Source organism: Pseudoalteromonas sp. PS5 (assembly GCF_004103255.1).
GTDB lineage: Bacteria > Pseudomonadota > Gammaproteobacteria > Enterobacterales > Alteromonadaceae > Pseudoalteromonas > Pseudoalteromonas peptidolytica.
In genome coordinates this window covers 1-57671 of sequence record NZ_RCSQ01000048.1, presented here as the reverse complement: position 1 = coordinate 57671, position 57671 = coordinate 1, and the positions used below count along the sequence as shown (strand labels likewise).

General features: G+C 43.3%; 49 protein-coding genes and 1 pseudogene (1 of these 50 running past the window's edge). 5 read left to right on the top strand and 45 right to left on the bottom strand.

Annotated features, from left to right (window positions below):
* The 11 genes and pseudogenes from D9603_RS06870 to D9603_RS06815 form a co-directional block, all read right to left on the bottom strand.
* Window positions 1-762 carry the 5' portion of a hypothetical protein gene (locus D9603_RS06870; protein ID WP_128730758.1) on the bottom strand. It extends 450 nt beyond the left edge of the window, so only the first 762 of its 1212 coding nucleotides appear in the window; it begins with the start codon at window positions 760-762; its stop codon lies off the left edge, out of view.
* Between the two features lie 17 nt (window positions 763-779).
* Window positions 780-3136: pseudogene (locus tag D9603_RS22090) on the bottom strand (DUF4815 domain-containing protein).
* A 949-nt stretch (window positions 3137-4085) separates the two neighbouring features.
* Window positions 4086-5705, bottom strand: coding sequence for a phage tail protein (locus D9603_RS06855; RefSeq protein WP_128730755.1), 1620 nt, complete (start codon window positions 5703-5705; stop codon window positions 4086-4088).
* Window positions 5706-5722: 17 nt separating this feature from the next.
* On the bottom strand, window positions 5723-7165 hold the full coding sequence (locus D9603_RS06850) for a hypothetical protein (RefSeq protein ID WP_128730754.1): 1443 nt from the start codon (window positions 7163-7165) through the stop codon (window positions 5723-5725).
* A gap of 16 nt (window positions 7166-7181) precedes the next feature.
* A complete protein-coding gene (locus D9603_RS06845; protein ID WP_125251876.1) occupies window positions 7182-7550 on the bottom strand; it encodes a GPW/gp25 family protein in 369 nt (122 codons plus the stop codon).
* A gap of 66 nt (window positions 7551-7616) precedes the next feature.
* Window positions 7617-7928, bottom strand: coding sequence for a PAAR domain-containing protein (locus tag D9603_RS06840; RefSeq protein ID WP_125251877.1), 312 nt, complete (start codon window positions 7926-7928; stop codon window positions 7617-7619).
* A gap of 43 nt (window positions 7929-7971) precedes the next feature.
* Complete coding sequence (locus tag D9603_RS06835; protein WP_128730753.1) at window positions 7972-9330, bottom strand: hypothetical protein; 1359 nt, start codon at window positions 9328-9330, stop codon at window positions 7972-7974.
* Window positions 9331-9449: 119 nt separating this feature from the next.
* Complete coding sequence (locus D9603_RS06830; RefSeq protein WP_128730752.1) at window positions 9450-11330, bottom strand: hypothetical protein; 1881 nt, start codon at window positions 11328-11330, stop codon at window positions 9450-9452.
* Window positions 11327-12067, bottom strand: coding sequence for a phage baseplate assembly protein V (locus D9603_RS06825; protein WP_128730751.1), 741 nt, complete (start codon window positions 12065-12067; stop codon window positions 11327-11329). The genes D9603_RS06830 and D9603_RS06825 overlap by 4 nt, the downstream gene beginning before the upstream one ends.
* A complete protein-coding gene (locus tag D9603_RS06820; protein ID WP_128730750.1) occupies window positions 12067-13221 on the bottom strand; it encodes a hypothetical protein in 1155 nt (384 codons plus the stop codon). Before D9603_RS06820 ends, D9603_RS06825 begins: the two co-directional genes overlap by 1 nt.
* A 234-nt stretch (window positions 13222-13455) precedes the next feature.
* Window positions 13456-14007, bottom strand: coding sequence for a hypothetical protein (locus D9603_RS06815; protein ID WP_128730749.1), 552 nt, complete (start codon window positions 14005-14007; stop codon window positions 13456-13458).
* A gap of 445 nt (window positions 14008-14452) precedes the next feature.
* On the opposite strand from D9603_RS06815, the gene D9603_RS06810 reads away from it, so the two are divergent.
* Together D9603_RS06810 and D9603_RS06805 are read left to right on the top strand one after the other, a co-directional pair.
* The gene (locus tag D9603_RS06810; RefSeq protein ID WP_125251883.1) at window positions 14453-14725 is read left to right on the top strand and encodes a helix-turn-helix transcriptional regulator; all 273 of its coding nucleotides are present in this window, start codon (window positions 14453-14455) and stop codon (window positions 14723-14725) included.
* A 294-nt stretch (window positions 14726-15019) separates the two neighbouring features.
* A complete protein-coding gene (locus D9603_RS06805) occupies window positions 15020-15652 on the top strand; it encodes a hypothetical protein (protein ID WP_128730748.1) in 633 nt (210 codons plus the stop codon).
* 50 nt (window positions 15653-15702) lie between these two features.
* Here the strand turns inward: D9603_RS06805 and D9603_RS06800 are convergent, their stop codons facing one another.
* From D9603_RS06800 to D9603_RS06690, 23 genes are all read right to left on the bottom strand, one after another.
* On the bottom strand, window positions 15703-16353 hold the full coding sequence (locus tag D9603_RS06800; protein WP_125251885.1) for a hypothetical protein: 651 nt from the start codon (window positions 16351-16353) through the stop codon (window positions 15703-15705).
* A gap of 7 nt (window positions 16354-16360) precedes the next feature.
* Entirely contained in the window at window positions 16361-20326 is a 3966-nt protein-coding gene (locus D9603_RS06795; protein WP_128730747.1) for a hypothetical protein, read from the bottom strand.
* 125 nt (window positions 20327-20451) lie between these two features.
* Window positions 20452-21216, bottom strand: coding sequence for a hypothetical protein (locus tag D9603_RS06790; protein WP_125251887.1), 765 nt, complete (start codon window positions 21214-21216; stop codon window positions 20452-20454).
* 287 nt (window positions 21217-21503) lie between these two features.
* Window positions 21504-21731: a hypothetical protein gene (locus D9603_RS06785; RefSeq protein WP_125251888.1), complete on the bottom strand. Its 228-nt coding sequence runs from the start codon at window positions 21729-21731 to the stop codon at window positions 21504-21506.
* Window positions 21732-21819: 88 nt separating this feature from the next.
* Window positions 21820-22326: a hypothetical protein gene (locus tag D9603_RS06780; protein ID WP_125251889.1), complete on the bottom strand. Its 507-nt coding sequence runs from the start codon at window positions 22324-22326 to the stop codon at window positions 21820-21822.
* A 141-nt stretch (window positions 22327-22467) separates the two neighbouring features.
* Entirely contained in the window at window positions 22468-22998 is a 531-nt protein-coding gene (locus D9603_RS06775) for a hypothetical protein (protein WP_125251890.1), read from the bottom strand.
* Window positions 22999-23058: 60 nt separating this feature from the next.
* The gene (locus D9603_RS06770; RefSeq protein WP_128730746.1) at window positions 23059-24933 is read right to left on the bottom strand and encodes a phage tail sheath subtilisin-like domain-containing protein; all 1875 of its coding nucleotides are present in this window, start codon (window positions 24931-24933) and stop codon (window positions 23059-23061) included.
* Window positions 24934-24979: 46 nt separating this feature from the next.
* Window positions 24980-25165 carry a hypothetical protein gene (locus D9603_RS06765; protein ID WP_125251892.1) on the bottom strand — a complete coding sequence of 62 codons (186 nt, stop codon included), beginning with the start codon at window positions 25163-25165 and terminating at the stop codon, window positions 24980-24982.
* 203 nt (window positions 25166-25368) lie between these two features.
* Complete coding sequence (locus D9603_RS06760) at window positions 25369-26055, bottom strand: hypothetical protein (RefSeq protein WP_128730745.1); 687 nt, start codon at window positions 26053-26055, stop codon at window positions 25369-25371.
* The gene (locus D9603_RS06755; protein WP_128730744.1) at window positions 26048-26518 is read right to left on the bottom strand and encodes a hypothetical protein; all 471 of its coding nucleotides are present in this window, start codon (window positions 26516-26518) and stop codon (window positions 26048-26050) included. The genes D9603_RS06760 and D9603_RS06755 overlap by 8 nt, the downstream gene beginning before the upstream one ends.
* 53 nt (window positions 26519-26571) lie before the next feature.
* Complete coding sequence (locus tag D9603_RS06750) at window positions 26572-27036, bottom strand: hypothetical protein (protein WP_125251895.1); 465 nt, start codon at window positions 27034-27036, stop codon at window positions 26572-26574.
* An 82-nt stretch (window positions 27037-27118) separates the two neighbouring features.
* Complete coding sequence (locus D9603_RS06745; RefSeq protein ID WP_128730743.1) at window positions 27119-33436, bottom strand: hypothetical protein; 6318 nt, start codon at window positions 33434-33436, stop codon at window positions 27119-27121.
* Window positions 33414-35633, bottom strand: coding sequence for a hypothetical protein (locus tag D9603_RS06740; RefSeq protein ID WP_128730742.1), 2220 nt, complete (start codon window positions 35631-35633; stop codon window positions 33414-33416). Before D9603_RS06740 ends, D9603_RS06745 begins: the two co-directional genes overlap by 23 nt.
* A 248-nt stretch (window positions 35634-35881) precedes the next feature.
* A complete protein-coding gene (locus D9603_RS06735) occupies window positions 35882-37141 on the bottom strand; it encodes a hypothetical protein (protein ID WP_125251897.1) in 1260 nt (419 codons plus the stop codon).
* Window positions 37142-37158: 17 nt separating this feature from the next.
* A complete protein-coding gene (locus D9603_RS06730; RefSeq protein WP_128730741.1) occupies window positions 37159-39123 on the bottom strand; it encodes a hypothetical protein in 1965 nt (654 codons plus the stop codon).
* Between the two features lie 134 nt (window positions 39124-39257).
* Window positions 39258-40589 (bottom strand): hypothetical protein, encoded by a 1332-nt coding sequence (locus D9603_RS06725; RefSeq protein WP_125251899.1) that lies wholly within the window; start codon window positions 40587-40589, stop codon window positions 39258-39260.
* A 14-nt stretch (window positions 40590-40603) separates the two neighbouring features.
* The gene (locus D9603_RS06720) at window positions 40604-41950 is read right to left on the bottom strand and encodes a hypothetical protein (protein ID WP_125251900.1); all 1347 of its coding nucleotides are present in this window, start codon (window positions 41948-41950) and stop codon (window positions 40604-40606) included.
* A 164-nt stretch (window positions 41951-42114) separates the two neighbouring features.
* On the bottom strand, window positions 42115-43005 hold the full coding sequence (locus D9603_RS06715) for a hypothetical protein (RefSeq protein ID WP_128730740.1): 891 nt from the start codon (window positions 43003-43005) through the stop codon (window positions 42115-42117).
* 51 nt (window positions 43006-43056) lie between these two features.
* Window positions 43057-44139, bottom strand: a complete 1083-nt coding sequence (locus D9603_RS06710; protein ID WP_125251902.1) for a hypothetical protein — start codon at window positions 44137-44139, stop codon at window positions 43057-43059.
* 265 nt (window positions 44140-44404) lie between these two features.
* Window positions 44405-44692 (bottom strand): hypothetical protein, encoded by a 288-nt coding sequence (locus D9603_RS06705; RefSeq protein WP_128730739.1) that lies wholly within the window; start codon window positions 44690-44692, stop codon window positions 44405-44407.
* Window positions 44692-45276, bottom strand: a complete 585-nt coding sequence (locus tag D9603_RS06700; protein WP_128730738.1) for a hypothetical protein — start codon at window positions 45274-45276, stop codon at window positions 44692-44694. The genes D9603_RS06705 and D9603_RS06700 overlap by 1 nt, the downstream gene beginning before the upstream one ends.
* 135 nt (window positions 45277-45411) lie before the next feature.
* Window positions 45412-46083 (bottom strand): hypothetical protein, encoded by a 672-nt coding sequence (locus D9603_RS06695; RefSeq protein WP_128730737.1) that lies wholly within the window; start codon window positions 46081-46083, stop codon window positions 45412-45414.
* 206 nt (window positions 46084-46289) lie between these two features.
* Window positions 46290-46781 carry a hypothetical protein gene (locus tag D9603_RS06690; RefSeq protein WP_128730736.1) on the bottom strand — a complete coding sequence of 164 codons (492 nt, stop codon included), beginning with the start codon at window positions 46779-46781 and terminating at the stop codon, window positions 46290-46292.
* Between the two features lie 528 nt (window positions 46782-47309).
* Between D9603_RS06690 and D9603_RS06685 the strand changes: the two genes are divergently transcribed.
* Window positions 47310-47756 carry a hypothetical protein gene (locus D9603_RS06685; RefSeq protein WP_128730735.1) on the top strand — a complete coding sequence of 149 codons (447 nt, stop codon included), beginning with the start codon at window positions 47310-47312 and terminating at the stop codon, window positions 47754-47756.
* A 211-nt stretch (window positions 47757-47967) separates the two neighbouring features.
* Complete coding sequence (locus D9603_RS06680; protein ID WP_125251908.1) at window positions 47968-48180, top strand: hypothetical protein; 213 nt, start codon at window positions 47968-47970, stop codon at window positions 48178-48180.
* A 496-nt stretch (window positions 48181-48676) separates the two neighbouring features.
* Here the strand turns inward: D9603_RS06680 and D9603_RS06675 are convergent, their stop codons facing one another.
* The 8 genes from D9603_RS06675 to D9603_RS06640 all read right to left on the bottom strand — a co-directional run bounded on the left by D9603_RS06675 (window position 48677) and on the right by D9603_RS06640 (window position 54515).
* Complete coding sequence (locus D9603_RS06675; RefSeq protein WP_128730734.1) at window positions 48677-48988, bottom strand: hypothetical protein; 312 nt, start codon at window positions 48986-48988, stop codon at window positions 48677-48679.
* Between the two features lie 350 nt (window positions 48989-49338).
* The gene (locus D9603_RS06670) at window positions 49339-50655 is read right to left on the bottom strand and encodes a hypothetical protein (RefSeq protein WP_128730733.1); all 1317 of its coding nucleotides are present in this window, start codon (window positions 50653-50655) and stop codon (window positions 49339-49341) included.
* Window positions 50656-50712: 57 nt separating this feature from the next.
* On the bottom strand, window positions 50713-52032 hold the full coding sequence (locus D9603_RS06665) for a hypothetical protein (protein WP_128730732.1): 1320 nt from the start codon (window positions 52030-52032) through the stop codon (window positions 50713-50715).
* 163 nt (window positions 52033-52195) lie between these two features.
* Complete coding sequence (locus D9603_RS06660; protein WP_125251912.1) at window positions 52196-52759, bottom strand: hypothetical protein; 564 nt, start codon at window positions 52757-52759, stop codon at window positions 52196-52198.
* A gap of 97 nt (window positions 52760-52856) precedes the next feature.
* A complete protein-coding gene (locus D9603_RS06655; protein WP_128730731.1) occupies window positions 52857-53270 on the bottom strand; it encodes a hypothetical protein in 414 nt (137 codons plus the stop codon).
* Complete coding sequence (locus D9603_RS06650; protein ID WP_125251914.1) at window positions 53263-53517, bottom strand: RNA chaperone Hfq; 255 nt, start codon at window positions 53515-53517, stop codon at window positions 53263-53265. The genes D9603_RS06655 and D9603_RS06650 overlap by 8 nt, the downstream gene beginning before the upstream one ends.
* Window positions 53518-53605: 88 nt before the next feature.
* Window positions 53606-53959: a hypothetical protein gene (locus tag D9603_RS06645; protein ID WP_128730730.1), complete on the bottom strand. Its 354-nt coding sequence runs from the start codon at window positions 53957-53959 to the stop codon at window positions 53606-53608.
* A 73-nt stretch (window positions 53960-54032) separates the two neighbouring features.
* Window positions 54033-54515 (bottom strand): hypothetical protein, encoded by a 483-nt coding sequence (locus D9603_RS06640; protein ID WP_128730729.1) that lies wholly within the window; start codon window positions 54513-54515, stop codon window positions 54033-54035.
* Between the two features lie 191 nt (window positions 54516-54706).
* Here D9603_RS06640 and D9603_RS06635 point away from each other — a divergent pair, with 191 nt between their 5' ends.
* The gene (locus D9603_RS06635) at window positions 54707-55186 is read left to right on the top strand and encodes a hypothetical protein (RefSeq protein ID WP_128730728.1); all 480 of its coding nucleotides are present in this window, start codon (window positions 54707-54709) and stop codon (window positions 55184-55186) included.
* A gap of 51 nt (window positions 55187-55237) precedes the next feature.
* Here D9603_RS06635 and D9603_RS06630 read toward each other — a convergent pair whose 3' ends face one another.
* The 3 genes from D9603_RS06630 to D9603_RS06620 all read right to left on the bottom strand — a co-directional run bounded on the left by D9603_RS06630 (window position 55238) and on the right by D9603_RS06620 (window position 57653).
* A complete protein-coding gene (locus tag D9603_RS06630) occupies window positions 55238-55945 on the bottom strand; it encodes a hypothetical protein (RefSeq protein ID WP_128730727.1) in 708 nt (235 codons plus the stop codon).
* Window positions 55946-55958: 13 nt separating this feature from the next.
* Complete coding sequence (locus D9603_RS06625) at window positions 55959-56996, bottom strand: hypothetical protein (RefSeq protein WP_128730726.1); 1038 nt, start codon at window positions 56994-56996, stop codon at window positions 55959-55961.
* A 324-nt stretch (window positions 56997-57320) separates the two neighbouring features.
* Window positions 57321-57653 (bottom strand): hypothetical protein, encoded by a 333-nt coding sequence (locus tag D9603_RS06620; RefSeq protein ID WP_128730725.1) that lies wholly within the window; start codon window positions 57651-57653, stop codon window positions 57321-57323.
* Window positions 57654-57671: the final 18 nt, after the last annotated feature.

Here is a 57671-nt window from a genome sequence, read left to right as displayed (position 1 = left end):
GGTCATCACGAGGTTAACGTCGGTTTCTGCATCTTGGCGCATGGCGTTAAACTGTGTTTGCACCAGATCTGCTTCATACAAATCAAACTCGCCCAAGTTATAGTTTCTTGTGGTTGAGGTAAACTCAGCTTCATGCAGCGTAAAACGTAGGTCAGTTTTTTGATGCGGTGTCCAAGTCACGGCATTACTTGAGCTCAATAGCACACCAATTTGAAATGGTTGCGCTGTTACCCATGCGTCAGCTTTTTCGTCATAGTCGCCTAATGTGGCCACTTCAACTTCATAGTTCGGATCATCAGACATCAGCACAATACAGTATTCAACACCACGCTCTAACAGCACAGGGTCAAAGGTAATGCGTGTTGCAGTGTTGTTTTGTGTGGTGATCGTATGAGCTTCAACACGTGTGCGACGTAATACAGTTTGTGTCGGAATGCCGTTTTCTGTCGTGCGTATGTCCACAGTTAGTGCGGTTTCACCTACTTTGGTAAACCAGACATCGGCTGCGGCTAGATACAGTGTACGATCAAAAGTAAATGTTTGTGCTAATGGGTCGTAGCGCGTAATTTGTGTTAGTGATGTGGTGATCACATCTTGTACTTGAGTAACCTCAGCTTGCCCGTGTCCGGTAAAGGTCGTCGCTGCGCTGCTATTTTTGTTACCTTCCACTGTTACATCATAGGTACCCGCGGGCACATTTGATGGAATTTGGAATGAGCCGCGTACAGCCCCGTTGTGATCTGCTATCAATGTGTTAGACATGTCTCATTCTCTCTTTATTAGCCTAAGTTGCCATGGTTTGTGTGGCTGATAACCTCAGCACGGTTTTGTTGGCTAAATGAACCCAGACCCCATGAACAAGGACGTCTAAATACCGCTAGGCGGGAGTCCTTACTTAAATCAATCAGATATTTAGATGACGCTTTTAGCTCACTTTCTCCAGCCTCGCTAGTCCAACATTCAATGATGTCACCTTGACGGCGTACACGGACTAACATCCCTTCTGGGAATGCTGACCAAGCCGCCCCATTATTGTTACGCACATCGGTATTTTTTGAGCGAGAAATCTCAGTGGCATCGGCTGAGCGATAATCTTTAATAATGGCCCAGCGCAAATCGTTCTCGCCTTTGTCTTGGTTTCGAACAGCACTGAGGGTATGCTCTTTACCGTCAACTTTGATCCGAGCAATAACGATACCCATGCGGTCATTGTCGTTATCAAGGCCTGTGAAACGGGCGGTTACATCAAAGTTATCAAATGTATTGGTTGAAAGCAGCATTGCCCAAGAGGTTGAATTAAATCGATATTGAAGATGGCCGTTCGATACAGACCACGCAGAACTTTCATTACCAACTTGCCCATTAGTAGAAGGGTTGCTGCGCTCCCAGTTAAGGATTGCATGCTGTGCGCCTTCAAACAGTGGGCGTGTATCTAATCGTCTGTTGTCGCCAATTAGCAGTGTTTTGTCAACCGCTGGGAGGCCGTATTCACCAACAGAATCTGTTACATCTTTGCTCCCAAAGCGAATATTTCTTACCGCTTCACCTGGCTTAAAGCCTTGCAGGTCAAAGCTAACGCGCAGACTACGTAAGTTAGGCAAATCTTCTACACGCATGGTCGTGGATGAGCTCACATTTCGAGAATTAGTGACTGTGGCAACACTACCACTACCAAAACGCTGTCTGAAATCAGAGGCGCGCATACGTTGACGCGACGCAATGACGGTACGACTAATGGAAGTTCTTAGGTTTGTTTGTACTGTCCAATTATCGATCGCCGGAGAAATTGTCAGCTTTGGTGGAATTGGGTCAAATGCCGCATATGGATTGACCTTCATGGCCCCTGTGCTGGCATTTTGAGAGACAATTTCTTTTAAAGTATACGGTAAGCAGGCTAGACCCTGTGGTGCATCTTCTTGGCTGATTGACTTGGTATCTATGGTATTGACATCAAATGCCAAGGTGAGCTCTTGGTTCTGTGCATCGACCATTGCGGTTTGTGTAGCGCCACCATCACGATAGTCATCGCTGATGAATGGGTCAACAAACATACCTTTTGTAGTACGTGGATCGTCCGAGTTCGCAAGGCGTTCAACGCGCTCAACAGCCAACATATCAAACAGTTGTGAAATATGGTTGCGCATTTCGTTTAATTCGGACGCTTTGAGTGCCACCACGCCTGAGTCTTCGATCTGAGGGTTAACTCCCGCAGTCCAATGGTGGCGAATTTCAGCAAGCTGTAGGGCGCGGCCGGTACTGCTGGGGTAGTCAATGAACGAGTGTCCCCTTTGCCTTTAACGCGTTCTATTTGCCCTGTGCGGTTTAAGATAACCAAGTCTTTTCTCGGTAGCAGCGTTTCATAACTGACTAAGAAATGGGAATCTTCGACCGCATCTTGCAATGTAAAACCGGCTGCACTGATGTCGTTGGTGGGCACTGTTTCTGTTTTGGTAAATTGGACTTCGATGAAATAGTGCGCATCCATCGTAGGCGCTTGAGTTCCACTTCTAGACCAGTCTATAAAAGATCCAGATATGTCAAAGTGTACGCCTTCACGGTATTGTCGGCCGTCACCATATACGGCGATTATTTTAGTAGGGTTTTCTACAACAAAGTCACGTGTAGCGCTAAATTGGCCTCTTAGCACTCGGAATACTTGCTGTTTGGTGTAATCAACCCTAATAGGCTTATCAGTTGCAACGGGTTGCTCAAAAAGAGATACACCCATAATTCCCTTAGCATCAGGCTTAAATGTATGTCGCTCGGCAGCAACCGGCGCGGTATCAGGGTCAAAGTACTCTTTTATCTCAACGGTTTTATGTTGTTTTATTTCTGTGCCGTCGATATGGGCTTTGCCTTCAGAAACTTGAATAACATAAGAACTATCGTCGGTTTCGGTTATTGTTGCTTTTAGACCATTGACCACATAAGAGCCATTAGCATCTCTGTCATAACGAACAATGGCGCTAGACACTGGCTCTTGTACAATTTCACCTTTTACAACCGTTTTGAGATAACCATCTTCGACAACATGAATTTCATAGTAACGCGTGCCAGCGCTTTGATGGCGAGTGCCCCATTTTAGCGTTTTCTCTTGTGTGTCTGTATCGGTTGAGAGCCAAACACCCACTCCCATCACGCCACTCAAAGGTATGATCACTTCGCCTGCAGGCACCGTGTAAAGTACGCCCTTGTGGTAAAAACGCGCTGAATCTACTTTGCATCGTCCTGTTGCACGATCAATATACATAGAGCCACCACTGGCAAGCTGACCATCCACTAGGATAGTTTCACCCAGCGCTTTAATTTGATCGGTGAGCGTGCCGAATAATTCTTGGTGAGCGGTTGCATCGGTGTTATGTTCTTCAATCGAGCGATGGCCTGTGTATTTAAATTCAAATACTTGTGATGCTTGAATATTGGCAAGCGTGACGTGCATGCGCAGCGTGATAGAGCCATCTTTAAAATAAGTGACGTTATCGCTTGGGTGACCGATCGCCAGCAAAAACTCCGACCCTTCGTCTGGATTTTCACCGAACAGGTAAATCTCTTTGATGTGCTGATCTGTTTCGGTTACCTGTGGAGGTATTGTACAAACAAACTGAATGGTATTTTCAGAAACCACAGTTTGATCTGTGATGTGTGCGTCATACCAAGTGACATTTGTATCAGTTCGCTTTGCACTCAACTCCCCGTCTTGTGCCGAAATACCAAACCGTGTTGGGAAAATCGACCAGCCCTGGTTCGATGATGCCTTTACAGCTTCGGCAAGACCTTTATTGGTCACAATGCCTGTTATAGCCATGGAATAATCCCCTCAATTTTCATTTTGGTGGCGTTTGGGATAGGCCACCTACAAGTCTCAAGACATAAGTCTGTGTTAATACTACCACTGTTGTACAATGTGGCGCTAGCGTAAAGCGAAAAGGAGTGAAAAAAGAATATAGACTGTTACTCTTGCTTCAAACCAATTAGCGAATTTGTCTCAGTGCTACCATGTGTTATCGTCATGATTTTATGTACGTACCATAGAACCTAATATGTTAATTCTGATGCTTTTTATTCATTCACAATACATGATTCGGCTAGTCTGGCGGCACACTGTGTATGTTACCCGAAAACTCTCGGTCCAATTGTCCGACTATCATGCACATTAAAGGTGAGGGTAAAGCGCTTCTAAGTGTCTGTGCTACTATGCCTTTTGTGCCTACGATGTTGGCATTAAGTGTGACTGTAAGGGTTTGCTCCTGTTCTCTTTCTTTCGTGTAGCCAAGCAAATCTTGATGAACCAAGCCAACCACACTGGTAACAATAGGGCTGACAGTATAGCCATAAAATTGACTGAGTCCGACACCTGCCATGCCAAACAACACGCTTGTTGATGTGGCACCTGGAATTTCTCGGTCTGTGAGCACGTTGACGGCTGTGTTAATTTCTGTACTTACTGAGCAAGTATACTCTTGTACAATACTCGTCATGGTGGCTAAGTACTCACGCTCCAATAGACCTCTGACATCTAGCATCACTGGAGAGGCGACACTTCCTTCGAGCGTATGATTTGCGCGATAATGCACCCCCAACACCAGTGGTGATTGTACTGTCCCATCGAGGGTTTGATGAGGTAGAATGTTGTATGCGGTGCGTAGTTTTTCATCAACAAAATTGATGAGTAGTGCAAAGTCACTCATCACCGGGTAAACGTATTGACGCAAAAAGAGTCTCAGTGCTTGCAGTGCATTGCCTGTCAACTTATCGTTGTTTTTGGTCAGATCGACTTCCACGCGATAGGTCATTTCATCAGCGGTTTCGCCTGTCGGATCATCTTCCCACCACTCAAACAGTTGTACGTATTCTTTAAGCTCAAGCAAATCGAGCATCAGCTCAACCCCTTTTCTGGAGCCTTTTAGCTGGTGAATGGCCGTTAAAAATGAGCGCACCAGTGCTACATCTAGAGGACTCATGTTCAACGCATCGGTGAGATATTGATACCCGAACTCAGAAATAATTTGACTGTTTCGGTTGCGACTTAGGTCAAGGTCTTCTTGGGTGTATTTTTTGCCTTGAATAACCCACTCAAACCCTTCGGCAGCTGATTGAATTCGGTACTTAAAACCCGGTTCTAACGCATACAAATCGGAGTTTCGTAAGTCGTTGAATTGGTATACTAAGCCCAGTGTCTCGCATTTGATGGAATCAATTGGAACTGGATGGCCATGAGACAAACCCAAATACTCAAAACGTACAGGTGCAGCACACTTTATTTCATATAGGGCATTTTCTTCGAAATAGCCCTCTTTCATGTTGCGTTGTAACGGTGTAATTTGCTTGATGTATTCGACTGCCTCATCGGCAACGATGTGGCTGATGGGCTCTAGTGATAGTGCTTGTGCGATGAATTGATGTGTACCTGTGCCAAAACTCAATTCAGCGACTTGTCGTTTAATCAGCGGTTCATCCATGTACACACTGGGTTCAATGATGGTGTCGTTTGGGTAACCTGTGATTTGAAATATGTCTGAGGCAGGTTGTTTGGCTAGCACTAAGTAAGTGGCGTACTTATCCCTAATTGCTTCCAAATGTTCTTGAACATTGTTTGTCCGCTCAAAATAGATATGTTCTAGGGCGTCGATCACGTCTTTAAATAGCGGCTTATTTCGCAGCTTTTCCGGTACTAACCCTTGAATATCAATAAAAGAATTTTGCATCTCACTCTCCATATGCACTAACGCTGAGCGGGACCTGAAGTCGCTTCAAAGCTTTTACTTGAGTCATATAGCGACACACGTGGCATGAATTTGAAATACTCACTCCAAGCAATGTTAAGTGGTTGCCATTGCTCCAGTTCTTCATCGCTGAGATCGGGGGCTGGGAGCACCTCTATGCGCACGGCCTTGGCGTAAGGGAGATCAGCTAGAATGGCACTTTCTACGTCAAAAGAATCTAGCTTTAGACCTAAGCGGTTTTCAAATTGAGCCAAAGATTGGAGCACATCGATATCAATCGAAGAGGGGAGTTGATTACCTTTTTTAGGGATGATCTGTACTTCTAAGATCACTTCTACAACACGACCACTTACCAATACTGGCGGTGTTACACCCATCGGGCGATTTTCTTCCGGTGCGACCTGTGCTATTACGTTTTCTTTTTCTGCTTCGGTGAGAGGCTGCTCGGTGTCAATAATGTAGGCGATCATTTGCTTGGCTGAATCTAAATCTTTAGCTCGCACATCTATGGCATTTGGGAGCACTTCAGTGATGCGCTTCATATAGTCGTGACGGCCTCTGATCACACGCCCGGTTTCGTGGCGAAGCGGGCCTTTTACCTGTATCTCGCCGACGGTATCTGGAGCTTGATAGCGACTCGCGATCGCCACGTTCTCTAACGTGCCGACTTCTAGGTTAATATTGGTCAACTGCACGCGCTTGTTTTCATGCAGTTGAATATACAGTAGTGACAATTCATATCCGGCCCTGAACTTATCGGCATCTTCTAGGTAGTCATTAATAGCCATTACATCAATGGAACCCACCGTGTTGGTGATACAAACATATTTGCCATTGATCAGATCTATGACATCTTCACTGTGCGGCACGGCTTTATTGTTGAGCTTTAATTCAAAGTGCTCGCTGACATTTTCTTCTGTAAATCTAAATACTTGCGGTTTAGAGGTAGGCAATATGATAGATGTTGTGGCAAGTTGTCCAATGGCAACATCGATTTGTGTCGGTAGCGCACTTTCACTGCTTGGCGGAGAAATCGTATAATCTCCCAATGAGAGTAAATCATATACGCCAGACTCATCTTCGTATTCACCGACTTTATCGAACTTTTTGATAGTGGTGACACTTGAGGTGTAAATGGATAAACGCAGGCTCACGTTGCTACCACGATATGCAGAGTAGCCAAGAGGCCCCGCGATTGCGCGAGCTGAGCTTTCTAAATGAGTTTCGTGTAGGTATGCCTCTCGTCGATTTGCAAGTGCAGAATATGTGGTAAATGAACCGACTGCAGAGAGTAATTCTAGAATAATTTGCCCGGTACCAAATTTGTAAAAGTCGCGCCAAGCACCATCGGTTTCGGAGTATTTTTCTTCTAATTTGCCGGTGAGATCGTTCAGTATTTGTTCGTAGCTGAACGAGTCAGGCTGGATCAAGTCTTGTGACATGGGGCATTACCTCGTGTTAATCTTTGGTCTGCAGTTTTTTTGTGAAGGTAAAGGTTCTATCACCTAAGCCTTTGATACTATAAAGTAAGTTCACAGAGTAAATATGCTCGTCAGGTATCATCTCCACGTTTAAAGACATGATAACGACGCGTGGTTCAAACTGGGTGATGGCATTATTCAGCCTGTGTTGAATATTAAAAGCAATCTCGTCATCCATTATTTCAAACAATAGATGTTCAATATCCATCCCGTATTCTGGATGGAATACGCGCTCACCGAGACGTGTATTAAATAGGTTATTTAATGCTTGCTGTACGGACTCTTCGTCAGAGACGAGATGTTCAGTAAACATATCACATTGATTAACGTCACTATATAACGCCATTTAAAAACTCCAATATCTAGTCTCATTAGAAGCACATTGTACAATTTATCTGATTGGCGCGTTTATCTAGGCTGTTTTGACTTTACTGGCACCTGACACTATGACGCCAATATTACACCCTGTCACCAAGTCAGTGATCCGAGCATCATTTTTTTTCTCAGCCCTAGTAAACCCTGACGCTGTGACAATAACGCCCTTGTGACCACATGAAGATGAGGTAATATCGCCGAACCGTGCTTTTGGTTTACCCTGTGCAATGACGGTCTTTGCGCCTCGGCGTAAAATTGTCCCTGTCATTGGAATGGGGGTTGGGTGACATACACAAATGCCAACCCACCTGTCACCTAGTCGCGCGTTGTTTAGTGCTGGTAATACCATAATAAACCTCTCGTAGCGGAAAGTTAATAATATTGTACAATAATCACTGAGCGTCTACTCTGGAAATCAACTCAAACTGAATTTCTTGGCCAAATGTAATTAAGCCAAGCTCAAGCTCTGCAAACGTGGCTCTGTCAAAATGGAGTTGATCCCACGGTGTGTCAGTGTTTACCTCTCTTGCCAGCACGCTGAAGCCTGAGTCATCGCTGATGAGTTTCAGCTCTACTCCTTCTATTTCTGACCAAGTTTGAAACGATTGGCCGCTGCTATTATCTTCCAAAGGTACGTAGTCGGTTGGTGTGTTGAAGGTGACTTGATCAACAGCCACACTCATTACGCCGCCAATGCCTCTTTTAACAATACTGATCAGTTGTTCCTCATGGTCATAGCCTAGGCAAAAACCGGCAGCGTATCGATGCAGCGCCGTGCTTTTTAGATGCACGGTTAAACTCCCTCGCCAATCTGGATCGTTAATATCATTATACAAATAGTATCCGCGCCGATAGTAGCTCGAATCACTCAGCACCACTTCGTTTTCGCCGAGCCACTGCCATTCACCACGCAAAGCGCGCCAGCTATGAGATGAAAAGTCCACTGACGGGGTTGGCTCGTTAGGCTGCACCGAGTCGTTAGCGATAAAGCGTTCAATCTCGGTCTCTAGTTTTTGCTGTGCAGGCCCACTGAGCGCTTGCTTTGATTCAATCAATCGCTCTGAGAGTTGAGTGGCATGTCTTGCCTTATTGGTGGCCCAGAGTCCAATGTCTTCATCGTCAATTGAACCGTCTTCAAGTCCTGCTTGGAGTTGCTGAATATTAAAATAATTTTGCTTTATGTCTTGACTGTAGGTGGCCACAGCAGTGAAGCAGTGCTCAAATGGAGAATTAGGCTCCGTGAGCTGGCCTATTTCCATCATTAGTTGCGCTAAATGCTGCATGGCGGTTGACAGCAACTCATTGACTATTTTTGCAAAATCGAGCAGCTCTTGAGTGATATTTTTTAATGAATACAAAGTATTACGAATATTCGTGAGCTGCGAAGCAATAGCATTACAATCAGACAGTTGGGTAAGTTCGAAAAGCGGCGCCCGTAGTGGCTCGAAATACTCCCCGTTGGCAATTGAAGCAAATAAGCGGCTCATTCCGCCAATCGTTTGATAAAGAAATTCGTCATTGGATACCTCTACCGCGCGTCCATTGGTGCTCATGGCTGTGTAAAATGTGCCCAATTGGCGCATTTGCGACCTCATGTCGTTGCTGATTGTATTAATATCTGCGATGAGCTGCTGTCGTGTGTTGACAATACTGATGTCACAAAGCGTTTGTAAATCTGGGTGGGCGTTCAATACTTGCGTGCTTAGCTCATTTAAGCGCTGGCTGATGCCGTCAGGTAGCTGATCCGTCATAGTCGTTTCTCAAGTCTCATTTAAAAAGCGTAATTATGCTAACATCGATTTTGCTCGCGTATGAGCAGCTTAATTATATATTGTACAATAGTGAGAGGGGAGGATAAATCCTCATTTCATTAGTTCTCAGTAATTTTTGGTGCCTTCAATGCGATTTGTGTGCCTGCATTGTGTGTTTCTGTTTTACCTGTTTTGTAGCTGAGATTTTTGCCAACTTTATAGTTTGCATTTTGTGCTATGCGATAGTCGAGGTTCTTACCCACGTTCATAAAGAGATCTTTATCTATGACCCAGTCCATCGAGCCTGTTACGTGCCAGCCCCGTTTGGTTTTAGCAAGACTCGATGAGCCGCTGCCACCTTCAAGTAGCATAAATCCGGTATTACTCACATTAGCTGCGTTGACTTCACTGAGCATGTGGACACCCTTGAGAGACAGTGCCTTACCGAATTTATCTTTACCGATAGTGCCCATCGCTGCAGAAACGCTACCTTTACCTGAAAAAATATTGCCAGAACCTTGATAGTGGCCACCACTGATAGTGAGATCGCCGCCCACGGTATTACCTTGTAAAGTAGTATTTGCACCATCAGCAACGCTAATGTTTTTTCCTACGTTGACACCACTCATTGTTAACGAGGAGGTTTTGGATGCGGTTAATGACTGGCTTAAAGATCCGCCCTCTATGTTCAAGCTGCCTTGGTTGAGTAAAATATCAGTATCTGAGCTGGTTGTATTTACCATCGATAGCGCGCTTGAGCACTTGGTTAGGTTTAGGGCATTGGTGTCACCTTGCACTTTACCGCCGTCAATGCGCACAATGCTCTCTGTTATTGTGTACGCTACTTTTTGGCTTTTTACGTCGCTATTGTAACTCAACAAGGAACTGTTGTTGGATAATATGATTGCAGTGTCGCTCCCTGAAGCTTCCAAATTGGCATTGTGTAGCTCTACTTTACAGGCTGTCCCATCGATAATGCTTTGGGTCGCTTTTATCGAAGCATGCTGCACCTGCAACACTCCGTTTTTACCCGATAACACATTACTGGCGCTGCATTGCGTGTTGTGACCGATATACACTTTGCTATCGTCACAGCCTGACATGATGCCACTATCGGCTGATGAGTTAACTTTGATAGTAGAATTGATCGCCGACAACACTGGACCTTGCAGATCTTTAAAGAGCCATTTATCGACTTCTAAATTACTTGAATGCAGTGTAATGGCAACTTGGTTGGCGGACTTGGCAACGGTTGCACCCGCATTTATCTTTGCGCCATGATGTTGGGATAATATATGGCTACAGTTGTTGAACAATATCGCTTGGCTATTGTTCATAGTGAGGTCAGTACCATGGAATTGAAAGCGACAGTGTTTTGAGTTTTTGGCAAAAAATGTCCCCACAGGCAGTACTTTGGCATGAGGTCCCATGGAAAAGCTCATGGTAATGTGCTCACAATCCAATACATTATGCTCTGTGACCCAATCCTTAGTTTGTAACATAGTGACGGCCCCAAAGCGGCATTTAGACATGTTGCCGTTCCAACTAGACAGACCATTTAAACTGATAAAAAAGTGCTCGCTGTCTTTGATGTTTTCTAATGTGCTATCAATGAAAATAAAGCGGATTTTTGCATCAGGACTTTGGTTTTTCATTTTCCCTTGAATAGCGGCAATAGAGCTATTACGCAAAATAATAGTTGCCGGCGTTTCATAATTTAATGATTGTATTGTACAACCATTGAGTTGATAGGTGCCGTCTTTATCTATATTTAAATTACCGGCTTTACCGTGCAAACTGAAAGTTGGGTATTTAAGTGAACGCTCAGTTGCAAATATGGGAGCTGAGCTTTGTTGTTCGTTAAATATTCCTGTTGTCAGATGATCAATGGCGTTACCTGTTTCAAGCTGTGCAGGCTTGAGATCGGCAGGGTAGGGATTGTTGTCAATGACACCCGCTTCTACATCCTTACGATGCAGTATTCTGTTGGGATGTGTCATGATTTATCTCCTTTTGGATTGCCTTGACCTATGATTTGATTGATTATGTTTTCAAAACCAATGCCATTTTGTGCCGTTGCGACATCCACTCCGTTGCTTGCTAGCAATGAAATAGCATCCGCACTGTTGATCATCAAAGAAGGTGTATTAAGAAAGATACCGTTTTTAGTTATAGTGAGTTCAACCCCCGCAAAGCTTGCATAAAGCTTTTGGTTTTCTCTATCAAACTCAACTAAGGTGCCATGTGGATCGCTGAGTAAAGTGACACTGCGTTCATTATCGTTAAATGTCTGACTGCCATCTTGCTGACGCGACTCTTTAAATGATAGACCTGGTGCGTGACTGGTAATAGATTTATTGCCATGAGCATCTGCTTCGCCATATCGGTGAGGATACTCACTTTGAAAATCCGTTGGGCGCGTTTGGCGGTTACTGACGCGCCAACGGTATACTGGGTGGTAGATACTCTTTTCTGGAAATTCAACTAATACCGTAGAGTGTAGCTCTGGTACATACATGCTGCTGCCAAACGCATTATTGCCAAGGTGTGCGGGTAATTGAGGATAGCACCAAGGTAAATCATCGATATCGATAAACTTGCTATCCATGAGGCCTTCAATAGAAACTTTGACTCTACCTAACATTCTGGGGTCTTTTACATCAACCACAGTCCCTTCGTATTGGCGTTGAAGAGCATTTCTCGGACGTAGCCAATCAGATTGTTTTATTAGCCCCATTAGCGTATCTCTCCAGCAATATCTTCATGAGTTTCACGGCTAAGCTCAACGGTCGTGACGATGTGATTGTTGGCAAATTTGCGACTTAGTTTACTGATAATATATAAACCTGTGTGGGTCTCGTCAGTGGCAGCATTGGTGCTGTCTGGCTCTAAGAAAGAGACAAGATCCAGTACGCGCATCTGTGGGTGTAGTTGATCAGAATACGAAAGCGTTACGGTGACGGTACTAAATAGCGCCAGCGATGTGATGTTTTGTTGGTGTGCATGCCAGTATTTGGGGTGCACATTGTCGTTCAGCCATTGCGGTGTGCCGCGCCTACCATCGATATCTGAGCGTCGCGGAAATAAATTTGATTTGGTGAGCTTTGGCGTAGGCATTTCGAGTAATTCCTCGTATTCACCCAAGTCCCTATCAGTGATGTCTACTCGATTGCCATAACCTAACCAATGGTTGATAAAACCACTATTGGTATTGATTGTATATTCACCGCTATACCAAATGTTTTTGTCGTCTGCATTGTCCTTCACGTTTGGTAAAAACGCCCAATTAGGCTGTGCTTTGCTGACCAAGGTTTTTAAATCTCGAATACGAAAATCTCCGTTGGTACAAGGAGCAAGCATGAGCATAGAGTCTGGTAAGTTAGCATGAAGCCAGATGTCAGAAATAAATTTTTTATCGGTATCATTTGGTTGTAACCAAACTTGTCGGTCTTGTGACTTAGCGAGATTGCTATCTACCTTTTTGAAATGCGTTTTGGCAATCGTGGTAATTGCTTCTATTGCCGATTTTTCTTTTAGCGCCCTTTGGCGATGCTCTGCCAAATAGGACATTGCCGCATAAATTCCGGTAAATTTAATAAGGTAGTGGCTCGCAATGCGCTTTACCATGACGTTAGTGACTTGAAATGACGTCACAACCCCATCACTGTCATCTTCGTTGCGACGAAACATGACATTGAGTCTATTACCTTCGTGAAACAAAGCCCTGACTTTTTTATCACGACAGATCAGCGTTGCGCTGATTGTTGGTAAGGCGGTACCTACGGTCTCTATCATCTCAATTTCTTGGATATCTAGGTTACCTTGAGAATCGGCCAAAGATACACCGCCAATTTCGAGGTTTAACTCGTATTGACCTTCAATTTTCAACATACTTATCAAGTCTCATTAGGTGCTGGAAAACCAACTGTGTGAATTAATTCGTCTGTATGCTAGCTTACTGCGTTGAATAAGGATAGTAATTTATATTGTACAATAGTTGTTGCCAAGGATCACCTGTTTCAGCTTTATTATGTCAGTGAATAATAATTGTGTTTGGTGTCGACCTTGATGTTAACAGGTATAACAGAGAGCGGCTCAACAAGGGCTTTTCTCTGCTGTTTTTTATTATAATCCGATATTAAAAGCGAGGCAGTTTCTGACTATCGCTTGGCCTTTTTTACCGACAGATGGTTGATAATGGCGGATAAATGTTTGCGCTACTTTTTTCAAAAAGTGATTTTGCAAATCATTCTCTGGTAGCCACTTTGCTATGGGAACTACGTTTCCCTGTGCATTATCTTTATAAAGTAAAATAATGGCAGATGAAGCGAGACCATGCTGATCGCACACAAACTCACTCAGATGTTGTTCATGGTTTGTCACAAGCGCTACTTTGTAACGTGTGTTAACAATGTTAGGAGCGCCATTAAACGCGGTTAATATATTGAATAATAGCGCCTCATAGTCTTTTAAAAAGCGCTCCTGAATAAGACCTTTTAAGGCTCGTGTATAAGTCACATTCGTGTGCTGTAAACTAGAGTCAAGCTGTGATTGACTGTCACGTTTAATGGTCGAGATAGGAAACACGTTTTGGTGGTTGTTAACCTTTAGGGTAGCGTGCTGACCAGCGAGACTTGTAAGCATACTTGATGTATTAAGATAATCTGATTTATACATAGAGATTGTACTCCTTTCTCAGAGTTGTTTTATTTCACCAACTAGAGCGCTACATCTCGGTTTGGCGCACCAGTTGGTAGCAAGTGGAAGCCTATATGAAAAAAAAGTTAAAGAATCCATGATTTTTGAACTTTTTTAATTGAAACATAGTGTTGGGCTTTCCATTTACTTATGTTACGTGTATTCTTCGACGCGTACATGGTAAACCTGTTTTCTTTGGTCTTGTGTTTTTTAGAACGAAGAGTGTGAGCAGTTGCTGACCTCTTTGAGACATATAGTATGTCCCCTAGTTCAGATAAATAAGGCTACAGAGATAGATTCAGTTATGTTAATCTACCTATGTTAATTAGAGTTAGCTTAAATGTTATCCTATTTATTGAGCTGAAGGTGTGCTGAGTGTAAGCATTGGAACGCTAGTAGTGGTTTTTATATACTGGAGAGCCTTTTGAAGTACCAATTCACAGGGGATGATTTATGGAGACTCCGAAAGTGGATGCGTTTGACGCAGGCTCAAATGGCTGATCTAGTCGGTATTTCTAAAAATCATTACTGGACCCTAGAAAATTCAATTACTGAGACTGTCGATCATAAGTACGTAGGTATTTGGTTAAAGCAGGCTGGGCTAATTAAGCACAGTTGGTGGCAACCCTTTTTGGAATTAAAAGAGTCAATGGGTGAGCGGCCGATCCGTGCGCGTAAAAAAGACAACACGCTGTGACCGCCTTATTCATAAATAATGTTGTACAAAAACCAAATTAACCCCGCTTTTACCTGTGCCGTTGTGGTTCGAAATATTAGGCATATGTGTTTTATTTAATTTATTTGACTTGTAACCTTAAGGATATTTGGATGGCTAAGAATATACGTAAACAGCTTAAAATAATTGTTTGTTATGATACTCTTAAAAACGTGTCTGGTGGTAGTGGTGGTGATCAACTTCCAAAGGAAGTTAGGCCTAAGTAGCTGAATACTGGAACTTATCAGCGCTGTAATAATAAAAGGGAGAAAGTAAGTGAGCCGTAATCACTTATATATACTTGTAGTGGTAGTTGTCTCTGCACTTTTTGCAATGGTTGATAGTGCTACGGTATCAAGAAATGTGTTAATTGGTGTCTTATTAATTGTGACAGTGACCAATTGGCGGAATATAAATATTGCACATATATCTTGTATCTTATTAATCATTACACTCATTGAATATCTAGTGTTCTTTATTTTCTTTAAGTATTGGGTCTATTCGTCATTTTTTGGTAATGCGGTAATTTATATGATCCATTCGATGCTCGACTCTATAGTAATATGGGCGATGTATAATCGTGACAAAATATCTCGCTATGTGTTGAAAAAGCAGGGATATGCACAAGAATTGGGTTATAAAATCTTTACTGACTCATGTCTAGTTGTTGTATTCACAGGATTTCTAGTTATAGATGTTGCTGCTTTTTCAGAAAATTTACTACGAAATTTGCACGAGTTAGGGGTAAGCAGGCAAATCGCCGAACCATTTTGGAATGTGTATTTTATTTACGATCTTTATCTGCCCATTAAAAATATACTAAACAGTATCACCATTAGCATCATCGTCTTGTCGGTTTATGCCCTGTATGTCAAACCCCGCCAGCTGCGCGCACAGCAGCAACGTTAAACCACTTATTTTGGTTGCAGTAAGTAACATGCTGCAACCAACTTCTCCCTTTACACTTGTATCATTTCAATGGCTTCATCGGCTGTAAGCAACTTCCATGGCGTTAAAGTGCACGACACTTCGGCATACAACGGGTAACCATTTTGTGTCACCTGTTTGCTGAAAGTGGCGGAGACATCTTCCATTAATAAGTTTTTGGCTTCAAACCAACGGCCTATTTTTAAGCTTATCAGCCCCGAGGCTGAGTCCAGCCCAGTAAATTTGTAGTTGTTAGGTGCGCTTAAGAATAAGTCAACGCCCGCAATGGACGCAGCTGGCCCTGATGGGTAAACCGTTTTTAAAAGCGCAGCTACCTTTTGTCTTACATCCATACCATCTTTATATGCGACAATGAGAAAGTTGATTGGAATGGAGGGCGATTCACTTGATAGCCAGTGCTTTCGTGTCGATGCAATAGATGTCATCGACATTTGTGAGGGTGCCATGCCAAATAGGCTTAACGCGCTGTGCGCAGTTCTGGAGATTTCATCGGCAGACTCTAAATGTCCCGGTTGTTTGCCCTCCCATTGTGCGGCGCCCGCAACCGTCACTGCTTCGGTGAGGAAGCCTGTGATTGAGTCGTTTGGGGTCACAATATACAGTTTAGCATCTGGTACTTGTCCAGACTCGAGTGCTTCTAAATCTAGTGTATAGTCGCTCATATAACCTCTAATCGAATAAGATACTGTTCATTATCGCAATCCCATAGTCATCGATGCCAAAACTACTTTGAGCTGGTGTTGAACGACTTGCTGGGCGATTTAATTGCACCGACTTGCGTGATGCAGACACCGGTTTTACAGTACTACTTGCTGGCAATTTCTTCGCAGTGGCCTGTGTGTTGACCACGTGCGAGAGTGTATCTTTGCGCAGAACTTGGTCGTTAAGTGGCTCTGGTATCGATGTTTTGGTATCTATTTGCAGTGATGATGCAAGGTTGGCAACTTCTGTTTGTTCCCTTTTCTCTTTACTTTGCTCGTGTTTGGCTGCTGTGTGAACGCGTGAGCTATGCGTCGGTATGTGTTGCTGTACCATCATCTGACCGGATGCTGGGGTGGTGGCTGCCTGTGTGTGTGGTTGTGTCATCATCGTCAACGGTATTGCGGCGGCTTTGATTAAACGAGTTGACTGTGATTTTGAATTTTTCGTTGTACCCTGAGGGTCGTTGGAAAAAAGCCCTGAAAATAGGTGACTGCCAAGGTTCACCACCTTAGAGCCAACATCGTACAAAGTGCGCGCGGTATTTCCTTCATCCAGTTGACCAAATGAGATCCCGGACAAAATAGAGCCAGCTGCTGATGCGACTTTCTGACCTGTGCTGGCTTTTTCATTTGCTTGCAGTGCAAAGTTTTCATCTGCACGTTGCCATCCAGCTGCGCCATCTAGTAAAGCTAAACCCGCCGTGAGTGCTTGACCTGCTATTGGAACAAATTTAGCTCCTCCAAGTACTGCTCGCCCCAACCCTTTCATTGATGGGAGTCGGCTTGAAATAGACTTACTGGTATGCGATAGAGCCTTACTCGGCGTTGATTTACCTTGGGTTGTTTTCCTGCGTCGGCTTTGCGCTTTTACTTCAGATCCAAGACGAGGCTTAGCCTCTCTTCTATGCGCTTTTTTATGGCTAGTATCCGGTGCACCGCTGAGTGCGGCCATTCCGCCTGTCGCTAATGATGCTATGCCTGAAACTGCAGCGCTTGCGCCTCTTGATAATGTAGATATAAAGGAGCGACCAGTGCCGAGACGCTTCACTACCGTAGGTCTCGCTTTATTGCTGCGGCCATTCCGTTTACGATTAGTGCGCTTCTCTCGTTTGCTGGTATGCTTGTCTAGTAAATTGCCTAATAAATTATCCGCTGAGCCATCCTTTGGAAGTATGGTTTTGAACAAGCGTAATGTTTGATTCAGTTCTGACAGCGACTCCTTTTGTTCAGCGAATAACGAAGCGCCCAGATTAAGAAGTCGGCCCGTGATATTGCCTTGTTGACCTTGAATTCGAGTAGAGCGTGGATCCATGTGACTGGCTGCGTTTTTAGCAGTGTCGTGGGCTAATGATGCACCAAACAGGCTGGCGACCTGAGTGATAACTTCATACTTGTTCAGCAAGCCTGTTGTCGTCGCTAATCGAGGTCGTGTGTTGCTGCGCGTTGGTGCTTTGCTGTTACCTGACAATAACCGCAAACTCATCCTCCCATTTAGGGGAGACTGTTTTGTTGTTGGGCGTTTATCTGGATTTGCTACGTGGGTGACATGTGATGGCAAATACTCAGTTGCAAGTTTGGCTAAAGACTGTGTAGGAGCGGCTGCCCAAGTAGTGCGATTGGCTTTCACCTGACGCGCGCGCTTTTGATGTGCTTGCTTACCTTGAGCTGACGTACGTGCTTGGTTTGCTCTTTGTTGGTTCGTATGGGCAATATTCTGGTGAGCAGCTGAAGTTCGCTTGTCACCTTGAATAACTAGCGTGCTGCCTTTATCAATGGTGATCTGGGTATTGTTCAGGCGCAGTGTTTTGGGTGCTGCAACACTTTTTGTAGAGACAGACGCATTAGGGTTAACGTCGCTCGCAGTGATCCCTCCCAACAGCGCGGTGGTTTTAACGCGACCTTGTGGTGGTGCAATCGTTTTTTGACCTTGGGTAGATTTGGCCGTGTTGCTAGGTGGTTGCCTGGTCGCAAAAAGCTCTGTCACTGACCCCATCACACGCTTAGCCAAGCTTTTGTTTTGTGGCTTGGCAATACGTTTATCCAGTTTGGCAGTCTTAGGGTTACCGCCACTAAACAATGCTTTGAGATCGAGTATATTTGGTAGGTCATCAAGACCGAGTGTACCAAGTGCGACACGTAACCATTCATGCTTGTCAATGTTCAAAATCGACTGCTGCTCTGCGCGCCTATTTAAAGCCTCGCGATTAACCTGGGGTTTATGTCGCGGCTTTGTCGCTTGTCTAGTTGCTGTTACTCGTTGCGTTTGCAGCCGTGCAAAGGCCTCATTTACTGTACCTAGAATATTGAGCTTAGCTAGAGCAGGGGGAGCTATTTGCCCTTGTGGGCGTGGTGAGGTTGATTGTTTAATAAGTGTCTGTAATATCGCCTGCTGTGGCTTTGGTGCATCAACTAGCATTTCTTTATAGCTATTGGTCATACGCCCTTGCGTGATGGGCGTAGTGCTTTTTTGTTGCTGATTAAATGCACTAATCAAGGGCGCACAATCGGACAGCAACTGACGAAGAGAGTGAGTCTCTAAACGCTGTCCCTTGAGTAGCGTGTCTATATTTACAGAGGTAAGCGCGCTCGACTTTGTTCCGTTTATTTTGGCAATCGCCTGCAACTGCGTGCTGAGGCTACGTAATGCCGCATTGAGTAGCGCGTGTGTTTCCTCTGCGTGCTGTTGAGTGGGCACGGCGGCTTTTGCTGCACTCACTGGGAGCTGTGAGCGACTTTGTATCTCAGAATTTGGTTGTCGAGTGTTTTTGTTTTGGCTGTGGTGTTTGGGCACTGACGGATCAAAGGTGGATTGTGCGGTGCCTACGCCAATGAGCGCAGCTTTTGTTGAAATCACGGTGCTGCTAGTATTGCCCCGCATCATTGCGGTGTCAGTTGGTGCAAGCATAACAGCCGCTTGTGAAGCGCGTTTTGCAACGGTTGCTGTACTGCTATTTGGTGCGACTTGATTAACGTCAGATGACTGTTTTCCTGCACCTTTTTGACTGGTGAAAAGCGCATCAAAATTAACCAGTTCTGGTAAGTCATCAAGCCCAACTGTGCCCAGTGCAACCTTAAATAACTCTTTTTTGTCGATGTTGAACAAGCTTGGCTTGTCTTTTGTGGTGTCTGAGTTATCTTCTTTGTTGTGCAGATCTGAGCTTCGTCTGGCGCTTTTTAATGCCCGAGATTGTTGAGATTGCTTTTGTTGCTTCTCACTCTGCGCTTTTATATGGCTAGCAAGTTCTGTGAGCGTGCTATCCATATGAGTTAATACATTGAGCTGTGCGTGATCAGCAGCGGCATTTTGTGACAATAAATCTAAGGCCGAGTGGCACTGTGCTCGCTGGCTTTGATCTTTGCTTAATTGTAACTGTGCACTATATTGTCTCGCGATATCCTGAACTAAAATTGGATGATCGCTTTGCTGCTTGGCATTAAAAGCCTTGATCATTGGCCCAAGCATTTTCATTGTGGCGCGCAATGCCTCGATTGACAGATCTTGCCCTTGAAGGAGCTTATCTATATTCAGCGCATGGGGAACATTTTGTAGAGACTGTCCTGTGTTATGTTGAGCCGTTTTTAGTTCATCCAGGTTCAGAGCTTGCAATTGGACAGTAAGGCCCCTTACCACGGCATTGATCAAACCGGTCGCTGTATTTTTGGGGAGTGTAGTTAGAGTTGGGTATGATTGCCCATTGGAGATAGGAGTATTAGCCTGTCTCGTATTGGGGGAGGGGCTTTTGAAGCGAGCAAAAGCTAACTGCAAGCGTTTTGCCAGCACCGCGAACTCTTGAGGCTGCGCTTGGCGCGGCTCAAAAATGCGAATACCGCTTGGCTGCGTGCTGTTAATAGTTGTGACGTTACCCAAATTAGGGAGGCTTAGCGCATTTGACTGACGTAATTTGTCAATGTGGCGCACAGCGATGTTAGCCATACAAGTCTCCAAAATGTAATGACTCGGTCTACTGGCCCGAGTCTAAGTATTTACGTAATCGTTGTTGTAGCAGCATTGCCATACCAAAATCGAACTTGGCCAGTTCGGTGGGAGACAATATCTGCTTAATTGCCAAACCGAACTCGACTTCCAGTAGTTGGTTCAGATTTGCGAAAGGGATTGATAAGGGCCGCCTCATCGTCTAGAGAAGCTGAAAAAACAATGCCACATTCAGTATTGGCACAAGTTACCGCCATAGGTTTTAAATCGTGATATAAAAACTTGTCGATGTCCTCTAGTGTGGCCGCGTCATCGCCAATGGCATTGTTAAATAAATTATATGCCAACTTGTAATCAAGAGATGACTGCATTGCAGCGATAGCGACTGGGTCTTCATCGGCATTGCGTCGAGTCAACTCTAAATACTGGCCGACCGTGAGGGGTTTAAATTTAACGTCTGTCATGCCACATAAATCAGCGATAACGGGTAATTTAGGTGCCGCTAGGTCTTCAAATTGCAAATTTTCCCAGCCAAATTGATGTTGCACACTATGTTGACACTGTGGACATTCAACATTCAAATTAAACTCTACGGCATTCATTGTGCTCAAACGACGTAACAAGGCAATGTATAAAAAATCAAAAAATGTGATGTCTTCGCGATCCATTCCTTCTACGCTAATACCATTCAGGATTTTTTCTGTGCTTTTTGCACTAGACATTGTGCCTTGTGCCTGGGAAAACATCTTTACTTCGCCAAATGTATATGGCTTGTAGTGTATTTCTGTTCCAACAGGGTAAGCTAAACCACGAGAGGGCAATTGTGCCACTTTTACCATGGTATCAGGTAGGTTGCTTTCTCTGTCTAGTGCTTGTTGTAATTCATTCATCGTATCATTACCTCAGTCTCAGTTTGCCACCATCTATTGGCGACACCTTTTAATCTTCTATTACGATAATCGCGCGTTTGTACTAATTTGTGTCACTACGTGAGCTATTTTTAGGCGGTATATTCGTATCAATAACTCCGCTATCTTGTTGTGCTGTCGCCAAGCTAGCTACATCCATATAGGCAAAGCAAAAATATTGCTACTTAGTTGCTCTAAATAGCAATTTTTGATGCAGTCAGTGTCAGATTTACGCCTTCAAATTGAATATGTAGTAAGGTAAATTGGTATTAAATACTGGTTCTGTACTCTACAGCTGGATAGATCCCTTGAATAAGAAAGCCTAACTTAGCAAGTGTTATCGCTTCTTTTTGGGCGATTTCTTTACTCATCATCCAGATAACTTCGCTTCGAGCACCGTTATTGCGACTCTTAAATACCAAGCCGTGATATGCGTATTCATTGGTCGTTTTAAAACGACCGTGTGGGGTGTCGATCATAAAGCGATATTTACTCATGAGGATCTCCATAACAGGTTGTACACCATCGGTGGGTGCGTCTAATTTAATCAACGTGTGATCAGAGTGTGTGTTTGGCTCTGAACCGTCACTTTTTTGTTTGGCTTAAAATACCCAGTACCTTGAAACTTATAGTATTTTCATGGCTGCCGCTTTCACTTGTGCCTGAAAAATTTAAGTCGCCATCAGGTATTACCATGTAAACTGTCTCTTTGGTTGGCTTTCTTTGTGCGTCTAACATTCTTACTTGTAGATAACGAACACATTCATGGGCGGTGCGCACAAATTTACCCTCACCAAAAATATCTTTGTTTACCCAGTCGCTTATCCAGTGCTTTATCGAATGCTCGCTATCATCAATAAAGCTGATATCTACAGTGGTCTCACTGGTACTTTGTGGCACACTGTAAGATGAAAGATAAGCTTCAAAGGTAAAGCTTTGTGTTGTTGCTAAATTTTCGTTGACTGTTGTAGCTGGGAACCAATTCGTGAACTGCCCCGGCCCAGAGTTACTGCGGTCTATGAGCCTGCAGTCCCATAAGTAGTCTTTAGCCCAATCAACATTACGTACTGATTCCATCGAAAAATCAGCCATAGACCAGTCTCCGTATTTACACAACGATTACGTTGTGTATTGTACAATATATTAAAGCAAGTTTTATATTGTACAAAGTTAAAAAAAGGGGGCGCACTCGCCACCCTTTTTGTTGCCACACGAATATTACTTTATGGTTGCTTACTGTACAGAAGCACCAGCGCCCATTTTGAAGTAGTCGTATGATAAAGTTAGGCTCGGGCGCATGATATCTGACGTATCACCACCTAGTTCACCGCCCCAGTCCACGCTTTCTAAATAACAACCAAATAGCTTGTAGGTCCAGATTGGCTCGTCCTGATTATTTAGACGCGTTAGTAGCATATCACATTGATATTCCGCACGTTTCTTTTGTTTACCTATGCCTGTTTCCCACAATGCTTCACGCCAGTTGTGAAGCATATTGTGGATAGTGTTATCGACAGTTTCAGCAAACGTGAGATTGATTGTGTGATCATCATCCACAATACCTGCTTGCTTGATATGGTGACCTCGGATTTGAATATCAATGCTCTGCACGGCGCTTGTTGGCAGTGAGCTTGATAAACATCGTACGTTTAAGTCGTTACGGTCGAATGCAACTGCCGGAGGGGGCGTGAACCAAACATCCCACTTATACAGAACAGCAAAGTCGTCTAAGTTACGGATCTGTTCAATTTGTAAACCAGCCATATTGGCCTCCTTTATTGGTGCAGGGTATGTACCCTACAAAAGTATCAAATGAACTGGCGCTTATGCAGCCAGTAACTGTTCTGCTAGGCTAAAATCTAAACCGGTTGGTAGTACTGCTGTGGTGAATGGAATATATTCAATACTGCGGGTCGGTTTAACAAATAGCCATAAGTTCATGCGGCCAGCATCAATGTCTTCTGGTGTGTTGTTTGAGTCGTCACAAACGACTTTAAAGTCATATACGCCTCGACGTGCCTTGATGCCATTCATGTATGACGTAACCATGGCACTTGCGATAGCACGTGATGACTCGTCGTTTAATTCAAACAAGAAGTTTTCTAGTGCATCGCGTACGGCCGGTTCTATGGTGATTAACATCATACGAACGTTGATTCTATCGAGTGCACTTGGCATTGAGCTCAGGGTTTTTTGACCCCAGATCAAGATGCCTTTACCTGCTGCAAAGCGCAGCGGATTAATACCAGCGGCGTATAGGCGATCCATTTCGCCTTTATCGTAGCGACGGCGTACATCGAGTACTTTGATCACACCACGGTTAAGGCCAGCTGCTGGGTACCAAGCTTCTTGGTTCATTGCAGTGCGTGATACCGCAAGTGCCGCATAAGCTTCAGGTGAAACAAATACAGCACGATTGTTGAACTTGTCGAATATCTTAACGTGTGAGCTGTAAATTGCGCCAAATGAGCTGTTTGCATTTAATACAAGGTTACGATAATCAACCACTTCATTCAGGTAGTTGCTGCTTGCTTCAGCGCTGTAAGGCGTTGACAGAAAAGCGAAACAGTCCATACGTTTTTCACATAATGCAAGTAATGCTTTTTGATAACTTGGTACCGCATAGCCGCCGTCCATAAACAGCTTGATTGGGTAAGTATCAGAGTTTTCAAACTCTTTTAGCGCTTGCATCATGTGGCCCGCCATGACTGCGCCACCTAAATCACCACCTGCAAAACCAATCGCGTTAAGCACGTGATCAGCCGGCTCTCCTACATAACTTGGGTTTGCGAAACCACGAATGTAGTTAGATTGCTCAAGTACGTTATCCAAAAAGATATTCTTGTTGAATCCATCTACCGCATCTTCACGTAACGCACAGGTAAATGATTCAACTGGGTTGGCGCTATCATCTAGATAGACTTCTAGTACGAATGTATTTGGCGTGGTGGCCACTGGTGAGAATAATGACATCACAATGTCACCTTGACCAGCATCGGTAAACGTTACGTACTCTTCGTCAGCTAATGCTTGTGCAGAGGTTGCCAATCGGATCTTGCCGCTCTCTTCACTTTTGACATAGTAACCGCGATCGCCAGAGATGCCGGTTGGTAGTCTGTCATCTTCCGCTTGCTTTATCACGGCTAAACGCACCACTGAGCCCGTAGACCAAGCCTGCGTAACTGCTAGGCTGCTATCAAGTACTTCAGCATCAGCTTCATCAGTAACTGTATTAAACGCAACTTTTTCTGCTGTACGATAGTTGTGTACTTTTACTGACAGGCGGTTACCCCATGTGCCTTGATCTGCTGCTGTCAGGATGAATGCTTGTGGTGAAGCAGCTTTGATATCTAAGAAATCTTCGAAGCCATCTGCAATTGGCTTAGACTCTGTTTCAGAACCCATTTCGCCAATCGCGGTTGCTGCGAACTTTGCACCATCACCAAGTACACGACGAATGTACAATTTGTCTGCGCCGCCAAGATAAGTCAGTGCAGAGTAGTGTGCGTTGTCAGCACCAATTTTAACCTTACCATCAACCGTGTAACGGTTTAAAAAAGTGTTTTCACTGGTACATAGTTGCGGTTCTAGAGAACCTCTTTCAGCTTGTGGTAATAAGATTGCGGCGTACATGCCGGCTTCTGAACCTACACGCTGAGATAAATTTAATTCTTTAAGAATGACTTGTGCAGATGACATTGTGCGTCTCCTTTACTAATTCAATGAAGCTTGCGTATTCAAACGCTTAGCTTACTCGAACGCCTTTTGGCAATGCGCCTAAAGCTTTAGGGTTGATGTTATTGATACGTCCGCGTGGTGGTAGTGTCGTTGCATCACCGTCGTATGAAATAACGACAGGGTGGTTTAGCGTCGAAACTAACGTTGCAAGCTCCGTTGCTGCACTGTCGGTTTTAGATTTACGTGAAGCCATGTTTGCTCCTAATGTGACATTAAAATTAGTCCCAAGTTACCGGTGTAATCTTGGTTTAGGTGTCTCAATGCCTGAATAACAGGCGCTCATCTCACAGCTCATCGTCTCATAGGGTGTAACTTCAGGATAACGAGGAAGTTACGACTTTATTGTACAACAGTGATGGAAGGTTCGTCATCACTGGATTAAAATAATTCGCTAATTTAATCGTTTGCAGGCTGTGCTTTAGACTCGCAAAGAAGATGGAGGTTTACCCCCTCAGAAGCGAAAATATTGGTGATTAACGCCAAAGTTTCATTCTTTGATACAATGAACGGCCCCCTCACAATAACTTCTGCACCAATGGATTTGGTTGCACTGTCACCAACGTCGACAGTAAAGTCTTGTAGGGCTTTCCAAGTAAGTTTGTATTCAATTTGTCCGATATCGGGAATATCAACACTAACTGCACTGATTTCACGCAAGCCCCCTGCCACGCTGTAGAGCATTTCAAAGCGTTCTAATTCTTCCATGGAAGAGGTGATATACATAAACTTAAAAGTCATGTCACCGAATAGCACGGGGTATTTGTCCACAGCGGTTTGGCACTGATGCGGATTGAGTGGATTTTCAGAGCGATATTTTTTTGCCAGTAATGTGTGACCACTTCGCCCAGCATATATGTCATTATTGTTGATGGTGGAGCGGTTAAATAGCAGCAATGGCAGCGCGGTTGGGTCTATCACTTGTTTTTTTTGATTCGCTGTGCGAAAGGCGCGCAAACCATCTTGATAGTCAAGTGATGGCGTGAATATCGCGTTGACATTAGGAAGGTAGTTACCTATTTCTTTGAGTAGATAATAGGTTACCAACGAAGGGGTTGCGACGACACGGGTTTGCGGATCAGTCATGAAGTTCCTCCGCCTCAATAGGCAATAACGCGAGCTTGTTCATCAAGCATTGTGTCACTCCCAGTGTGAGGGATTGTTTGACTTTGTAGGAAAATATTTTCCCATCACTACGCTCAAAAGTGAGCTTGTCTCCTGGTTTGATATCTGCTTGCGCGTACACCTCGACTTTTTTAGCACTACCTAAAGCATGTGTGCCCTCAAGTACCCAGCCTCGAGAGGGAGGAATTATTTTTGCGCGAAATTCCTTAATTTCAAAGGGCGAATTGGGTCTTGTTGACATGGGCCCTGTATGGCCACCATAAACACTGGCGATGGCAGACTGGGGGTTAAGCGTCTGAGGTTGCGATGACGCAACTGATACTTGGCGAGATACCTTGACCTCCACACCAAACATATTGATCAAGGTGGGGAACATGGAGGCACTCCACCGACTGATGGCAGATTCAATATTAGGATATAGCATTTACAAGTCTCTTTGCAGTTATCAAACCATATTATTGTACAATAACTGTCATTTTAGGTGAATGGATTACCAACATATAGATGAAATGTGTAACCGTGCCCAGTGTAACCTCTATTTGGTACTATCGGGCGAACAGAAAAGGAGTCCTTGCCCTCGTAGCCACGACCAGGTCGGTAAATAAGTTTATCATACATAGGAAACCAAGGTGCGACTTCGAGGACACCAAATTCCGGAAAGCGCAGTATTTCAAAACTGCAACGATACCTTTGAGAAAAGTCTTTCTCTAATTCTTTTTGGTCAATAAAATGCAGATCATAATATTCACGCTGATAGTCATAGCTCCAATAATCGATGGTGCGGTGTAAGACATCGCTACTGGTAAAGCGGGGATCTTTGGTGTGGTCAAAAAAACTAAACCAGGTTTCTTGATTTCTTGCGATATGTGTTTGTTTTGGGCCATGTAAACGCACATAGGCCGGTCTTTTATTGGGCTCTACATTGGCATATGCTGTGATCATACTTTTCCCTTTTGTGTGATGTTGGCGCATGGGCTGTGCTCAGTGACAGTAGCCATACGCCGATCTTGGTTGGGTGTGCCTGTTACAGGCTACCCCATACAATATAATTGTATTGTGTATCCGACGGTGAATAGGCGCGCCACATCCAAGAGCCGTCTTTAGGGTGGCGATAAAGGATAGGCTCTACGACCATGTTCCTGACAGCATCAAGCATTGCTGCACGGGGAGAATACGCACCTTGCGCGGTTCCGGCTTGCACTTTTGCAATGAGCTCTTCTCGGTAATCTGTGCGTAAATCCCGTAACCATTGCATCAGATCAATAGCGATAATACCAGCTTTGTAACGGCGGTAATCATCACTGCGGTAATTCAGTGGTAAGTTGAGCTCTACTCGATCATGGAATGGTTTTGTCTGTAAAGCAGAATGATCGATGCTATCGAGTATAGATGTCATATCCACCGCGAAGTTAGCACCGAGTTGCCTTTGTGTTGAGTGTGTTTGATGATAAAAATCAATTACCTCTGGCAAGTTTTGAGTCATGAAACGATATTGTCGTTGGTGGTTGGCTACCTGCTCTTTGTTCATCCGATAGTGCATATATGCACGGGGATCAGAGGCAAGGTATTGTTCAAATGCCGCGCCTATAGCCATGACGAGGTTAGGGTATTCCACATATTGTGCGATGATTGGGCTTGCAGCGTCGAGCGGAGACTGTAACTGGTTATAGGCAGACTCCAATTGCGCTGTGTTGACACCCAACTGGGTGAGGGTGTTCATCAGCTTAGCTGCACTGAGCATTTGTTGGTCGTATATGCGCTCAACGTCCACTTCATTGAGCTCGCTTTGTCTAAGTAGAGCTAATCTCTCAGCTAATCCTTGACGTGACTGCGCCATTAGTGTGTGGATGGTAGAAGCGGAAAGACCTGCCTGTGCAAGTGCATGTTGTGCGACGTTGTCAATGTGATTAGCCTGGATCAAGGCATTTAACAAGGTACTTTCACTTAGTAGGTCTTGACGATAATGTTGTCGCACACTAGGTGGGAGCACCATGGCCTGAGCTAAGCGGTTTAACAAGTGGCCTCGCGTCTTAAGTGACTGCTTAAAACTTTTATCTGTGAGCCAGCTCCCTTCTAAGATCTCGATAATTTCTTTGTGCAGCTTGGTACTGATTGTGGGCGCTGTTTGTTTCATTTGCCAGTGAACGATAGCAACTGCTGTGAGTTCAGCCGTGTACTGCATTAAGCTCTGTATGTAGCTATCTGGCGACAGTCGAGTGTAATCTAACTTGTCTGCGTGCGCGTATAGAGAGTCCCGTAATATGGTATTAATTTTGAGTGCATAATGGCTGACGGTACTTGCTTTTAGCCTGTCCATTTCCTGGATCTTGATTGGTATTGGCGCGCAAAACGTACGCTTACCTAAATCAACTGTGCCGTATAGGTCAAAACCCTTTGCATGACGCATGGCTACAAATACGCTGTCAGGCATGCTTTGCTTTAATAATTTATAAGGTGATTGTACTACCTTACCTAACGGCACATCACTTGGGGTAACGAGCTGATAAGTGAGCTCGGTTGAGCGCATCATGCTGTGCGCTTTCGCCAAGCTAATAGACTGCTTAGTAGTATGAACGTCGGTGACGCGTAATGTTAGCAAGCGCGTAACGTTGTAGCTCAAAGTGGTGACTTTTAGATTCACTAATGCGGGGATGTTTGCTGAGGTCTTTAGCGCCTCGAGCTTTTCCCATTGTATTGTCCTTGTGAGCGGGTTGGTCAGTGTTTCTTTAATGACGACATGCTTAACCGCCGGTTGGTCGCCACTATGCTTGATAGAGCGCGTTGTTCCCGTGCCGATTGTTTGCCATGCACGCGTCGTTGTATCGTGAGCAAATATGATGTCGCTACAACGTGAAGCCCGATATGCCGTGGTGAAACTGTGCGTGCTCAATGGCGTGGCTAGTTTGTAGAGAAGGCGAGTGGTGCTATTAGATAAGTGCGTATTGATCCATTTATCTACCGTCAGTTTACCTATCCCCTGACTAGTTTGGCGCCAAGCAATGTTATCGCTGTTATAGGCTTGAGCATGAGTGCTAGCGCGCAGCCAACTTGGGGCACCAATAAGCAGTCTCGTATTAGTTACCGCTTGGCTAAATAGGCGTTCTGTGTGTTCATGCCCTAATCGATTTTGTACATAACGCATGTTTAGTCGGCTGTAACCGAACGAGAATTGCTCTGCACTGCGACGTATTGTTCGGCTGACTGTTTTTTTCGCCTGCGATAGCTGCTTGAAATCATTCACGAATAATTGCAGATCTGCAGAAAATGGTGCGTAACTACGCTCATAATTGAGACGTACACTGCCAGCACTTCGCTTGTCTCGCACGACATGCTGCGTGTGTTCTAATCCAAGGGCGTATAATCCGGCATCTTTTTGAGTGCTTAGCACCGCGGTATCTTGTTTTGGCAGTTCTTGAATATACTGTTGTTGTGACAAGTGCAGACCAGGGGAAAACGGCCCAAAATCTTGAAGGAAATCGGGTAATCCATGAGGAAATATATAACGCGGTTTAGGCATCCAGTACTGAGGCTTTTGAGAAAGTAGCACACGCTTGCCAGCTTCGCGATAAATAGCCACACGTTGCAATAGGCGCGTGGTTTTATTAATTAGGGGCTTAAAATTAAGCATATTGAAGCGTTTTGACCACGGCTGATATACTAGATAAGCAGCAACTTCTAGTTGATTGTGTTGGCAATAACCCGATTCCACCTGCCATTTAATCGTTGCCGGCAGATGCACTTTGGTTCCAGCTTGTTTAAGTAGGTGTGCATTTTTGAAGACATAATGATTTCTTACCCAAGTGCCTGGTATAAACTTCAGCTGCATATGTTGATTCAACGAATCAACATACATGCGGCCTGACATTTCAATTGCGCCGGACGCGTGCTTCGACAAGGCTTTACTTTGTATCAGCAAAGTGTTTGGTAAATGCTTGCCTAGTATCGATTTGATCGGATGTATTTTAAATGATTCTTGCAAAGAAAAATTGATCAGCTTGAGCGCATCTGCTTGCATCCCTGCGGTGATAGAAAAAACTGCTTTTGGTAAAGTGATCAGCGGTTGAATAACCTCATATATTGCATTGACTAATTTAATTTCTTGCGTCGATGCTATGCTGTTGGTTTGCTTAACAGCAAGCTGTTGCTGCCAGTTCTTAATTACTTCTACTGCGTGGAGCAAATGAGTGGGTCGGTGTGTTTGGCCATTGGCACGGATCAAGTAATGGGCGTAGTTGAGTACGCTTGCTTCAACCATCTTGACAATGATCTTGGCGCTAGATTGATGTAAAAATTGTGTCTGTTGGCCCGTGTGTGACAACGCGGCGAGCGCTTTGTTATACACGACACTTAGGTATTGCTGTGCTTGATATAAACGTTCATACTTCACCGCATCAGAGCACAAAACAGCCATATTTTTGTTAATTTTAGATTGTATGGCAGAAAGTGTTTCTGATTCCAAAGACGCGTATTTTGAATACCGGCCTAGGCCTTGTACAAATTTATTTAAAGTTGTGACTGTGACGATGAGCAGCTCAAGCGCATTATTACTATTGAGACTTTTAAAAGCCACATTGACCTCTTGAGCTAGGGTTTTATCTATGGCTGTGTATATTTTATCACTGAGTCTGTGTACTGCGCTTAACCAGCGAGACGGAGCCGCGTTGAGCATATTTATGGATAAGTTTTGCCACGGCGTCGCGTTAACTTGATTATTCAGCTTAAATTGAAAGCTCGGTGACTGAATATAGTATCCGTCGTTAATTGCTACGTCACGGTAGATAATGCGTGCAGTGAACTGCTGTTCTATCCATTGTTTAAAGACCCCGCGTACTATTTTTGCGCTGGTCTGTATACTGGAAATACCCGTTTTCTTTACGAGTGGTATATGCTGTTGAGCAAAGGTTGGTTGCTGATTGTCAGCAGCCTCTAAGCGTGAACACCAAAATTGTATGCTCTCATTCGCTGTGCTTCTAATGTTTAGAGGCCTTGCATTGTCAGCGGCGCGTACACCCAATATTTTACCTGTGATCAGCCAAGGTAGCTGAGATCTACCTGTGAAGCCGCTAGATTGATAGGCATGCCCCTGTTGGTTATTTAAAAAGTTCACCGAAAACAGGGTAATATTGTGCTCTCTTTGCGGTGTACTTTGAATGAGCTCTCCAAGTGTGAGACCAAGTTTGGAGAATCGGTAGTTCATCATATCGCTTATGGCATGCGAATAGGTAGGTGACTCAGCCGTTAGTACGGACACGGGAATATGTTTGATTTGTTTTGCCATCCAATACGATGCTTGTTCATGCACCCGTGATTGCCAGCTCTTTGCTGTACTAGACAAGCTTTGCAGTGCACGAAGTGTCGTGCGGTATTGAGTCACGTTATACTGTATTTCAGATAGGATATTTTCGCCGCCACTAAACGCACTGTCAGGCGACATGGTAATATTATTAGTCCACAAAGGGCCGCTAGCAATAGACTTGGCAATTACGCTGATAGGTTTACCGGTTGTAGCCTTTTTTAAATAGCGCGGCGCATTGACCTGAATTTTAGAGACGACGGTTGTCGTGTAGCCAATATTGTGTCTATCTGAACTTATTCTGGTGTAGCGATAAAGTTGATAAACAGGTGCGCCAAGAGATTGTCTGAACTGATCTTGCATCTGCGTAAAGGTCAACTTTTGATAATCGGCCGTTTGTTTGAGCAAAATACGCAACGCTATGGTTTGAATGGCATGTTGCGTATTATAAACGGCAGAGCCGATATCGTCAGAGTAGGCATTACTGACACCGGTAGTAAAAATGGCTTTGGCGAGTGTTGCTAATGATGATTGTGGTTCAACGGCAAACTCTGCTTTTTGCGGCTGATTTTCATTTAAGAATGACGCAATAAAATATTTGATCACATCAGCGACTTGAGCACTTTGTTGCGAGGCTGTTTGTTTAAGCAGTTGAGCGACAAACTTGTTGAGTTTATCCGCAACAGCGTGGGTATCCGAGGTGTGAGAAGGTGACAGCACACCTTTGATAAATTGGATCCTACTGCCACTTTCTTTTCCTATCCAATTTGACAACACATCGTAAATTGCGCGACCAAGTAAATACTGCTGACCGCTCAAATGATAATTGATGATTGCGGGTGTTGAGGTATCCTGTCCATTCGCTTTATCGTAGTTAATATTACCCACTAAAGTTTGGGGTTGTGCCGTGTTAGCTTGCGAAGTTCCCGCTTCTAACTGTTTAGTGTGTGCGGCTGTGGAGGGCACGTCTGGCGCTTCACTTTTAGACATACTCACTAAGTGTGCATTCATAGCATCAGCAAGTGGACCAGAATGTGCACCGGTCGCTGAGTACTCCATTTTATAGCCAGATGGGTGCAGTGCTAACCAACTAATTGCATACTGAATTGCCTCATATAAACGCTGGATGCGAGTACTCGACTCCATGATAAAGCTGAGAGTTTGTGCAACATTTACGCGTTGGTTTGGTTGGCTTAGTAACGCGATTAATTGGTCATTACTGGCTGATTTTAATCCACCAATAATACTGAAGTTCATCATCTCAGGTTTTGAGGCATGATAGCTTTGTATTGGGTAGCTCGTCATAAAATTAGTGCCTAAATTGCTCTGACAGAGCAATCTTAATTTTACTGAGCCACACAAGCGCAGGCTTTGTTGCTTTGTTCTATGTGCGGTTAAATCTGTACCTAAAGATGCACTTAACTGCTTTAGCTCAAGTGCATTGATATTGTCCGCGCTTAATGTACGCTGCCCCTCTACAGGTTGGGCTTTCCAGTTATCAACAGCATGCTGAATAGCCCAAATACTTCGCCTAAAGCGCCTTGCCTCTGCAGGTTGTCTAAAAGGTAACTTCGCTGCCCAAGAATAAATTTGGCTAGCTACTAGGTAGTGCTTAAGTTGACGTGTGGATCCGGTGAGCACCTCATCCACGGTGAGTGCACTTTGTGATGTTGCGCGCCGAGACTCGGTTTGCCCAACTCCTTTGGAACTTTGCAATGTGAGGGAAGTTAGTGTGTCATAGGCGACGGTGGCATTAACCTTAGTGTTGGCTTGATACAGCTCATTATCATAACCTAGCACGCCACTGTGGTTGTACATACTGATACCTTCAACCTCTTGGGTGCCAAAAAGCGGTAACTTTACGCGTACAGGCTGTATGCCGTTGCTGACTCTTGGGCTGATCCCTTCATGCCATGAGAACGCTCTTGTTTGTGGCGAGCCACTCGCTTGTGAAGGGTAGCCCACTCCTTGCGTTTTATCACTTGCCAACGAAATAGGGTTGCTAAATACAGACCAAGTATAACGCTTACCAATTTTTTTTAGAGGCAAATCGTCGCAGCCCTAAGTAACGCTGAATACCGCCCAGTGCCAGTCGATAGTGCCAATCTTTAGTGTAGGTTGAACTGACGTTGAACGAAGAACGCATATGAGGACTAAATACGCGTTGCTGTGACGTGGCGTTGGTACTAACAAAGCCAGAGGCACTAAGAACGTTTTCGTGTAATTGCCTCGACCCTTCACTCATCATGTCTATTTTAGGACCATGGTGGGCATTCGTAGAGTAGAGACGACCTCGGTTAACGTCGTTAACGCGACTGAGCCAAGTTTGTAAATGAAACTTGGCTGTTGCCCATTGCTTTTGTGTGGGGCTTATTTTATATCGCGCATACCCGTGCTGAGAGTTCGCTGATGTGCGCCGTAAAATATAATGTGCGTTTTGCCATCGCACTGTTAGTTGTTCCGCCAAAGTATAAGCGTGTGTATGAGTACCCATACTCCTACTCTGGCCATCGTTAGCATATGTTTTGTGTGCGCAGGTATGAGCACTCACACATTGAGAGTTTGATGTTAAATCTATTGAATCTTGGCTTGATGACAGTGATGGTACAAATTTTTGAGATCTTGCTCTGTGTAGATCCCAAAAACCAACGCTAAGTAGCGCGTGTTGGGTACTATTAAGTTGAAACCCTTGTATGAGTGGTGTTGTATTGGTATCGGTTGTAGTAGCAAAAACACGAAATTGAACGCCTTTGAGTTGCGCACCAGAGGGCGTAGTTGGTAAATTTGCTGACCAATCACTGTACTGAATATGGGCGTATTCTTCGTTGGAGTAGCTTACTCGAAATTCAAAAGTGACTGATGTGTTGCTTGGAGTTGTACCGCTTAGAAGTACCTCAGCGCCTTCGACTAAGGTTAGTGCAGATAAAGGATAAATTTCTGACACATACTTACCAACATAATAGCCTTCGGTATAGACTGGATTTTTAAGCGTTAATAACCCTCGTGCTGGCAACCACTGCATTCCCGTGAACTCACCTTGGGATAAATCAACATAGCGTTCAGAGGATGCGAATGGCTCGTATACTTTGATGCTAACACGGTGGTGAAGCCCTGAGTGTTTGCTGAATTTGTGGCTGATAGCCAGTTGCTGATCGGTGATCCATGCGGCGCTTGTTAGCCTGCGTGACCCCGCTTCGTCTATAACAAGTTCTCCGCCATCGGCGAGCACAAGCAGTGGGTCGCCATCGCCACGTAACGAAAAATATTCGCTGGTATAAAACTCATCCTCTTGGCAGTGTCGCTGAGCGCTTAAGTTAAAATAGTCAGCTTTCTCTTGCAAGTTAACGAGCAGCTCAGGTTGATTGTTGGGTAGTGCTCCGGCTTCCTTTTCAATATGTTGTACAATTGAGGTCACTTCTTCATTACCCGGCTCTTGAATATCAAGGAGTGAAACAATATAGTCACCGTGGTGACGTCGATGCCAAGCCGTTCTGGTCGTGATGATTGGATCGGTACATATATTGACTGAGCCATAGGCGGGTAAAGGTGTAATGTCAGCATCAATCAAATCCAATACCAGCGCATCACCAGAATGCACTTCAGTAAATACCAGCAAGGAAGTGTGCCCACCAACATGCTGCACACTGGTAGGCAAAGGTACATTTTGTACTTCCAGTCCTTCGAAAGAAACAAAGTATAATGTGGTCGCACTGACCGCAGCGATCGACTGTGCTTGAGGTAACCACACTAAATGGCGAATACCGGGTAACCCGGGTACGCTGCGATAGGGAACTAGCTCGAGTAGCCCTTCTTCTCGCGATAAAACCTGTTGAATTTCTATATGGAACATATCCGGACCAACTAGCCAAATAAGACCATCTGCCCAAATGATGTCGGTTACATTGTCGTGTAAGTTTACTGTTTGCAGGTGGATAAGGTTCGGGCTGAAAATATGCAGTTTGCCGTCTGCACTGAGTACTAATACGCGCTCGCTCCCAGCGATAACACCGCTAACCACGCGAGTTGGTGAGGCTACTTCGGCAACATACACCATATCATGGTTGATTGGCGTGACGGCAACGACGTAATTCTCATTAAAGTTTGCCAGATACAATAACCCTTTATTATCGGGTATAACGCTGGGTACTCTTTGTTCCGACTTAACACTGAACCATTCTCTTTTGTCCGCTAGCGCATTGATAAATGCACGGTATTTCGCATTTTTTATGGTATTTATTACACTCACGAGGCACCCTCATACTAGTCTCATTTGGCATCGCCTTAATATAAGGATTGTACCGCGATTGTTGAAATGAAGCAGTAGTGAGATTGAAATATTGTACAATAAATTAATGGGGACGGTGAGTTAGCCGTTTGAAAAGGAAGAAGGGCTGTTTCTCAGGCGATCCAAACCTAAGTTATTATATAAATATACGCAAACTCTGCGAGAAACAGCAAAAAGAAGGGCATTGCACCCTTCAAACAAGTGCTCGATTATTTTTTAATTTCAGACTCGGGAATACCAGACTTAATTAGGTGGAGCATAATAAGGTTGGTATTAAATGGCCCTGTTGGCTGAATAGCAATATACCTTCGATACAGCTTCTCTTGCGTTTCAGGGTCTTTTTCACCATACACGTGCACATTTACAGGTAACCCAGATGAAATGACGTCAGCTGAGGTGTAAGCAACCATATCTAGCTCGTGCTTAAACCTAAAGCGTGGCGTGTTCAGCTTTGAAGGGAACAGGATTGCATAGCGAGAGCCTGCTTTTTCAATACTTGCAACGCCAATATCGCGCATTTCAATCCGCGCCTGTTGTTGACGTAGATTAATAATGGCGTTCATATCACGGTCATTACGCCACGCATCGTATTGTTTACCAGGTGCATTGACGTCTTTTTCTCGTACCACAAAGCGTTTTAGTGCGATGGCACCCTGTTTGGTCGCATCTGGAGAGGGCGTAATAGAGCTTTGCGGGCCGGACGATGTTGATCCCAAAGTTTGTGTATATGGAATGCCATTTTCTTGTGCATATTTCTCATAAGCAGCTTGGTGGGCTGCTGAACGAGTATTACTCTCGTTAGAAATACCATACATACAGAAAATTGGATTTCGGCTACCATCCGCATCTGGTTCTCTCAATGGTTGACCATCTGATTGGTCTACAGGGCGCTGTACCACAAACCAACTTTGCGTTGGCGGATCACGGTGCTCGTCACCCTCTAGCCAAATAGCTAAAAATAATCCATGTTCGGTAGATGATGCGCGCCACGAAACTGGATGTGCTTTTAGACGACCTTTGACGACTTTAGTGTCGAAAAATAGACCATCACCAGTGTTAGCACGGTGTTCAACACCTGCTTCTGTATAGGTATAGTCATAGTCTGGACCTAGGTTACCTGAAGTCACACCTCGTGCGTCTTGGATCACTTGGCCATTTGAAAAATCACACTGTAGTTGCGGTGTGACATGCGCCTCAATTGTTTGATAAGAAAACTCTGAGCCACTGACGGTTTTTGTAGCCATTTTTAGTGCGATAAGTTCACTATCAAACATGTTTTGTGAATCACCGCGAGGAACAGCAACAAAACTGTAGCCACCTTGGGCATCAAACTTTTCTTTTGCGTTTGGAAATTGATATTTAATTTCCCAACCAACGGTATTGAGCCACTCTGCGATTTCAAACAAAACGAAACGCAGATCGCTGTAACCATACTTAACATTACTTTGTACAAGGGTATTTAAAGCCATCCTCGTCCTCTCCTAAATTAGTTTTGTTGTTTGCTGTTAAGGTTGCCTAAGCGACCGCCATACCAACGCATTAAAACACGCATACCAGTATTAAACTTACCTGTTGCAGGCAAGCCCTTGTACAGACGCGATGTTTCTTCCCATACACCGTTTCCTTGAATACATGACTCTCTATCTACGTGTGCTTCGTTTGGTATAGAGCATACTCCTTCATCGTACATGCTAAATTCTGATAGGGCGCCGTTAGAGATAACATCGGCTGAGGTATAACCAATGAGGTCGGCTTCTTCTAAATACAGGTAGCGCTGTGTTGTTAGGCCTGAAGGTACCGTGATCACGTATTCATAATCTTCCGATACAGCGACTTGCTCGTAGGTATTGATGATGGCATTTGAATCCGGGCTATCATCGCCTGCTGTTTGTTCTTCAGAAGGGCGATGCACGTCAGACTCTCGTACAATAAAGTAATTACTGGTGCTAACACGTTCATGATAAACACCATAAATGCAGAACAATGGGCAAAAGCTCTTTGATTGGTCAACTAACGGTGTGCCGGTGTCTTTATCTACCAAGCGTTGTGTTGCAAACCAGCTAAAACGGTGACCATCATTTGTTTCATATTGGTCTACTGCTTGGTCCCACGTTGCCAGCACAATACCATGATCGCTCACCGTTAGTGCATAAGACATCGGAACGTTACGAGCGCCTTCCTTTGGATCCATGGCCTCACCAGTCACATCAAACGATTGGTCTGTGATGGGGCGTAGATCCCATTTTAAGTTGTCATAGAATTCAAGGCCTTTATTATTTTCATCATCGAAGCTAGAGTCACCTAGTGATTGCGGCGCTTCTGCAATGATTTCTACATCGTTAGTACGCTCCGTATCAACGATCCATGTTGACTTATACCTGTAACCCCCCGCATGAGGAGATCCTGTTCTTTCGACCGATATTTTGTGATAGACAAGTTCCGGTTGATTGGTTAAAGGAAATGTTAACTCCAGCTCTTGAACTAAACCTAATTCATCGCGGTTAGAGTCTTCGATTGCTAGGTTCAATAAACTGGGAGGCACTTCACCTTCGACTTTCGTCGTGATAAATGTATCGCCATCCAAGTTTGTTGCGTCTTTACCTACCGGAGCACGGAAATAAAGGGTACATTCTCGACGCTCATAAACTGGGCTTTCAAATCCATCTAAACGACTTCCATTCGCGCTAATGTGAGGTTGTGGTGATGTGCTCGTGGAAAAATTAGGAGCTACTGCATTGATATTAACGCCCTCTGGGTTCATTAACTCATACCACTCAAGTCGATAGCGATATAGTATTTGGTTGCTATCGTCGAATGCACCGCGTGGAATTTTATTACGGCTTCCAAAAGTTGGTTCTTCGCTCTTGCTCGACTTGTTAATCAACATCCACATTAAGTTACCATATGGATCCTTTCTGTGGTCTTCTTTTATTTTGGTATGATAAATTGCGCGGTTAATAAAGCCATAACGGTTTGACTGTGGCACAGTACCATTACCATCATGTACGCGATTACCAATAAAGCCTAAGGTACCTCGGGTTTGGATATTAGAAATATTGCTCTCATCATACGATGTATTTGGCGGAATATAAGGAATGGCTGGAGCTTTATCTTTGTCCATATCAATTTGCAGTGGTGTAGTCACATTGATATGACCCATGCCGTGGCCAATTTCTGAACGTGTGTCAAAGCGCACTACCCAAGGTTGAGGATTTGATTCGTCTTCTGCACAGGCATCGACATGTTTAGTTGCTTGCACAATGATCACATCATTGATTGGATTATCTGGATTTTGATAGTCAAGCTCTGAGGTATCTTTTGGATACACAATATCAAATGCTTTTACTTGGTTGCTATTTTCCCGTGTTAGGTCTTGTACAATAGATAAGAACATTTCCCGGGGTGTGGCGAACCCTCCGCGTGTTACGGAATAAGGTGAAAATTCTGACATGACTCATTTTCCTCGCTGTCTCTAGTCTCAGCACCATTACAGTTAGCTCTGTAACTGTTGTACAGTGTGCTTGTATTGTACAACAGTTTTGAACAAAATGGCGAATGCTCAATAACGATTATTAAGCTGTTTAATTACTGATTTTCCCCGGTGTCTGGGGCGTCACAATCTATTTCAGTTAACATTAATACAGTCATATTGGTATTATGGCTGCTGTTTGGTGTTAATGCGGTATATTTGCGATAACGTTTGGCGCTTGTATCACCTTCGTTATACACATTAACTTTAATAGTAAGCTGTGGTGCTATTACGTCGGCTGATGTGTATGCCACCATATCCATGTCATGCTGATAGCGAAAACGTTTTGTATTCAACCTATTAGGATAAAGGATAACGTATTTGGCACCAGCTAAGGTAAATGCGCCTGCGTTTGTTGCTTCTGAACTCGCTCGATATTCAACTCGAGTTTGCTGCTGTACTTCGTTTACCCAAGCATTTGAGTCACGGGTGTTCAGCGTCGCATCTTCGGCGTATGTTGGCTTTAATACGTCTTTTTCTCGTACCGTAAATTTTTGAATAATGCCCGGTAGCGAGCTTAAAGATACAGGTTGCGTTCTACCTAAAGGTACCTGTCCATCCATGTCCATGGTGTAGATTTCACCATCTTGTGTGGTACCAAAATTATCATAAATGTATTTATTATAGATTCCGTATAAGCAGAAAATGGGGTTACGAGAGCCCAGCGGATCTGCATCTTGCAAGTTGTTGCCAGACTTTTGATCCACAGGCCTTTGTAGCACCATCCAACTTTGTGTTGGCGAGTCTCCAGCTGATTGGTCGTCTGATTCTACCCAGTACGCAAAAGAAAACCCTCTATCTGTGATGGATAGTCGGTATGACATTGGGTAAGCTCGAAGCATCCCCTCAAATTCGCGCACGTCAATAAAGTAGAGCGTTGATACGTTAAAGCCGTGGCTTGGCTGCGGCGGCTTTGTCGTCGCGTTAGCTGCCGATGATTTGTTTAGTGGGATCACATCACGGTAATTGTGCGGAACTGTGTGTGGTGATTCACCAACATGACCGCAAGTGTAGCCGCGCAAATTCGGAATGGCTTCCTCAAAGTCCTCACCCAGTTGTAGTGGCGTCGCCATTTGAATTTCACAAGTGTATTGTGTATCTGCGTATACCCTGATGCGATAAGGTTCTTCATCGTTGAGTGAATTTGTCGCAGTCGTTGACTCAAGTACAGCCATAATAGGCTGAGGATTATTTGGGTCGAACTCGATAGGGGTGCGGGTGATCCGTTTATAGCCGTTTTCGACCATCACTTGTAACCAGTTGCTGACAAGCTCACGGACATCAGTGAAGCCATCACGGGTAACGGTCGTGACGAAATGCTCTCCACCATTGGCCAAGCTCGCTGGTAAATTCGAAGTGTAAATATCACCATTTATTGTAAGTGGCATCGATAACTCTCCTGTTAGTAAGTGCCAGCGCTAGAGCCAGGCACAACGTCGGTCTGACCCACGTTGTCTTGTGTTGTGATAGCCGTGTTGTACCAGCGCATGAGAATGCGTACGCCGGTGTTATATTTGCCCGTGGAGCGCAACCCTTTGTATCGCTTTTTACTGCCATCATCGTACATGGACAACTCAGCAATACCGTCTTGAGAAATAATATCGGCTGAGCAGTAACTGATCATGTCCATCTCTTCAAGATACAAATAACGTTGGGTATTGATCCCACTTGGTACGGATACGACATATTCGTAGTTTTCTGTGACAGAGATTTGTTCGTTAGGATTGATAAGTGCAACACTGTCTTGGGTGTTTTTGGTTGCATCTAAGTCCTCAGATGGACGGTGCACATCTGATTCTCGAACCACAAAATAACGTTTAATATTTTGAGTTTGGTTTTGAATACCATACAAACACGCTAGTGGGCAGTGTGAATCGGCTTGATTTACAAGTGGTGTGCCGCTTTCTTTGTCTACGAGGCGTTGGCAAACAAACCAGCTGTGGCGGTGGCCTTTTGCATCATATTGATCTGTCGCTTCTTCCCAAATAGCCAATGCAATACCATGCTCACTAACGGACAGGGCATATGACATTGGAATATTAGGCGTGCCTGCAATGTTTACCTGAGCTGTGTCAGGGTACTTAGTTTCAAATTCTGTTTTAATATTGTAAAGCGGGCGACGACAGAAAAAGCCTTTGTCTTCAATCTCTAGGCGCAGCTTATCATTTGGGTCACACCAAGCAACTTGCTTGTCTACAACGGGAACACGTTCGCCCAAGAAGCCCAAAGTGCCAACGACAATGGGTTCGTCACCTGTACCGCGGTTAGGTGGCGTATAGTCGTACATTTGCCAGTCTCCACTTGCAGGTTTGTACAACTGTAGTGGAGTAGAAATATTGATATGTAAGTTACCAACTTCAGGCGCATCGTTGTCGCGGTCTTCACGGCGATTGTTATGTGCTGGGGTGCATTGTTTGCCAACACCAGTATCGAAACGAATAATCCAAGGCTGAGGGATGATCTCAGTACCTTGTGCCTTAAAAGTTGGATCCGCGCCAGCTAAAGGATCGACAAACCCCGTCGCTTGTACAACAAATACGTCGCTATCAATTGACTCCGGATCACCCAAATCTGGGTTATCTGCGGGATATAAAAGTTCAAACGCATTCTGTGCTTCATCGGCAGCAGTTGGATGCTCATAATAATTCACTAAATCTCGGACTACGGCTGTGATCAGGCTTTTTAACGTCGTGTATCCACCACGCTCGACTGAATAAGGCGCAAACTCCGCTTTTTTGACAAAACCCATAAATTTCTCCGGATAGTCTGGGGCCAATGCAAACTGGTCTCATTAATGCCTACTTTGCCTCTGCAAAGTGCGGTTCTAACTATTGTACAATTTAAAACGCTTCGATCGTACAATAATTAAGGTGTTTCACTACTGTGTTTCACAAAATCTCAATATGTAGCGCATTATGTAATGCGAAACATAACGCTGATGCCGTTATTATCGGCTAATGTACTTACCATGGTGTGATAGTTCCTGCGCTCACCAAATACCTCAAGAGGTAGAGTGGCATTGGCGCTGACTAAATCCGTATTGGCAAAGCCAATCATATCGAATACACCATCATAGCTAAATCGTTCAGTAGAGAAATTATTAGGAAATTGAATAAAGTAATCCCTACTTTCTGAAATTTCTTTTAATTTCACTGTATGCATTGCGCTGTAACGATTGTATTGATCTGAAATCGCTGTTTGTGCAGGCGCGGGGACTGGAATGTCGCGCTCACGTACGAGCATCTGTTCAACGCTTGACTCATAGCGGTTGAATATACCGCTTAATGCAATCACCGGGTTATGCTCAGTTGGAATAGCAATGCCATTTTGCCATTCAACAGGCTTTTGTACGACTAGCCAAGATAGTTGACGGTTTAAACTGTTAACGACCGCATGCTCCCAAATTGCAAAAGCAAAGCCATGAGAATCGGCTGTGAAAAGCACGGAAAAAGGCCGTGAATACTTAGCATCACCTTTAAGTCCTTCCCTTTGATGCCAATAGCCAACAGCATAACTTGTGTCTTTTGTATTAAGGCTACCTAGGTTTCTATTATATAGAGAGCCGTCAGGGTCTAACTGCATGGGCGTCACAATATTCATGCGCAGCGCTATGTCGTTAATCAGCTCAAAACGCACGACCCAAGGCTGGTCTTTTGCATTGGCATCAAGTGTGACACGCGGCATCAAGTTAAGTACGCGGCCATTTTCCATTTTTTTATAAGTGAAATACATACTTGTTGATTCTATCAAGAAATCAAATACTTGTGCCAAGTCCACTAAGCCATGTTTAAACTGATGGTACATATATTTTACCAGCCCTTTATATCGCAATACGTTTCATGGTTTGTCATGCTGCTATCCTGTGGCCAATAACCAGTTGTAACTTTCATCATGCACCGAGCGAACATGCTCTTTTATCTCTGGTCCATTGATATAAATCAGAATAATGGTGCCGGTCGAATCTTGGGCGTGATTCAATACTGTTTTAAAGCGGCGACTTTGCTTCTCGTAAAATACCTGAGAAAATTCAACGTTTTGTAAACTTCCAAATAAGCGAGCCTCACTGTAGGCAATCAGATCGAGGACATGTTTGTAGCGATAACGGCGCGTATTCAAATTGTGGGGAAAAAATACTTTTGCGGTATTATCATCAGTAAAATAGTTAACTTCAGCGTCTTGATGGGGCAAAATCGCATTGTCCATGTGTTTAAATCGCCAAGCCGGTTGGCTTTTAGTCGGTACGTATACGTCGGCCTCACGTACTACGAACTTGTTTCTTACATGACCAAAACCATTTTTTATTTCATATGCTGCGAATACTGGCGACATTTCACTTACCAGCGGCTCGCCCGATTCTGGATCAACAGGGCGTTGTACACAAAGCCAACTAAACCAGCTTGCGTTATTACTGTTTATTTGCGTTGCATCATCAAAAGTTTCTTCGTATGAAAAAAATACAAAGCCGCGCTCGGTTAACGTAAGTATATACCCCATTGGATACGCTGGAGCTGCTTTTCTCAGGTACGTTCTATCAACAAATGGGATCCCTGAGTTACCAATATCAGACCCGATGACACCAACATGATCCCAACCCACTAACCGTTCAAACTGACCCTGTACCTCTGTGAGCATTGCGGTGTCGGGAAGTTGCAACTTTGGCGCCACATATAATCTGGCTTCATTCCAACTAACTTTAAACATAACGCGCCAACTATACTGGTTGCCAGCCAGCATGGCGTTACCCTCAGGCAGTACTTCAAGTAAGCACGAGAACGGGGCGTCATCTTCAAGTAATTTGGGGTGAATGATTTGATCATTATCCAGCTGCTGTATCGAGACTGACTGAAATTTTCCAGACTCGACCATGTCAATCACCACATCTTTTAACATATTGACGTGTGATTTGTAGCCACTGCGGTTAAACGACATACCTGACATAGTTTACTCGCTATATAGGCTGCTTTGACAAGCTAACACATAGAGGTCCGCAAAATGGACGGGTAAAGCGCAAAGTTGTGTATTACATGTTTCACGTGTGGACATCATACAGGCCCCATAGTTCTCATTATTCACCGCTTGGTGTCGGTGTAGTCTCAGTTGTACAATAGAGTATACCAAGAGTCTTTGTCACTGAACAGCTTATCATCGCTGTTAAACACCTATTGCTGTTTTTATTGCAAAAGGTAATTGCTTCACCAAGCTGTCAGTTTTTATGTGTAAAGCTAACGACAGTCGCCTCTATTGCTTCTTTTAAATACGCTGTAATAGAGGTGTTTTTCTTTACTGACAATATATTTGCAACCTGTTCATATAAGGCATATTGGTCTGTATCAAATAAGTTCATGATTCTATTGTATAATGTGTCAATTAATTCGAACTCATGCTGCTTTAGTAAAGGCGCACAATCACTCAGCGCTTGCAACACGGATGTCCGAGCCACGTAATACGTACGGGTACCTTGTTTACCTCTGTTTTGGAGCTGATCCATCATTAACTCGCTATACTGGTATTCGTGTTTTGTTGCATGTTCAGTGCGTAACGCCACAGCCATTGGTATGTTGAATAATGCAAAATGCCCAGATCTAGGCATTGTTTTAGCTCACGCTGCAAGTTAATCAATGACGGCTCACCTAAAAAAGCGTGCTGTACTGTTGAGGAGTCGATGATTGCGCCTGCTTTGTCTTTCGCTGGGGTCACAAAGCGACAGTCAATTCCATTTTGCTGATATTCATTGAATTTATCGCATTCACTCAGGCTTGATGTTAGCAATACCTTTTTCCCACTGGTGTTTGACTTAATGAGTTCAATGCAATCGCTATTGCTACTTTGTGCATCTGGCTGAACGAACTTTAAAGCTGGTACATAAACTTGAGAGGCGCACCATCGCTCGATCATTTCTTGGCTTTGGGCTTGTGTCCATAAATGCTTTGGGGAAGCGGTGCTATTATGGTGGCGTAAAATAATCAGCGTATTATCTGCTTGATGCCTAGCTAAATTTAATAAGTTAATGTGGCCCATAGTAAGGGGAACAGGTTCTAAGGGCACAATAGACCAATCATAATCATTATATGTCATAGTTCAGTGTCTCATACTTCCAGTCTCAAGTTGGCGATACAAAATTGTCTTAGTCAAAAACACGTTGATAGGTACAATTTTCAAGCATATTATCAAATTACCACAGAGAAACAAGGTCTTGGTATTTACGCTTACTCACCCAATCGCATGATGCCAGCGAGATTGCTCTTGTAGTCTGCGCTTCGTGTTTTTTAGCATCAACCGTCCCTCATATACGAGTAACTTTCCGTCCATTGAGACGGGAAAGTCTTGCAATGTAAAGGCGCGCCTAGAGCGGCCAATGGCAAGTAAAGAGTAGCTTACTAGTAGGTCTAAAAATAAAACATCGTCATAGGAAATCGAAGGTAAATTGCATGTCGTTACTCGATTGTTTTCATCAAACATGATATCAGTAATGTCATGAAAATAGAGTGCTGTTACATCGTATTTTCCTGCTGAACCGGCTATAAAAAGGGTTGGCTCTTGGTATTCCCAAACCGGAGGCTTATTGATGATTGAGCGGCCATAAACTAACTCTGCTATGGCGCTCTCATGGTCTAATGGAGTAACATTAGAAACCCAGTTTGGCCTGCCCAAAGGTGACGTAGTAAAGTCATATGTCTTGTCACAGTCAACGATAAGGCGTTTTGATTGCGGGCAATATTTGTTGTAAATACCCAAGGCACGCTTCACGATGAGGTGAAATTGATGCTTGTCAATTTGGGTCATTTCTAAGTCGCCCATAATGAATCCACCGGTTTCGATCATGACGTAGTCAATTAACTCTTCAAGATACATACCAAGTACTCCAATTGATTGTAAAGACACTATAATTGAAGCTCACTAATGGGTGAGCTTCTGACGCTGATGTTACACCCGCGCTTACTAAAGTGTGTTAGTGGTCGTTATCAAAAAAGCCAAGGGGCTTAATATTTAACAGCGATGAAGTTGCAATTGTACAATACAAGTTGTAACAGGAAAATAAGAGAATTGGGTCAGCCAAACTCTGATATTGTACAATATTGACGTGTTGATTAATTATTTCCGATTGCTAACTTGAAAAGTCGCTCTATGATATGTTCATCTGGGTAGGCATCTCCACATCTATCTGAGAATGCAAGTGCGATTTCCTGAATCAATATCAGCTGCTCGGTTTTTATCTCATTGTGAGAAAGCCCTAATTTGGACATCATTTGGTGCGTTACGACACTAAACTTCAAAATATCCACCGGTTTTCGTTCAACTTTTCTTCGCTCACCATATTCCCAATACAGTAGATCTACTTGTAAGATCTGAGCAAAATGCACTCTATCTTCAGCTTTTCGAGGCAAAACATCCTCTTTTAGCCACTTTGCAGCGGCTGAGAAGGATATATCAGCAGCATCTCTAACCACAGAAGTTCTGCCGTGGCCGGGCTCTTTCCATCGTTTCTTATTCTTATCCAACATTTCATTGAGGCGGGCTGACGGTCCATTTGGGCTTTTTAACCCCAGATTTTGGTGATCTTTATAGTATAGTTCTGTCAACTTTAGTGGCTCCGAACGAAAAACATTGCTTAACACTTAAAGTGCAAAAAGCTGCTGCAATCATACAGCCGTTACAGTTGAAACGCCATAGAGTGCGTCGCTCTAATTCAGCTTTAAGTATGATTTTAATAATATTAAATCATTCATTAGTAAGGTTTTTTTTATTTCCGTTTTGCTGGTTTGAAAAATAACACCTTGAATTAATAGCACTTTAAATACATTTATCAAGATTTATAATTATATAAAACAGGATAATAGGCGTGGTAATTTATCTAAAATGTGAATTGCGTCAAATGCTTTTATTCGCCTACATTTGCTATATATCAACACAACTCTAACAAGAAGTGTGCTAAAACATGTTTTCAGATCGATAAGTGAAGAATTGTATATGACGCAACAGATTGAGCTTGAATCAATCACACTTTGAGTGTAATGTTTTATGGCGCGGGAAAATGTTAGTCGTTGTAATACTAGGCAATCTAAGGCGCCTATAAAGAAATGTACGTTTTATTAGGGAGTGAGTGTTGTATGACAATAAGGTACAGCAAGTCCAGCATAACTAATGGTCGAGGCAAGCGAACAAGCCTAAACAGTCTTCTAAAAGACACCCACGTTAGAGCATTTGAAACATTGGCTTTGAACACTGCTAATGGGTTACGCGATGCTCTGCCGTTAAAGGAGAGTGCCAAAGTAGCCTATTTACTTGTCACGAGTGCAGATACGCTAGGTATGAACATTGATGAGTTCAATTACAATGTGAGTGTGGCAATTGTTGGTGTAGCGAATGATGCAGGTATATTAACCTATAACAAATGGCTACCAGAAAATGAGATCCAGGCAAGCCTACTAGCGACAGTGTCTAACGTTGCATATCAAGCTTTTGAGTTTCCGTCTGATGAATTTTATATTGGTAACCCTGCTGTTGAGCAGGTATTTGACATTACACCAGTATTGGACAATTTGATTCTTAACTAAAACGGCTCTGCGTGTGTACTTAATGTACTCACAAGCAATGTGCGATTTTCAATATACTTGTAGTCACGCGTCTTGCGTTTAGTGATGCACTACATTTAGAATGTTGACTCGAGACTAACGACATTTAGCCCAATATCATTATATGACGAACTGTGCACTTAAAATGATAGGTCAAGGGCTATAAGAATTTTGTAATGAATGGTGGACTAGGATGGACGCAAAACACTTTAATGCGACTTTTGTTCGAGAAGACATTAATATAGCAGCACTGCTTAATACTACTTACCAAGGTGGACCTGCACTCATTGCTGCATATGAAGCCCTAAGTGATGAGGACAAAGCAAAAGTGTTGTGTAACGCAGCGATTAATGTCGGGGTTGGAATAGCCGGTATGGTACCGCCTGTTGAATATGAAAAGGAGTAATAGAAATCTAAATATACGTTAAGTGCGCTTTTATCAGAGCGACGTTCATATTGTTGATTGTAAGGTACGGGAAGTAAAACGCTTTGCTTAAAAGAGTGAATATGCTTGTTGGTTACCCTTAATCAATGAATGCTCAGACGCTACGACTACATTTTAATTCATATCGGCGTCTGTTAGGGTGTAATTTGTCGCAATGCCAGAGTAATATTCTAAGCTTAATAGGCAGTTTATTTAGCTGGCGTTGTTAATTATTTTGCATATTAGTGCTTTGATTTTAAATGACTTTATAACCTTGGGTGGCACTTACCGTTATAACAAGTGAAGCACCGGCCATTTAGGAAAGTTAATTGCCAAGTTTAATGTTATCGCAGCGTAAGGTAATAACAAAACAGCAGTTCTTTTTCTGATGTCGTCAAGTGTCAAGCGCCTGAGGTAATGACTTCTAGCAATGAGCATGAATGAGTTGTACAGTACGGTATGCTTTATATTGTACAATTCACCCTTGCTTTGATGTGTTAATTTGTTCTTGCAAAAAGCCATCAATCATTCTATTAAAATTGTATTCACCCAGTGCTTTTCTTAATCTAATTCTATCTTCCGTTAAACGCCCGCTCTCAATGAGTAAATTAATGGTATAACGTGCTTTGAGTATGTCTTGAACATCATCACCAACATATACAACACAATATATATCATGTTGGACGTAATTGGTGGGGTAGGGGAGCTTATCACAATGAAGTACATTACCAATTCGGTGTGTATTTGGTTTTTGCGCTGATGTTAAGAAAAGTGGATCTGAATTAAACATGTAATGGGTCTCATGGAGAAATTAAAAGCAACACAGTAAATTCGCTGTGAATTTGCATATTGTACAATGCGCACAGTATCCAATGGGTTGCTTACACTAAAGTTGCAACTAAAAAAAGGCGCTAATATTATACCAATTCGCCTTAATGCTTGCTCAATTTGAAGGAATAAATCTGACGCTAATTGGTTAAACGTTGCTTATCTAGAACAAACTAAATAGCACCGCCTTTCCTTGTCTGCATCCATGCAGTTACCTTGGCGATAGTATGACGTGCTAGCGGTATTATCTGTTCGCCTCAAAATACAAGCTTAATTAAGCAAATTGGTATAAACAGTCCGGCTGAGCGAGATTTATCGATTACTAAACTTCAAGAAAAAACGCTCAAACGCAGCTTGTCCAACATAAACAATACGTGTTAAGCCTGTATCAACACCTTGGTCATCTTTGTCTTCGGTAATATAAAATACGCCCTCAGAGAAGCGCACGACACTGTCTATATGGTGTTCCCTCACATAGCATGGCGCTGTGATCATCTTAAATACGCGTTGTGCGTCGCTATCATTTAGATCAAGCGTGATATAAATACCTGGTGCCTGAACACCTTGATCATTAGCAGCATATAATAAATCCATGAGCTGCTTACGCATCGCATCAGCCGCAGGTTCAAGTGATTGCACAGTCGCAATAGCTGCTTGTTTCAATAACGCTTTATACGCTGAACCGATATCTTTAATATCACCTTCGCTGAGTTGCGCCAAAAGTGCATCTCTTTGTGCTGGTGTTAACTCAGCAATACGCTTAGCAGCATCCTCTAAGATTTCTTGATCTATACCGCCGCCGTCTAATATAACCGTATCGACAAAATGATCTAACCATGGGATTTGTATGTTTTGTGCTAATTTCAATGGCGCAGACACACCAACTGGAGAATCCGTTTTTGAAACAAAGCGTATTTGTATATCATACTCAACATAGCGTTGATAAATTGAACCAGGCAAATCTTCAATTGCGAACCTTTCACCGTTAGGGCCAAAAAACTCATCTCGTTCAACGATGTATTCACGTGGCCCTGTATTTGTTAATACGGAGTTTATTACCTCGAAGCGCACTGACAAGTTGTCTTTTCCAGCCATATTGACACTTTCAATGTCATAAATTAACCGGTATGGGTCACTAGGATTTGAAAAGGCAATGTCACTCAGTGTTGGGGCTGAATAAGCTGTCCCATGAGTAGTAAAAGCACCTTGAAGCCAACCTGTTTGCAATACTCCGTCAACAACAAGTTCTATACCATAGTAATAGTCAGTGCCAGAGAGCAAACCATCGACAAATAAATCTTTGTATTGAAAACGGTCCTCTGCTTGATAAGTGACTTTATACGTTAGCTGAGTACCATTAAATTTGTATGGATTTAAGTTACCTTGCGCATATGTTTGATCGAATGAAACTGAGTTACCATCTAATTCATCTTTGGCTGCAATATAAATAGACAAGTAGGTATTCGGTAAACTGGCTTGGTCTTTTAACGCATCTCGCAACGAGATGTGATCTTGCGCGCCAACCAGTGCAATGGCGTGGCGCATTAGCCCATCGGCTGCCGCTTGTGTTTGTGCCGTCGTGACTACATTGTTAGTAGCGTTTAAAAACGACAATAGATCAAAAGTCATAGGAGATCACCTCTATAATAACTGGGCGTATAAACGCCCAGCAGATTGTAAAGCAGGTTATGAGAAAATAAGCTCAGCACGGTCACGATACACATCGCCACGCACTGACACTTGGAATTTTTTGTCTGAAATAACGCCACCTTCAACAATTGGGCCTAAGTAAAAAGCTTTACCAAGCCAAGTAAAGTAACGGGTTTCGATACCGTTGGTGAAACCCTGTTTGGTCACAAACATAAAGACATCATAGGTATCAAATTCGGCATCTCCGGTAGAACCGCTCAAGTCCAAAACTTCGCTGTAATCAGGGTCAATATCACTGTATAGAGCAATACGACGTAACTTCGTCCTTACTTCGTTAAAGGTATCTTTTGCACTTTCAAATTCTTCGACCGCCACGTCACGAGTCAGGTCGTACATCTGCGATGCAACGAGTGAATATGCGCCACTATTTAACGCGGTACGCAGTGCTTTGCGGGCATCTTTATTGGCTGTTAGCTTAGTTGCTATCTTACTCACAAGCGCATCTTCAATTTGCTTGCCTTTGATGACCGTCGTATCGACAAAACCAGCAAGCCAAGGAAGTTCAAAAGATTGAGCGTCTACTTTTACCGAAGCTGAAGCTGAGTTGGGCGCATTATCCACTTTCTCTATCGTTCTTAAGTGGACAGAGTAATTTACATAACTGCGCATGTTGTTTTCACCAACCGTAAACATAAAGGTTGGTTCACTGTCTGCTTGAAATTCAAATTCTCCAGAAAATACCACGCTTTGCTCATAAGGCACTTCTGGCATTGCACGCTTAGTGTCGTCAACTACTTCAAGTAAAAAGTGCGTGTTGTCCTCAGCTGAAACGTTACTGACTTTTACTTCGACACTTTTAGCGGTTTCTGTGATTGATAAAACGACATTTTCTGGCTCCGCTACATTCGAGCCCCCTAGCTGCATTTCAGAGCTTGGCGCTAATAGAAACTCTCCTTGCAGTTCGCCATTCAGTACAAGTTCAAATGCGCATTTAAAACGCGCATTTGCTGGCAAGCCGCTAATTGTAATAGGCTCGTACTTTTCACTCCCTTCTTGCGCTTGATGTAAATCTTTCAGAGCGACTTGCGCTGTATAATCAGCGGTATCGAGATCATCTTTTGTAAGCTCGCCGCTAGCATACGAGTGTTTCAAGTACACTTTTAGGTATGAGTTACGAATGTCCTCTTTGAGAGATATGTTATTTTCACTTGCGTATGCTTTAATTGCATCGAATAAGTAGTCGCCTGCAATATCTTGGTTTTCTAGTGTCAGTGAAAGACTATAGATACCATGGTTGTTAGGTTGCGACGTAAACGTCACTGTGTTTTGCAATACAGTAGTAATATCAAATGCCATGTTAGCATCTCCTATAGGTGCAGGATTGTAAGGCTCAATCTCACAGACTCATTTATGTACCAACAACGCGTTTGTTAGTTCAATATTCTCACAGTTGCAATTAAGGTAAAACCAACCTAACTGCATGCTTTAAGAGCGCACACTCCATCCTAAAAACGCCGGCTCACTGATGTGATGAAGTTGCCAGCATAATTAATGCAGCGACTCTTTGACTGTTTTCAAGCGTTGAGTTTGGCGCTTTTTTATATGCTAAGTGAGCAAATGCACTTTTGGTTTCTGCTTGTAAAAACCAGCAGGCATTACCCAACTCAGTTTCGACGATCAAAGCTAGTCTGTGATGATATTCACATAAATAACACGCCTCTTGGTGTGCATAGGTGAATGCTATCAGCAAATCATTTTTTTCTCGGCTTTGCTCTTCGAACGATTGTTTCAGTTTTACATGCCTATTGAGTAATTCAATACGCTGACTTTCACTTGCGGTTAACGCTTGCTCGTAGCTTGCCAGAGGCAGTGTACCCAGAATGTCATGTAAAACACTGTAGTCTCTTGATCTTGGAGACCAGTTTAGTCCGAGCTTATCCAGCGCCGTAGACAAAGCGTCCTTTGCTAATCGAACTTCCTCTGCTAACAGCTCATTGGTAAAGCGCAGACGTTGCTGCTCTTTAACTATATCATCTCGGTTTGTACCGAGCTCGTTTTGGTGAGATATGTGTTTTTGTGTCATCTTGCGCTTCCTTTTCGTTGAGCTAAATAAACATCTCAACGTTCTCAAACGCAAAGTAGAACCTTACTTTCTACCTATCTCACACATGTAACCACGGCTAACTGGTTACCGAAGTGATGGCAAGCTGTCTTAAACGATATTGTTCAATCACTTTAGCTCTCGCTTCGCTCCAAGGTGCACAACAACCTTTACCAAATTGCATCGCAGACCCATCATTTTTATTATTGTACAATGAGTAGAGGTTACAGCGATAGAGATTTACGCCCTCTTGTAGCGTTTCATCTAAAATTAGGTGGGTACATTGATTGGTTTCGGTGTTCATTTCACCTCTACCACACAGGTTCGTTCGGCAACACGCCCCACTTCTGACACATTTGAAATGATAAACAGGTTCACCCTCGTGATCTGAAACTACCAACAACTGCTCTTGTTCCATCCTTTTTAGCTCTGTATCACTTGGTCGCCAGAACTCAGGGTCAATGGTCACAATCCCTTGATCACGACTATTCACAGGTGGCTACTTTGTGATCGTCATGGGCAATCGTTGCAACACTTTCTCGATTAATCAGCATGGGCTCTTTATTATGCGAGGAAAGTAGCACACTACCTTTATCAAACCGACGGACTTTGCCATTAAGACAGATACCATTGACTAAATACACACGCACTTTCGCCCCTTTTAAAAGGAACTGTATTAAGTGCTCTCCCCACAGGTCAAAAGGCTCACCATTGGGAAACACCAACTCTTTATTAGACATCGACTTAACTCCAGTTTACTGATTACTACTAGTGCCACTTCGCTTTATATTTGCGACACAAAAATGAACTTGTTCACGCTGACAAACGTCAATTACGTATGTTTCTCGTTCTTACAAATTTATCAAAGCCTCTAAATCCGAACGAGGCTCCTACAGCTAGGCCGAACATATAGCGGTAAAATTCGGGGGTCTGCTCTAATTGAATAAAGCCTTGATGAGCGTATGGCGCAAGTTGTGGAATAAAACACATAATAAAAGGAACACTTAACAAAACAGTGAACCATTCATCTTTCCAACTGGTGGCCGCACCATTAGCCATTGCTTCTTCCCAACTTATTACGCGCTGCGCTTTAGCGTGTGCAGCTTGTCTAACAATATCCTGTTTGCCTTTAAATATTTCGAAAATCCAACCGCCTGCGGCTGTAAGAGCTTGAAACCACATGTTTTTATCCTTATTTAACTAAGTTAACACATCATACTTTTTATCTTTCTAATCGGCCCTCAGCAACATTATACTACTGGAACATGATGCGGCCACTTGACGCATGCAGACAATCAATAATTTGTTGTACAATAGTATAGGCAAGGCGACCATCATACTTGCCTAAATAGTTTTCTCTAAGTCTTTTCATACATAGCGCAATAATACAAGTGTCGTCCGCAATGGGATGAATATGAATAATCTCCACAATAAATTGTTCTATAATTCGCTCGAGTGCCAGCGCACTGATCCTTTCAGGCATCGCATGTAGCAAATGCACCAGCTCGTTATTCAAAGAGCCAAGCTTTTCTTTGTCTCTTACACCAGGCCGAGATTTGTTTTTTATTTTAGCTATGGATTTTTTTATTTCATATTCAGCCAGTTGTGCAGCCCTTAACTGCGAATTTGGCTCCGATTCATCTATACCTAACGACTCACAAAATTTACGTACTCGCTGTGCAGCATCCTCACACTCAACATCTAAATACACCAATACCGCATCAGTTGTACATGTCATCTTTTTTCAACCTAGTCTCATCTTGATAGCAATATGCCTTATAATTATCACAATTACAACGCGATACAATTTATATTGTACAATATAAATTCCACATGATGCGTGACTAAAAAAGAAGAAAGTAGCTAACCGCCTACTTCGCAGTTAGAATAAGAGTCGTTTAATCTAAATGAGACTTGAGAACCTATATTATGGAGCATGTACAAATACTTGGGGCGATCAGCCGCACTAAAATGAAGCATACATATGAACTTATCGCGTTCGCTGATGGGGTTAAGCCTGCTGGGATAAGGGATATCATTAATGTGCCTCTTACACAAACCATTTGCCTTAATCGCAAGCTGCATATCAACGAGTATCCGCAAATTACGAGCTTTTTTGAAAGTTACCCTAGCTCAACATCACAGGGACAACAAGCCATAGCGGTATTTATTGAACATGATAGTTTGAATATAAAAGGTATGCTCAATTTAACCCCTTTGGGGTGGGCAACCCTGAGTAAAGAAAACGGCATGCCCATTCATTTACCGAGTATAAACCTCAGCACCCGCAAAAAACTGTTTGCACAAAACTATACTCATTTGCGTAACCTTTTAAATGAGTACAAATGTTATATGAATGATCCTCAGGGCCTTACTAATCATGTAACAGATGAAGTAAAAGCACAATAGCTGTAATAAAGGGGGCAAAAGGTGACAACAAGTCACCTTTACTGGAAAAAATTAATATAGATAGGCAGGCAATAAGTTAATAGTAATGGCGTCCGCTTGGCTGTAGTCATTATCTACAGTGCAATCAAAGTAAATATGATCAACTTGCGCTTCTTTATTCGATACCACGTCTCTAAATGCTTGCGACGTAACTTTCGCACCATATTGTTTTAACTCAACTAAAGACGACTCATTGTCTGGCAGCCATGGTTTAACCCTTGTAATATTATACGCATAGCCATTGTCATAGCCACGATAGCTTGGGTCTATCTCATTGCTAATATCCAGTGTTTCTCTGTATACTTCTTGACCTTTTCTACGGGCAACAACATCACATGAAACAAGTGAGCTGATATCACCAACTCGGCCAGCAAACCAACCAGCACCGATGTAAATCTCTCCTGGAGAGTCTGGGTAGGAGCTTTTTGAAATAGATACTGGCAATTTACAAATTACTTGTGTCGGGGTATTCGCAACATCTGGTGAAGCAATAGCAGGTTGCCCAATGCCATATTCACGTGCTGGTGTGTAATTATTATATGTCACAGTTGACCATAACCCACCATACTCACCAACTTCTGTCCCAGAATAGACCGAACCTGTGATAGTACAGAATCCGCGAGGGGATGGTGTACTTGGGTGTTCAGGATAAAGAGAAGCACAGGCGGTAAAAGTGGTAAAAGCACACAGTATATATATGGCTAATCGATCATTTAACATAATATTACTCCCCTTAAAATTTATCTGCGTAAGTAGTTGCATAACTGCCTAGAAGCATAATATTGTCTTGAGCTGGGTTTTTAAATTGACAAATACTTCTCGCATAGCCATATGGTTGGTGTGGAAATTGACCACTATGTGTATATCTGATTGTCATGGTAGAAATTTTTTTACCATCAATCTCTTCATGCTCCCAGTGTGGGGTACTGCGTATCAAATGTACATTTGTATATTCGCTACGAATAAAACATCTATCAGACGCGATCTCACCTAAAAACCGGTCAGCAGAATAAGTGTTTGTGAACACTTCAAGTTTATTTGCCCTAAGACGTCCAATACATTGCACCTGGCCTAGATCGGATTTCAATTTGGTTGCGCCAAACTCGTCGGTATAATCAATACGATCTGCAGCGCATATACCTACTCTGGTAAGTTGTGGGTTTTTAAATGAAGTGGGGTCTCGAAAAGATTGCTCAGAAATTACCATAAAGTCATCTAGGTAAACCACATCACCCACGCTGGTACGTGAAATAGTCACTTTTTTAACGGGCTTTGATGAATGAACGCCCCAAAAAACTAAGTTATTATTTACATCGACAGCATCTGGCAAAGCATAGTGTGCTACACCGCCATCCTGATAATCAAACTGAATTTGTAAATTCGCACTCCCAACATCTAAGTCAACAGCTTGAAATGCAAACGATTTAATAGGGGCATCGAAAGTAAGCTCGATATCCTCCATGTAGATGGTCATTGAACCGGAAGGTGCATGCGATGTGGCTATAAATGATGCCTCACCCGTTAACGTTGCTGATACGCCATTGCTAAATGTTAGTTTTTTTCCAGCAGCTGCTTGTCCGTTTATAAAACTCTCTAGACCATTAGAAACAGTGCTACTTGATGAATGGGCCTTAAACTCCTCTATTGCACTGGCTACCCTATCTTTTACTTTGGTAGTCCCCCAATCAAGGTCTCTTGCAAAAAAGGACGTGTCGGCCAGCACAGGAAATGCGCTCAGCAGAAACGTGATAATCGTTATTATCGCTTTCATTAAAAATTTCCTTAAGTCTAATTTAGTGTCTCATAGCTAAACCCAGTTACCTGCCAGTAAAGGGCAGTCGCAATATATCACATCAAAGATATTGTACAATAATAAAAGGTAGGGATATAAACCGAATGCACATCTAAATCAAACGCGTTAAATATTTTAGATTAACCCGAACTCTGAGTAAAAAGTGAATTAATCAACAACAATACCTAAGCTCACAAGACGCAACATCACTCTAGCCAGAGGTTATTTCTTAATACATGGCAAATTTAACGCAGCAGTAAGGGGTAACAACTGCTAAAGGGTCAATGATTACTCAAGTTCAGGCTAGCTAAATAGCTTTACACGGGTAAGATCTAGATCGGTATTAATAACTAAGCCAGCTTGATCAGCCGTTACCTTCGCGAAAGCGACTACTTCTGCCACTTTATTTTTAGGGCCTTGAATATTAAGTGTAACTGTAAACTTTTCAGGTGATATATTTCTCTCTAACTGCGTCATTTCACGTAGTGCTTCATCATTAAACAGTCTATCTCTTATCATATCCGCCACCTTATATGCACTTTTCCATCGCTGACGGATAAGCGCTTTTGATAAGCGTTTAATGGATGTATTCAAGTCTGTAACCGAAATTGTTACGACAGAGTACTGTATGTTCATTGGGGTGCTCCTTTCATT

Bases quoted from the DNA above. Each gene is read 5' to 3' on its own strand.
- D9603_RS06855 (WP_128730755.1), bottom strand. From the start codon at position 5,705: ATGCAAAATTCTTTTATTGATATTCAAGGGTTAGTACCGGAAAAGCTG.
- D9603_RS06850 (WP_128730754.1), bottom strand. From the start codon at position 7,165: ATGTCACAAGACTTGATCCAGCCTGACTCGTTCAGCTACGAACAAATA.
- D9603_RS06845 (WP_125251876.1), bottom strand. From the start codon at position 7,550: ATGGCGTTATATAGTGACGTTAATCAATGTGATATGTTTACTGAACAT.
- D9603_RS06840 (WP_125251877.1), bottom strand. From the start codon at position 7,928: ATGGTATTACCAGCACTAAACAACGCGCGACTAGGTGACAGGTGGGTT.
- D9603_RS06835 (WP_128730753.1), bottom strand. From the start codon at position 9,330: ATGACGGATCAGCTACCTGACGGCATCAGCCAGCGCTTAAATGAGCTA.
- D9603_RS06830 (WP_128730752.1), bottom strand. From the start codon at position 11,330: ATGACACATCCCAACAGAATACTGCATCGTAAGGATGTAGAAGCGGGT.
- D9603_RS06825 (WP_128730751.1), bottom strand. From the start codon at position 12,067: ATGGGGCTAATAAAACAATCTGATTGGCTACGTCCGAGAAATGCTCTT.
- D9603_RS06820 (WP_128730750.1), bottom strand. From the start codon at position 13,221: ATGTTGAAAATTGAAGGTCAATACGAGTTAAACCTCGAAATTGGCGGT.
- D9603_RS06815 (WP_128730749.1), bottom strand. From the start codon at position 14,007: ATGTATAAATCAGATTATCTTAATACATCAAGTATGCTTACAAGTCTC.
- D9603_RS06800 (WP_125251885.1), bottom strand. From the start codon at position 16,353: ATGAGCGACTATACACTAGATTTAGAAGCACTCGAGTCTGGACAAGTA.
- D9603_RS06795 (WP_128730747.1), bottom strand. From the start codon at position 20,326: ATGGCTAACATCGCTGTGCGCCACATTGACAAATTACGTCAGTCAAAT.
- D9603_RS06790 (WP_125251887.1), bottom strand. From the start codon at position 21,216: ATGAATGAATTACAACAAGCACTAGACAGAGAAAGCAACCTACCTGAT.
- D9603_RS06785 (WP_125251888.1), bottom strand. From the start codon at position 21,731: ATGAGTAAATATCGCTTTATGATCGACACCCCACACGGTCGTTTTAAA.
- D9603_RS06780 (WP_125251889.1), bottom strand. From the start codon at position 22,326: ATGGCTGATTTTTCGATGGAATCAGTACGTAATGTTGATTGGGCTAAA.
- D9603_RS06775 (WP_125251890.1), bottom strand. From the start codon at position 22,998: ATGGCTGGTTTACAAATTGAACAGATCCGTAACTTAGACGACTTTGCT.
- D9603_RS06770 (WP_128730746.1), bottom strand. From the start codon at position 24,933: ATGTCATCTGCACAAGTCATTCTTAAAGAATTAAATTTATCTCAGCGT.
- D9603_RS06765 (WP_125251892.1), bottom strand. From the start codon at position 25,165: ATGGCTTCACGTAAATCTAAAACCGACAGTGCAGCAACGGAGCTTGCA.
- D9603_RS06760 (WP_128730745.1), bottom strand. From the start codon at position 26,055: ATGACTGATCCGCAAACCCGTGTCGTCGCAACCCCTTCGTTGGTAACC.
- D9603_RS06755 (WP_128730744.1), bottom strand. From the start codon at position 26,518: ATGCTATATCCTAATATTGAATCTGCCATCAGTCGGTGGAGTGCCTCC.
- D9603_RS06750 (WP_125251895.1), bottom strand. From the start codon at position 27,036: ATGATCACAGCATATGCCAATGTAGAGCCCAATAAAAGACCGGCCTAT.
- D9603_RS06735 (WP_125251897.1), bottom strand. From the start codon at position 37,141: ATGGCTTTAAATACCCTTGTACAAAGTAATGTTAAGTATGGTTACAGC.
- D9603_RS06730 (WP_128730741.1), bottom strand. From the start codon at position 39,123: ATGTCAGAATTTTCACCTTATTCCGTAACACGCGGAGGGTTCGCCACA.
- D9603_RS06725 (WP_125251899.1), bottom strand. From the start codon at position 40,589: ATGCCACTTACAATAAATGGTGATATTTACACTTCGAATTTACCAGCG.
- D9603_RS06720 (WP_125251900.1), bottom strand. From the start codon at position 41,950: ATGGGTTTTGTCAAAAAAGCGGAGTTTGCGCCTTATTCAGTCGAGCGT.
- D9603_RS06715 (WP_128730740.1), bottom strand. From the start codon at position 43,005: ATGTACCATCAGTTTAAACATGGCTTAGTGGACTTGGCACAAGTATTT.
- D9603_RS06710 (WP_125251902.1), bottom strand. From the start codon at position 44,139: ATGTCAGGTATGTCGTTTAACCGCAGTGGCTACAAATCACACGTCAAT.
- D9603_RS06705 (WP_128730739.1), bottom strand. From the start codon at position 44,692: ATGATGGATCAGCTCCAAAACAGAGGTAAACAAGGTACCCGTACGTAT.
- D9603_RS06700 (WP_128730738.1), bottom strand. From the start codon at position 45,276: ATGACATATAATGATTATGATTGGTCTATTGTGCCCTTAGAACCTGTT.
- D9603_RS06685 (WP_128730735.1), top strand. From the start codon at position 47,310: ATGACAATAAGGTACAGCAAGTCCAGCATAACTAATGGTCGAGGCAAG.
- D9603_RS06680 (WP_125251908.1), top strand. From the start codon at position 47,968: ATGGACGCAAAACACTTTAATGCGACTTTTGTTCGAGAAGACATTAAT.
- D9603_RS06675 (WP_128730734.1), bottom strand. From the start codon at position 48,988: ATGTTTAATTCAGATCCACTTTTCTTAACATCAGCGCAAAAACCAAAT.
- D9603_RS06670 (WP_128730733.1), bottom strand. From the start codon at position 50,655: ATGACTTTTGATCTATTGTCGTTTTTAAACGCTACTAACAATGTAGTC.
- D9603_RS06665 (WP_128730732.1), bottom strand. From the start codon at position 52,032: ATGGCATTTGATATTACTACTGTATTGCAAAACACAGTGACGTTTACG.
- D9603_RS06660 (WP_125251912.1), bottom strand. From the start codon at position 52,759: ATGACACAAAAACACATATCTCACCAAAACGAGCTCGGTACAAACCGA.
- D9603_RS06650 (WP_125251914.1), bottom strand. From the start codon at position 53,517: ATGTCTAATAAAGAGTTGGTGTTTCCCAATGGTGAGCCTTTTGACCTG.
- D9603_RS06645 (WP_128730730.1), bottom strand. From the start codon at position 53,959: ATGTGGTTTCAAGCTCTTACAGCCGCAGGCGGTTGGATTTTCGAAATA.
- D9603_RS06640 (WP_128730729.1), bottom strand. From the start codon at position 54,515: ATGACATGTACAACTGATGCGGTATTGGTGTATTTAGATGTTGAGTGT.
- D9603_RS06635 (WP_128730728.1), top strand. From the start codon at position 54,707: ATGGAGCATGTACAAATACTTGGGGCGATCAGCCGCACTAAAATGAAG.
- D9603_RS06630 (WP_128730727.1), bottom strand. From the start codon at position 55,945: ATGTTAAATGATCGATTAGCCATATATATACTGTGTGCTTTTACCACT.
- D9603_RS06625 (WP_128730726.1), bottom strand. From the start codon at position 56,996: ATGAAAGCGATAATAACGATTATCACGTTTCTGCTGAGCGCATTTCCT.
- D9603_RS06620 (WP_128730725.1), bottom strand. From the start codon at position 57,653: ATGAACATACAGTACTCTGTCGTAACAATTTCGGTTACAGACTTGAAT.